This is a genomic window from Duganella sp. 1411, assembly GCF_017833525.1.
GTDB lineage: Bacteria > Pseudomonadota > Gammaproteobacteria > Burkholderiales > Burkholderiaceae_D > Rugamonas.
Map to the genome: position 1 here is coordinate 171276 of NZ_JAFICD010000010.1, position 57671 is coordinate 228946.

Consider the following 57671-nt stretch of genomic DNA (forward strand, 5'->3'; position numbering starts at 1 on the left):
CTCAGGTCGTAGCCCGCCTTGTTTCCCTTGACCGTGCCGACGTTGCTGCTCTGGCAGCCGACAAAGGTGAAAAACATCGCGCCCTCGAACGCGGCATCCTTCTCCGGCAGGTTCAGCACGAAGGCGCCGGGCATCGGGTCCTCCGGATTGGACAACGGGTCCTCCTGGTAATAGCCGACATACAGGCCGCCCGGCGCGGACGGGCCGGCGGCGACGGCCAAGCCTCCGGCGGACAGCGCCGACAACGCCATCAGCCAGCGTAACGCGAACAGTTTTTTCCTAGCGTACATCAGCGCAGTCTCCTTGTGGGGCGAGTGATTTCAGATGGGCATTGTGCCAGCTTTGCAAATAAACATCATGGCAAAAGAACCAGCTTTTTACCGTCCAGCGCCTGTTCGGCCGAGCATTTCCATAGGAGAAGCACCTTCAAGTCACAATTGTTAAATTTATTGAGATTATCAAGACACAATTGTTTTTCACAAGTCATTGAAAAAGCTGAGTTTTTTGGATATACTCTCGTTTTTCCAATTGTGGAATGTCTTTTAAGGAGTGCGTTATGGCACGTGTTTGCCAAGTTACTGGGAAGAAGCCGATGGTCGGCAACAATGTTTCCCACGCAAACAACAAAACCAAACGTCGTTTCCTGCCTAACCTGCAGAACCGTCGTATTTTTGTTGAATCTGAAAACCGCTGGGTATCCCTGCGTCTGTCCAACGCTGGTCTGCGCGTCATCGACAAGGTCGGCATCGACGCCGTTCTGTCGGACATGCGCGCCCGTGGCGAAAAAGTCTAATTAGGAGCTACCATGGCAAAAACTGGCCGCGACAAAATCAAACTGGAATCGACCGCAGGCACGGGTTTCTTCTACACCACCACCAAGAACAAGCGCACCACGCCTGCTAAAATGGAGATCATGAAGTTCGATCCTAAAGCACGCAAGCACGTCATGTTCAAAGAAACCAAGATCAAGTAATCAACGATCTTCGCTTCTTCAAAAGAACCGCCAGCGCAAGCCCGGCGGTTTTTTTACGTCTCCACTCCGGGGTCAGGTCCACCATTTCTACACGCGCTGAGCCGTATCGACACACTTCGCGCGCTTTTACAGGCAAATCGGCCGCCCACAGCCCAGTTCGTGTAGAAATGGTGGACCTGACCCCGGATGTAAAAAAGGCCCCGAACGGGGCCTTTTTGTTGAAGCGGAGCTACTTAGGCGTAGCTGCGCAGACGCAACGAAAACTCCTGCAGCGATTTGATGCCCGACGCTTCGGCGCGGTTGCACCAGTCCTGCAGCTTGTGCAGCAGCTGGTCGCGCGTGAAGTGCGATCGCTCCCAGATCACGCCCAGCTCCACACGCATGTTGTGCATGGTTTCCAGCGCTTTGCTGTGCTGGAACAATTCAACCAGTTGCTGCTGCTGTGGCGCTTCCAGCTTGCCCGGCTCGCGCTGCAACAGCTTGCGCGACGATTTGAGGAAACGCGATTCCAGCTGCGCCTTGTCTTTCAGGTGCTCCACCTCTTCGTGCCAGGCGGCCTTGATCGATTTGGCGTACTTGGCCATCACGTCGTAACGGTTGGCGATGACCGACTGCAAGGTGTCGAAGTCCGCTTCCAGTTTGCCCTTGGCGAACTTCGGCTCCGGCGCGCGTTTCTTGACCTTGGCCAGACCCATCATCTCCAGCGCGCGGATGTAACCCCAGCCGATGTCGAACTCGTACCATTTCGACGACAGCTTGGCCGACGTCGCGAACGTATGGTGGTTGTTGTGCAACTCTTCGCCGCCGATCAGGATGCCGAACGGGATGATGTTGGTGGCCGCGTCCGAGCAGTCGTAGTTGCGGTAGCCCCAGTAGTGGCCGATGCCGTTGATGATGCCGGCCGCCGTCACCGGAATCCACATCATTTGCACCGCCCACACGGTGATGCCGATAACGCCGAACAACATGACGTTGATCACCAGCAGCGACGCCACGCCCTGCCAGCTGAACCTCGTGTACAGGTTGCGCTCGATCCAGTCGTCAGGCGTGCCATGGCCATACTTTTCCATGGTTTCCAGGTTCTTCGATTCGGCGCGGTACAGCTCGGCGCCTTCCCAGAACACTTTTTTGATGCCGCGGGTGACCGGGCTGTGCGGATCTTCCTCGGTGTCGCATTTGGCGTGGTGCTTGCGGTGGATCGCCGCCCATTCCTTGGTGACCTGGCCGGTGGTCAGCCACAGCCAGAAACGGAAGAAGTGGCTCGGGATCGCGTGCAACTCCAGCGCGCGGTGCGCCTGGTGGCGGTGCAGGTAGATGGTAACGCTGGCAATGGTGATGTGGGTAACGGCCAGGGTGTAGAAAAACACTTCCCAGGCGGTGAATCGGGTCACGCCGTTAGACAAAAAATCCAATACCGCATTTAAACTAAAGCTCATTAATACTCCAAGGTGGGCCTGTCTCGCCTTCGCGGCAACTCCGCAAATATTGCGTTTTCGACAGGCGCAGGAAGTCCATTAGTCTTGCTAACAACCTGTAATTGTACGCTGAATCAAAGGTGATTTGAGGAAGGATTTCCTGAGGTCACAGACATTTCCTTTGGCACGGTCGTGCTTTCCGGGTCGGCCAGCAGCGCCGGCACGGGGCCGAGGATGCGCATTTCCCTCTGCGGGAACGGCACGGAAATGCCATGCTCTTTCAACGCGCGCCAGATCGCACGGTTGACGTCGGATGTGACGCCGCCACGACCGTTTTCCGGGTCGTCGATCCAGAAACCGACTTGCAGATCGAGACCATCGGCGCCAAAACTGAGCAAGGTGGCCGACGGCAGGCGCTCCTTGTTGACCCGCTCGACGCTCAGCGCGGCCGCTTCCAGCAACTTGAGCGCCAGGTCGACGTCGGTGTCGTAGGCTACCGACACCCGGGTTGAAATATTGACCATGCTGCTCGACAGCGAGGAGTTCTGCACCGCGCCCGACACCAGCATTTCGTTCGGGATGATCGATTCCATGCCGTCGAGCGCCTGCAGCACCGTGTAGCGGGTGTTGATCTGCGTGACCTTGCCGCTGTACTTGTCGACCGTGATCATGTCGCCGATGGTCAGGCTGCGGTCGAGCAGGATGATGAAACCGGACACATAATTACTGGCGATCTTCTGCAAGCCCAGTCCGAGGCCGACGCCGAGGGCGCCGCCGAACACCGACAGCACGGTCAGGTCGATCCCCACCAGCGACAGGCTCACCAGCACGGCCGCCAGGATCAGCACCGCGCGCACCGTGCGCGACAGCACCACCCGCAGGCTGGTGTGCATGCCCTGCAGGCGCATCAGCCATTCCTCGAGCGCGGTGCCGGCCCACAGCGCCAGCATCAGCATCACCACCACCGACACGATCGCTTGCAGCACGTCGGCGATCGAGACCTTGTATTTGCCCATCGGCAGGATGGTGTTGTCCAGATACAGGTACACGTCGTCCCACATGCCGGTGATGTAGACCACGAACGCCAGCCACACCAGCACCTGGAAGATTTTTTCAAACGCCAGCATCGTCGGGCTGATCTCGCCACGGCGGGCGAACACACGGCGCAGCAGGTAGACCGCGAAACGGATCACCGCCAGCGAACCGAAGATCGGTATCGCCACCTTGAGCAGATTGTTGGGGTGTTGGTAATACTTGAGCAGCACCAGGCGCGACAGGACCAGCAGGCCGACCACCAGCATCGGCGGCACCACCCGGCCGACGCTCTCGACGCCGAAGCGCATGATGTCGCCACGGTTTTCATTGCGTCCAAAATACTTGCGCAGCAGCCGGGCCAAGGTCCATCCCAATATCGCGGACACCACCAGCGCGGCGATTTGCCATAGCATGCTGGGGTCGCGCAGGTCGCCGGAAAGGTCTTCGATCAGGTTGAAAAGCGGCTGTTGTTTGGACATATCTAATGCTGAGTGTGGCTGGAGGCCGTAGAGTAGCGTAAACCCGTACGCTTTTGCCTGAACGCTGGCGTTACAGCTTAAGGGTCGTACCCCACCACCCCACGGGGTACGACCCTGCATGGCCGTGCGGGTTTACCGGCGCAAAGACCCGGAGATCACTCCTCGTCGGCCACTTCTTCTTCCTTGACCGGCGCCGCTTTCTTCGGCATCGGCTTGCGCTCGAACACGGCGGCGAAGAAGCCGTCGGTCTGGTGCTTGTGCGGCAGCAGCTTGAGGTAGTCGCCCATGTCCAGCTCGATCTTCTGCTCGGCCAGCACTTTGCTCATCGGCACCAGTTCGAAGTCCGGATGGCTGTCCAGGAATTGCTTGGCGATGAAGTCGTTCTCGTCGTCCAGGAAACTGCAGGTGGCGTACACCAGGCGGCCGCCGCCCTTGAGCAGGCGCGCGGCGCCGTCCAGGATCGCCGCCTGCTTGACCTGCAGTTCGCCGATCGCGCTTGGCTGCTGGCGCCATTTGACGTCCGGATTGCGGCGCAGCGTACCCAGGCCCGAGCACGGCGCGTCGACCAGCACGCGGTCGATCTTGCCGGCCAGACGCTTGATCTTGGCGTCGCGCTCGTGCGCGATCTGCACCGGATGCACGTTCGACAGGCCGCTGCGCGCCAGGCGCGGCTTGAGCTTGGCCAGACGCTTCTCGGACACGTCGAACGCGTACAGCCGGCCGGTGTTGCGCATCGTCGCGCCCAGCGCCAGGGTCTTGCCGCCGGCGCCGGCGCAGAAATCAACCACCATTTCGCCGCGCTTGGCGCCGACGATGGCCGACAGGATCTGGCTGCCCTCGTCCTGCACCTCGATATGGCCGCTCTTAAACAGCGGCAGGTTTTGCAGCGCGGGCTTTTGCAGCACGCGCAGGCCCAGCGGCGAATACGGCGTCGGCGTGCTGCGGATCGGCGCTTCGGCCAGGCCGGCGGCCACTTCCTCGCGCGTGCCCTTCATGGCGTTGACGCGCAGGTCCAACGGCGCCGGCTGGTTCATGCCGTCGGCCAGCGCCAGGGTTTCTTCTTCGCCCATCTGCTCGACCAGCTTGTCGAACAGCCACTTCGGCATGTTCGAGCGGCTCGACTTGTGCATCACCTTGCGGTCGATCTGCAGGATGCGCTCGACCCACGCGACTTCTTCCTCGGTGAGGCCGCCCAGCGAGTCGACGCCGACCGCGTCGGCCATGCCCAGCAAGGTCAGGCGGCGCATCGTGGCGCCGCCGCCCGCCTCGGAGAAATCGGTATAAAACGATTTGTTGCGCAGCACGTTGTAGATGCACTCGGCGATGGCGCCGCGCTCACGGCCGCCCAGGCGCGGGTGGTCTTTGAAATAGCGCGACAACGTGGTGTCGGCGGGCGCGGCAAAGCGCAAAATCTCGCGCAACACTTCTTCGGCGTTGGCGAGTATCGCTGGTGGCAATCTCATGGAATTCCTTGGTTAAATTATTTTGTGGTGGTCACATGTTCGTCCACATGGACCAGGTCCTGCTCCATCGTCAACCTGCCCTCGACGAACCAGCGCACCGCGCGCGGATAAATCACGTGCTCCTGTTGCAGCACGCGCGCCGACAAGGTTTCGACCGTGTCGCCGGGCAGCACCGGCACGGCGGCTTGCGCCACCATCGGCCCGTGGTCGAGTTCGGCCGTGACGAAATGCACCGTCGCGCCATGCTCGGCCACGCCGGCGGCCAGCGCCTGCGCATGCGTCGCCAGGCCGGGGAACAGCGGCAGCAGCGAGGGATGGATGTTGAGCATGCGGCCGGCGTAGTGCGCGACAAAAGGCGCCGTCAAAATCCGCATGAAACCGGCCAGCACCACCAGATCGGGCGCGAAGCCGTCGATCACGGTCTGCAAAGCGGCGTCGAACTCGGCGCGGCTGGCATAGTCTTTATTGGCAACAACAGCCGTCTCGATTCCGTGTTCAGCGGCGAACGCCAGGCCGGAGGCGTCGGCGCGGTTGCTGATGACGGCGGCAATACGGGCGGGCCAGCGCTCGGCTTGCGCCGCGCGGACTATCGCTTCCATGTTGCTGCCGCGACCCGAAATAAGGATGACGATGTTTTTCATAGGCCGACATTGTACCTTGTCCACACGGACCGGACCAGAAAATGCCGAGAAATGCTGCGGCGCAGCAGGCATCCGCCCCAGCGCGCAAGCGGGATGCGGAGGGGGAACCGGCTTACTCGAAGGAGTAAAACACCCGGAACGGAACTTTCTTTTCGGCCCAATAGTCGGCAGCGTCGCGGAAGACGTCCAATAACGTTTCCCGCGCTTCCTTGTCAAATTTCTGGGTATTGGGCAATTGCTCCAGCACCACCAGGAAACCTTCCTGATGGCCGGCCTTGGCCATGGTGTCGGTCAGCGTCTCGCGCAGGCCGTCAAAATTCTTGCCTATACCTTTAGGAAACAGAAAAGATTCCGCGATAATGCCCAGCACTTGCTGCTTGGTCGCGCCGGCGTTGCAATGCGCGTACAGGAAGTGGTGCCCCAGGCGGGCCGCCTCCTCCTGCAACTCGACGACGCGGAAGGCGCGGATCGACTGCACGAGGTTGGGCGGCACGGTCATCAGCAGAGTCTCGTTTTCCTCCATTTGACCTGGTATGTACGGTGTGTCCACTTTGCTGTCGTGAGTGCCTAACTTGTTGATTAATGAGTAAATAATTTGAGCACCTGTCCACTTAACACGGCCCGCTGGTCTAAGCTTGCCGTGGCTGATTCAACATCTTTCTCGAATCCCATACGCATATTAGGGTAACGTGTTGTTCCTTCCAGATCAACACGAATGTGAGTGCCCGCGCAATATTTGTTAAAAACAGAACAGTTATCAGGCATTTCGGCGCCAAATCCGCACAATTTCGGTCCCAAACTCGTCATGGCGCGATTCCGGCCCGCCTTGGCCATTGTTACAATTTGTTGCCACAGATACCGCTTAGCCACTGTTCCTGCCCCGCCAACGGGAATACCATAGGAACCATGCAATATCAGAACCCCTGATAAGACACCCTGACTGAACGAGGTACCAAATGAACTTGCAAGCCAAATTGATTGCATCCGTACTTTGCGTGAGCGCCCTGCCTTTCGCCCAGGCCGCCGACTTTGAAGATTTCGGCCGGGTGGTGCGCGTCACCCCGCAAGTGGAGCAAATCAACCGCCCGCGCCAGGAATGCCGCACCGAATACGTCCAGGTCCAGCAGCCGGCGCCACAACGCGGCGTCGGCGGCGCCATCATCGGCGGCTTGATCGGCGGTCTGGCCGGTAACCAGGTCGGCGGCGGCAGCGGCCGCTCGGTGGCGACCGCCGCCGGCGCCATCGCCGGCGCCGTGGTCGGCGACCGCGTCGACAACCAGAACCTGCCCAACAGCGGCGGCGTGCAGGAACAGCAGGTCAAGCAGTGCCGCACGGTCGACCACTGGGAGTCGCGCACTTCCGGCTACGAGGTCACCTACGACTACCGCGGCCGCAACTACACCAGCGTGATGTCGTACGATCCGGGCGAGCGCGTGCGCCTGCGCGTGGTGGTCGAGCCGATGCAGCGTTAATCCCCGCCGCTTCCGCAATCCCCCTCAATGCCGGTCGATTGACCGGCATTGCCGTTTTTGGCTTGCTTTGAGGTAAGGCAAAGCGGGATAATGCGCACTGGCCTCCCGCTTCCCTTCCCTCCCCATGCTGATCAAACGAAAATCCATCGAAAAAGAAGAATCCTCCCGTCCGGCGCGCAAGGCCAAATACGCGCCGGTGACCTTGTCGGAACAGGACGGCGTGCGCTATCTGCATTTCGGCACGGAATGGGTGCAGGGCGCGATGCGCATCCGCAAGCCCAACTGGCCGGAGCTCGAGTATGCGCAGCAAATGATGGCGTGGATGCTGTGGCTGCCGGAGCCGGCCGCCATCGCCCAGCTGGGCCTGGGCACGGCCACCTTGACCAAGTTCTGCCACGCCAGCTTCCCGTCGGCCTCGGTGACGGCGGTGGAACTGAACCCGTCGGTGATCGCCATCTGCGCCTCGATGTTCAAGCTGCCGCCCAACGATGCCCGCCTGCGGGTGCTGGAGATGGACGCGCTCGACTACGTCAACGACGCCGCCAACGCCGGCGCGCTCGACGTGCTGCAAGTCGATTTGTACGACGCCACCGCGCGCGGGCCGGTGCTCGACAGCGCCGAGTTCTACGAATCGTGCAACGCCTGTTTGACGGACGACGGCATCATGACGGTCAACCTGTTCGGCGACCACCCGAGCTACGCGCGCAACATCAAGGCGATCAAGTTCGCGTTCGAACAGGTGGTGTGCCTGCCGGAAGTCCATGATGGCAATGTCGTCGCCATCGCCTTCAAGCGCAAGCGCGCGATCGATGTGGATGCGTTGGCCGGGCGCGCCGCGCAAATCGTCGCCGACACCAAACTACCGGCCAAATCATGGGTCAAAGGATTGACGCAAAGCCTGGCCACGGCATAGGCAATGCCACGTAAACACGTAGGGCGGATTAGCGCAGCGTAATCCGCCAATGCGTGCGCCGCCGGCGGCCCATGCATGGCGGATTACGGCGTCCCGCCTAATCCGCCCTACGTGTTTCAGAAGCCATCAAGGTAAGCAGTCGCAGTCGCAGCACCGTTCCGCCCAACTTTTGAAAGTGACCGCAACGATGTCTTCCGCCCAGCCCGCCACCAAGTCCTCTCCGCTCGATCTGCAGCAGATCTACTCCTGGCTGCTGGCCGACAACATGATCCGCAAGACCGAGGTCAAGGAGCTTTACGCGCAAAGCCAGGCCATCCTTAAAAACACGGTCGGCCCGATGCATCCGCTGTGCGCGGTGGCCCACGCCAAGCTGCTGTCGGCGCAGCCGCCGCACAAGCTGCTGACCCTCGACGCGCTGTGCGAATGGCTGGCGCGGCGCACCGGCCTGCCGTTCATCCGCATCGACCCGCTCAAGATCGACTTCACCAAGGTGGCCGACGTCATGTCGGCCAGTTACGCGGCGCGCTTCAACATCCTGCCCGTCGAGCTCACGCACGACACGCTGGTGGTGGCCACCGCCGACCCCTGCTCGGTCGAATGGGAGGCGGAAATCTCCAAGATCTCGCGCCGCGCGATCCGCCGCGTGATCGCCAATCCGCTCGACATCGCGCAATACACCACGCAGTTCTTCAGCCTGGCCAAGTCGATCAAGAAGGCCAACAAATCCAACGGCAACGACCTGTCGCTGCGCAACAACTTCGAGCAACTGGTCGAGCTGGGCAAGATCAACAAGCAGGTCGACGCCAACGACCAGCACGTCATCAACATCGTCGACTGGCTGTGGCAATACGCGTTCGAACAGCGCGCCTCGGACATCCACCTCGAACCGAAGCGCGAGATGGCGGCGATCCGCTTCCGCATCGACGGCGTGCTGCACCAGGTCTACCAGGTGCCGGCGGTGGTGATGATCGCCATGACCGCGCGCATCAAGCTGCTCGGACGCATGGACGTGATCGAAAAGCGCCGCCCGCAGGACGGCCGCGTCAAGACCCGCACCGCCGGCGGCCAGGAGGTCGAGCTGCGCCTGTCGACCCTGCCCACCGCGTTCGGCGAAAAGCTGGTCATGCGCATCTTCGATCCGGACGTGGTGGTCAAGACCTTGCCGGAGCTGGGCTTCCCGCTCGACGACGCCGAGCGCTGGGACGCGCTGACCAAGCGGCCGCACGGCATCATCCTGGTGACCGGGCCGACCGGCTCCGGCAAGACCACCACCTTGTACACGACCTTGAAGGCGCTGGCGACATCCGAGGTCAACGTCTGCACGGTGGAGGACCCGATCGAGATGGTCGAGCCGGCCTTCAACCAGATGCAGGTGCAGCCGGGCATCGACCTGTCGTTCGCCGACGGCGTGCGCGCGCTGATGCGGCAGGACCCGGACATCATCATGGTCGGCGAGATCCGCGACCTGGCGACGGCCGAGATGGCGATCCAGGCCGCGCTGACCGGCCACCTGGTGCTGTCGACCCTGCACACCAACGACGCGCCGTCGGCCGTGATGCGGCTGCTGGAACTGGGCGTGCCCTACTACCTGCTGGAGGCGACCCTGATCGGCATCATGGCGCAGCGGCTGGTGCGCACCTTGTGCGCCGACTGCAAGGCCGCCGACGGCGAGCTGGGCGACGAGCTCTGGCACAGCCTCGTCGGCGACTGGGCGCTGCCCAAGCCGAAGACGATCTACCGCCCGGTCGGCTGTCCGGAATGCCGCCAGACCGGCTACCGCGGCCGCACCGGCCTGTACGAGCTGCTGACGGTCACGCCGGGCTTCAGCGAGCAGGTGCGCGAGGAGACCGACATCCAGGCGCTGCGGCGCCAGAGCGTGGCCGACGGCATGAAGCCGCTGCGCATCGCCGGCGCGATGAAAATCCAGGAGGGCGCGACCACGGCCGACGAGGTGCTCAAGGTCACGGCGGCGCTGGGGATGAAGGAAACAATAAAATGATTTCAGAAAACCCTTTGCACTTCGCGGAGGGCTGTATATAATACGGCCTCTTTCGGGGGTCGTTAGCTCAGCTGGTAGAGCAGCGGACTTTTAATCCGTTGGTCGCAGGTTCGAATCCCGCACGGCCTACCACCGAATTTTAGCAGTACAGATCAGGCTTACCCGCTTCGGCGCGTAAGCTTTTTTTGCGTCCTCATATGAGGAATATTCCCCAGATGGGGAATATTTTTCAGCGAGAAAGTAAAAATCTATCCCGATGCAATCACCGAGGAATGGCGACCCTGGCTATAACCGGATTTGAAACAGAGTAGTTGTAGTTATACAAAAAGCCGGCGTAGGTCATATTGTGGGAACCATCGGCAGCAAACGTATTTGCCGAATTTGCGGAGATGCCATATGAAGCATCTCCGCTCCCCAGGCTCCAGGTCCATCGAATCGCGCCCGTAGGTCCCAACAGCACCGAGTAGCTATACGATGCCGAAACAGGCGACAAGGCCGGTGACGTCATCGGACCTTGGCTCCATCCGCTCAGCAGCATATTGCCGTCTCCGTCGAGCGCAACGCCTGCGTTTTGCCCCGTACTCGCAGCGCCACCAAACCCGCTGGCAAACAGCAGCGTACCGGCGCTATTGAGTTTTAAGCCAAACGTATTATTCTCGTTGGACTCGAACGGCGGCAGTACTGGGTTAGTGGGGCTACCGCCATAGTTTCCTCCCACGCCGATATTGCCGGCGGCATCCGTCGCGACCGATATGCATTGCATCCCACCGCTGTAACTGCCGAAATTTTTTGCCCAAACCAGACCGCCAACGCTATTGAGTTTGATCACGTAGCAGTTGGTCCCGGCAGGGGAAGGAAGTGCGGGCGTGGTCATCACGCCACCCCAGTAACCGCCGGCGATGACGATATTCTGCGCAGAGTCTATGGCAACACCATTCGCAACGGCGGCTGTAGTGGCTCCGCCAAATCGCTGTGCCCATAGCGTATAGCCGGAGATATCAACCTTTATCACAAACGAGTTATATCCCGCGAACGCACTGTTGAACATCGCCAATGAAGGATTGGTGAGATTGGCTTTGTTGAACTGCCCAACGGCGACCGTATTGCCGGCGCTGTCTTCAGCCAACTGAAAGATCGAGGCATTAGCCAGGCTGCCGCCATAGTTTCTGGCCCAAATCATGTTGCCGTTGGCGTCCATCTTCATCAGGAAGGCGTCCGAATTGCCGATCTTCAACATATATGGCGTGGCGACGTTTCCGCCCGAGAAGTCGCCGCCGACAACGACGTTTCCTGACGAATCCAATCCTATCGTTTTGCCGAAGGTCGACGCGGTTGTGCCGCCATAATTGCGTGCCCACAGGACCACACCTGCAGGGTCAAACTTAGCGACAAACGCATCTTGTGGGCCGATGGCTGATAACGTAAATCCTCCCATGACCATGCTACCGCCGAGCTTGCTGAAATTTCCGGTCACATAGGTGTTGCCGAAGGCATCGGTGGTAGAGGCCGCCGCACGAGTGGAATAGCCTGAACCTTGAGCGTTCTTGGCAAATACGTCGATGAATGTTCCGGCTTGAGCGGGAGACATTCCAAGCAGTGGCAAGATAGCTAGCGGGAAGAGAACTCCGGTCAGGTGGTTTCGGATGCGTTGGTGGGCTCCTGTAGTGCTGCGCAAAAACGAAGTATAAATTTTTTTTAATAATTGCTGCGTTGATAAATGCATCCAATGCTCCGAAGTGAGTGTGTCAGTGAAAATACAAAAGGTCACTAAAAATTGCCCATGTGCACGTATTTAGGATGACTATTTTACAACATCAAGTGCATCTGTAACGATAATTTTCCGCTGAGTCAGCGTCGGGTAGAATATGTAAAATTATTCCCCATCTTTTTTTCTGAAAGCTGGTGTTCATGCGGGTTCTGGCCTGTTCCAGGTGCGGACTTTGAATCCGTTGGTCGCAGGTTCGAATCCCCGCACGGCCTACCACCGAATTCGCAGTACCAGATGAAGCAGCCACGAGCGATCGTAGCTGCTTTTTTTGTCTGGGCGAACCGTTTTACCCCCCTTCCCCCGCCGCCCCGCCTGACAAACGCTCACGCGATTGAGAGAAGACGCCAACCGCACGTGGCAGACGTGGCCGGCTGCTATGATTGCCTAATTGAGCAGTGTATTTGATAACACTTATCGCCGCCCGCATTTTCCCCTAGCGCAAGCCACACGCCAACGCTCCACATTGATTGGTGACCGAGACATGAGCAACCGGACGACGTCAGCAGCCTGGGTGAAAGGGATCCGGGACGTGTTGCAGGATGAGGGACTGGACGTGCGCTCGCTGTTTAGCCACGCCGGGCTGGATATGTCCCAGCTCGGCAATCCGGAGATGCGCTATCCCACCGAACAAGTGAGCCGGCTGTGGAACCTGGCGGTGCAACGCTCCCGCAACGCCATGCTCGGCATCGCGCGGTCCCGTTGCGCCTCCGTCGCCAACTTCGACGTGGTTGGCTACGCGATGATGTCGTGTTCCAATCTACTGGCCAGCCTGGAATGCCTGGTGCGCTATATGCGCGTGGTGAGCGAAGCGGCCTCGCTGGTGCTGCGCCCGGAGGCGGGTCGCTATTCGATCGAACTGACCTTGTTCGGCGGCGAGCTTGCCGTGCCCCGGCAGCGTAGCGAATTCAGTCTGCTCACCTTGCTATCATTCCTGCGCTGGATATCCGGACGGCCGATCGCGCCGCTGGTGGTCGAGTTCAGCTACCCGGAACCGGCGCATCCCCAGCCCTACCAGGATGCCTTCCGGAGCCCGGTCCGCTTCAACGCCGACGCCAACCGCCTGGTGTTGTCCGAGCCCGACCTGAGCGTGCCCCTGCCCACCCACCATCCGGCGCTGGAACAGTTCCATGCCCAGTTCGCCAGCCAATGCCTGGCGCGCCTGGACAACCACCGCATCAGCCGCAAGGTGGGCGAGCTGATCGCGCAAAAGTTGCAAGGCTGGGAACCACGGCGCGAAGAAATCGCGCGGCTGCTGTGTCTGGGCGACCGTACCTTGCGGCGGCGCCTGGAGGAGGAAGGGACGACGTTCCAGAAGATACTGGACGACACCCGACGCGATTTGGCGCGACACTATTTCGCGCTGCAGCGTTACTCCGCCGGGGAAGTCGCCTACATGCTCGGGTTCACCGACCAGGGCACGCTGTTCCGTGCCAGCCGGCGCTGGTTTGGTGTGTCGCCGAAGCAGTATCAAGCGCGTTGCTGCGCGCAATAATGCCGCCGCCCCGCTCCGGTCAACTTGCCGGCGGCGGCTTGGTCTGGCGCATGCCGTTCATCATTTCCTGCGCGCGCTCCGCCTTTTGCTCCGACGTCAGATTGGGATCGTCCTGCGCGGCCATCAAACCGATGAGCTTGCGTGTCATCGCCTCCTCTTCGCCGAACATGGCCTGCGCCGCCTCCGCCCCCAGATAAGAAACCCGCAGGGTGTGCAAACTGTCGAGCAGTTTCAAACGTTCCGGCTCCGTCTCCGGCGCGGTTTCAGGCGGGATGGTATGGGTCAGCGCCTTCGCGTATTGCTGGAATTGCCCCGACAGCACCTTCAGCTCCGCCGCCGCCTGCGGTGGCAGGGCTTTTGCCGCCTTGTCCAGGTTGGCCGCCAGCGTTGCCGGATCTTCCTCGAGTAATAGCTTCTCGAGGTTCGCATGGGTATCGGCGTTGAGGACCAGCTTGCCCCGGCTATCGGCGGCAAAAACCGGGGGCGTCATGGTGCTCAATGGCGAGGCCATGTCAGCCGAGTTCGCCGACGAAACCACTGCGGCCCAGGAGTTGAGCTGGCCGTTGCCGCCACCTTGGGCCGGCGCGCCGCCAGAGCCCGCCGCAGCCGGCACGGCGTGGGCAGCCGCGCGGCCATCGCCGTCGGCAGGCCCGTCGCCGGACGCGACCCAGAATATTCCCACTGCGCATGCCGCCGAAGCGATCGCGGCGACGATCCATTTTGTCATTTTCGTGCCCATGTTCAGTCCGTCGGGGGCGCGGAGCAAGCAATCCGCAGCCCCCGATTTCACTCAATCAAAAAGGTCCGGTGGAGCGGAAGGTGGCGAAGCGCGTATCGCCATTCAAGAACTGGCTGTAGCGCGTGTCGCCGTCAAGGAAGCGCTTCATCCACGCCACCTGCGTGTAGCTTGCCGGTTGGCTGGCCGTCCCCGGGAAGTAATGGTCGGCGCCCTGTATCACGCCGATCAATTTCTTCGTTGTCGCCGGCGTGGCGTTGTAGAACACGCTCGAATGCACCGATGCCGGCGCGACCGTGTCGGCAGTGCCGGCCAGATACGCCATCGGCACCGCCGAGCTACCCACGTTGTTGGTCAGCGACCATGGCGCGAAGGCCACGCCAGCCTTCAGTCCCGGGGTCATGCCAGCTGCCAGCATCGCGCCGCCGCCGCCCATCGACCATCCGGACACCGCTTGCCGGCTGGTGTCCATCTTGCCCGCCACCGGTCCCGTCGTCAGGGCCGTGACCGTGCGCAGCGCGGCCAGCAATTGGTTGGCGCGGCTGGCCGGATAATCGTACACGGTGTTGGTGTTAATCGTCACCACCACGAAGCCGTGGGTTGCCAGCCGCCGGCTGATCAACGCGATCGAAGTCTGCGTGGCGGTGAACCCGGGGCAGACCGCGACGACCGCATACTTCCCGGCCGTGTTCGGGGAGTACACGGTGCCGCCACCGAAACCACTGCCGCGCACCGTCTGGGTGGACACCGCGAACGGCCCGTCGGCCTGGACGCTGCTGAAGGTCGGCGCGGGACCGTTTTCGATGGCGAAAGCGTGGCTCGATGCGCACGCCAGCAGCAAGGCGGCAACGCCGGATCGCGTCATATTAAATCGTTGCATTGAATGCTCCTGATAGATGATTGAATGGCTGTCTCTTTACTACCCATTTGTTTTTTTTGGCAAAGACGGGTCGTTCAGACCGATGTCTTTACGTAGTGAATTGTCAACGATCGCCGCGAACGGCCACTGGCGCACCGGGACAAACTAGTGGCTTTGGACGGCCAATCGCGGCCTTTTCGCGGCGCTATCGGCCCGGCGCCTTGCCGGGATGACGGGCCCGGAAATCGGCGACCAACGCGGCGGCGGCATCGAACATCGCCGCTTCGGCGGCCAGGCAAGCGCGGCGTTCGCGCGCGATGCGGTCGCGGTTGTCGTTCCAGTTGGCTGCGTTCAGCCGGAAGCCGAATTCACCGGTCCCGGACGCGGCGCCCGCCGCGCCGAATACCCTCGCCAATATCCGCTCGCCGAGCGCGGCCTTGAAGTGTCCCGACTCCCAGTACCAGCGCGTGGCGCGGACGACATCGCCCCTGGCCGGTATCGGCTCGCATTGCGGCGCGCCGTAGCCGCTGAAGTCCCACAAAACGATGCGCGCCCCGGGATGCGCCGCGTTGACGGTGGCGATCTCGCGCAGCAGCCGCAGCTTCCACTGCTCGAACACGGGCCACAATCCGGTCTGCTCCATCATCGCCATCAACTGCGCGTGGTAGGGATAGATGATCAGATGGATGTCGGTCTTCCCGCGCGCGGCGGCGTCCAGCAATCCGCCCAGGTCGCGCCATTCGGAGGAACTGTCGCCGCGCGTGCGCGCGATGCCATGCGGCGCCAGCGAAAAGTTCCTGGCGTTTTCCAGCGCGCGCTGCTGAAACAGCGAGTGGTAGCCGTCCTCGCGCGCGAAGCGCAGATAGTCGTGCAACGGGTTGAAGCCGTGCGCGGTCATGGTGCCGGCGTCCGGATCGCGCTGTATCCTCAGCGTCGTCACGGCGTCGAGCAAGGCGTTCAGCGAGAACAGGGTTTCGACCTTCCAGCGCTGGCCGGCCAGGCCGCCGGGCGGCGCCTTCGCCGGGACCTCCGCGCTGTCCGGATCAAGTAGGAAATCGAAGAAGTCCACCCCCAGCAGCAAGGTCGACGGCGCCGCGCCGGCCGCCCGCAAATGCTCGAACTGCTCGCGCGAGGTGCCCACGCCGGTCCCCGGTATCGCCAGGTTGTAGGCCGGGCGCCGGGCAGCGCCCAGTTGTTCGCTGTCGGGATCGATACCGACGTCGACGCGCGAATTACCCATCAACACTGTGGCCGGGCGCAGCGCCTTCGCGCCGGCGAGCTTGATCTCCGATTGAAAATGTTCGGGGCGCGGCTTGACGGCGTTGAAGCCGGCGATGTCGACCAGCCGGAACAGCCGATACGGATCGACCACCACCACGAACAGGACGACCAGCAGCACGCCGGCCAGCAGCGTGGCGGCCATCCATGTGATAAATCCGGCGTAGCTGCGGTCCCCGGCCATGCGCGCTTCCTAAAATTGAAAATACAAAAACTCGGCGGGACGTCCCAGCGCCAGCAGGCAGGCCAGCATCAGCACACTGACGACCAGCGCCCAGCGCCGGTTGGGCAGCCACGCCAGCGGCAACGCCGGCCAGGCCGGATACCCGCCCGCCGCCGGATGGTGGTCCAGCGCGGGCTCGTAACGCCGCATGATTTGCTGCGTGTTCGGCAGCAGGAAGCAGATCGCCGCCGCCACCAGCACCCACGACCAGGTCTGCACGAAGCGCGTGCCGCCGCCGACGTAAAAGCTCACGCCCAGCCGGTCCATCAACGGCCGCAGCGCGTGCAGCGGCGCGGCCAGCGATTCCGGCAGCGCCACGCCGCCATGGCCGCACAGCGCGCCGACGATCGTCACCGCGCGCGAAAAATCGGTGGCGCGGAAAAACACCCACGCGTAGCAAACGGCGGCGAAGGTCAGCGCCATGCTGGCCAGCCGCCACGGCAGCGACGCCGTGGGCAGCCGCCAGCGCGCGGCCAGCGCGGCCCACGCGTGGTTGACCATCAGATAGCCGCCGTGCAGCAGGCCCCACACGGCGAAGTTCCAGCCGGCGCCGTGCCACAAGCCGCCCAGCAGCATGGTCAACATCAGGTTCAGGTAGCGCCGCACCGGGCCGCGCCGGCCGCCGCCCAGCGGGATGTACAGGTAGTCGCGCAGGAAGCGCGACAGCGTCATGTGCCAGCGGCGCCAGAAGTCGATGATGTTGACCGACTTGTACGGCGAATCGAAATTGAGCGGCAGGCGGATGCCGAAGATGCGCGAGATGCCGATCGCCATGTCCGAGTAGCCGGAAAAATCGAAATACAGCTGGAAGGCGTACGCCAGCACGCCGCCCCACGCCACCAGCAAGCCTTGCGGGTCGGACTGGTTGAAGAAGAAGTTCGCGTGCGGCGACAGGTTGTCGGCGATCAGCACCTTCTTGGCCAGGCCGATGGCGAAGATGCTCAGGCCGATCGCGACGTTGGCGGCCGACAGGCGATAGCTGTCCCGGCGTTCGAACTGCGGCATCATCTCGGCGTGGTGCAGCACCGGCCCGGCGATCAGGTGCGGGAAATAGGTGATGAACAGCAGGTAGTGCAGGAAGCGGTATTCCTGCACCTTGCCCTGGTAGGTGTCGACCAGAAAAGCGATCTGCGTGAAGGTGTAGAACGAGATGCCGATCGGCAGCACCACATGCCACAGCGGCCAGTGCGTGCCGCCGACGGCATTGACGCCGGAGATGAAAAAGTCGGCGTATTTGAAATAAGCCAGCAGCAGCAAGTTGGCGGCGACGGCCAGCGCCAGCCAGCGCGTTTTGGCGGTGCCGAGGCCGTGGCCGATGCGCCGGCCCACCATATAGTTAAAGCCGATCGAGGCCAGCAGCAACGGAATATATTCCACGCTCCACCAGCCGTAGAAAAACAGCGAGGCCGACGCCAGCCAGGCGGCCGCCATGGTCTGGCTGCGGCGCGCCAGCGTGAAGTATCCCAGCGCTGTGATCGGCAGAAACAGCAGGATGAAGCTGAACGAATTGAAGAGCATATCGGTCCGGCATGGCTGGAGGGAGAGGCGTACACGACGCGGCGCGCGCGGTCCGGCCATGCTAAGACGAAATTATCTAATTGTCTATCAAAAAGAACACCAACTTCCGCGCCGCCGATTCGCGGCTATACTTCGCCCCATGAACGCCAAGGTGGAACAGCTATACCTCAAAACCGGTCGCGGCGAGCCCATGCAGGCCGCCGACGCGCTGACGCTGGTGGCCGGCCTCGGCGTCGACGGCGACCTCAACGCGCACCGGCTCAGCCCGCGACAGATGCTGGTGACCGTCGCCTCGGAGCTGGAGGCGCTGGCCCTGCCCGCCGGCGCGTTGCGCGAAAACCTCGTCATCTCGACCGCCGCGCCGGAGCACGTCAAGCCCGGCGCCGCGCTCGTCGGCGCCGGCGGCCTCGAGATCCGCCTGACGATGTACTGCGAGCCGTGCAAGCAACTGCTGCCGCTGGTGGCCGACCTGGCCGGCATGATCGGCCGGCGCGGCGTCCTTGGCGTGGTCGTCCGCGGCGGCCGGCTGCGCCGCGGCGAGGTGCTCGATCTGATCCCCGGCCGCCACCCCGCCCTGCCGGAATCGCCCTACCAGAAATTTCTCGATTTCATACCGACGATACCGCGCGGGAAGGTGGTGCGCTACGCCGATGTCGCCATGGCGATCGGCGCCGACCACAGTTTTGTGCGGGCGATTCCCGGCTACATCAAGCGCAGCCTGGGCGCCGACCTGCCGTCGCACCGCATCGTCAGCGCGCGCGGCCACTTGCTCGCGACCGTCCCCGACCAGGCGCGCAGGCTGGCGGCGGAAGGCGTGCCGGCGGCGAGCGCCGCCGTCGACCTCGACACCTTCCTGTGGCGGGGCGAGCCGGGTGGCGGCGCCTGCATGACGGTCGGCAGCGAGCGCACTGTTATACTTTCCAAAAGTTAAGTATATAAGTAACAGTGAAACAAAATAAAATGCACACGATCGAGCCGAATAAACCATGCTGCCAAGACGATTTCACGCCCCGCTGCTAGCCTGCTGGCTGCTGCTGGCGGCCGCCCCGGCGCCGGCGGCGACCGGGCCGGTGGTCTCGCTGCGGGTGGCGGCGCAGGCCGGCACCGATCCCAAATTCATCGATGCCGGCGACGGCCGCATCGTCGGTGTGTGCATCGATATTTTCCGCACCATCGAACGCATCGATCCGGGCCTGGTCTTCATCGGCGACCAGCAGTGGCTGCCGCTGGTGCGCGCCCATTCGGAAGTGGCCAACCATCAGCACGACGCGCTGTGCGCGATCCAGCGCACGCCCGAGCGCGAACTGCAATATACCTATATCGACCAGCCGCTGTTGCCGCTGCGCTTCCAGCTGCTCGCGCGCGCCGACGACGCCGTCGTCGTCCACACCTGGGACGACGTGCGCCGGCTGGGCGCGGACGGCGTCATCCTGACCAACCGCGGCTTCGGCACCACCGAGGCGCTCGAGCGCATCGGCGGCCTGCGCTTCAGCGCCAGCGCCGCCGATCCGCTCAACAATCTGCAAAAGCTGGTGGCGCGCCGTGGCCGGTTTTTCCTGCATCGGGGACCGGGGCTGAGAAGTTTCATCCAACGCTCGGGATATGGCGGCAAGGTGAAAATTTTGCCGCAGGTGATGTACCAGACCGAGACCTACATGGCCCTGGGCACCCACGTCGACCCGGCGGTGGTGGCGCGCGTGCGGCGCGCCGTGGAGCAGATGGAAAGAACCGGCGAGCTGGCGCGGCTGCTGAAGAAGTGGGATTGAGCCTTCCGCCGCGCATGGAAACTTGATTGACAGCAACCGCAGTTTTGGCCAATATCGTCGTTTCGTCTTTTTAGCGACCCCGCCATGACCATGCCGCGCCTCACCATTACCGCCCTCCTCCTTTGCGCCGCGCTCGGCGGCCACGCCCTCGCGGCCGACATCGCCGCCACCAAACACGCGATCACCCACGAGGACGTGTGGCTGATGAAACGGATCGGCGCACCGACGCCCAGCCCGGACGGCAAGTGGGCCGTGTTCAGCGTCACCGACCCGGCCTACGACAGCAAGGAACAATGGTCGGACCTGTGGATCAAGTCGCTGACCGACGACACGCCGGCGCGCCGCCTGACCTTCAGCAAGGGCGGCGAAAGCGCCGTCAACTGGTCGCCCGACAGCCGCCAGCTGGTGTTCGTGGCCAAGCGCGACGGCGACGACGCCGGCCAGCTGTACCGCATCGACGTGGCCGGCGGCGGCGAGGCGCAGCGCCTGACCACGCTGACCTTGGGCGCGCGCCAGCCGAAGTTCAGCCCGGACGGCAAGCAGCTGTTGTTCGTCAGCGATATCTTCCCCGGCACGGCCGGCGAGGAAGACATCAAAAAGGTCGCCAAGGAACGCAAGGACCGCAAATACACGGCCCGGGCGTACGAGAGCTTCCCGCCGCGCTTCTTCGACAAGTGGCTCGACGACAAGCAGGTGCGCCTGTTCGTGATGGCGGCGGCGGTCGACGCCAAGCCGCGCGATTTGCTGTCGGGCACCCGGCTGGCGGCGCTGCCGGGCTTTGGCGGCGGCCAGGGCGACGAGGGCCAGACGCTCGACGCGATCTGGTCGCAGGACGGCAAGGCCGTGGTGTTCTCGGCCTCGATCAACCGCGACGAGGCCGCGCGCGCGTCCGGCTACACGCAGATTTTCTCGGTGCCGGCCGCCGGCGGCGAGGCGGCGCAACTGACCCAAGACAAGCGCAGCTACCACGCGCTCAAGTTCAGCAAGGACGGCAAAACCTTGTTCAGCCTGACGGAGGCGGAGGAGCCGGGCCAGGTCTACGACGTCAGCCGCCTGGCCAGCTTCGCCTGGCCGATGGTCGACGCCAAGCCGACCGTCCTGACGGCGTCGCTGGACCGCTCGATCTCGCGCTTCGCCTTGCCGGACGGCGCGCGGCGCGTGGTGTTCAGCTTCGAGCACGCCGGCCTCGAGCAGCTGCATTCGATCGACTACGCGGGCGGCGAAGTGCGCGCCGAAGCATCGCCGCCGACCGGCGCCATCGGCGCGCTCAACGCCGGCGGCAAGGCGGTGGTGGGCGTGTGGGAATCGGCCATCAACCCGCCGGAGGTGTACGCCTTCGGCAACGGCGCGCCCAAGCGGCTGACTTCGTTCAACACCGAGCGCGCCGCCGCGATCGACTGGCAGGCGCCGGAACACTTCTGGTTCAAGGCCAGCGACGGTCGCATGATCCACAACATGATCGTCAAGCCGGCCGGCTTCGACCCGGCGAAAAAATATCCGCTGTTCGCCGTGATCCACGGCGGCGCGGCCAATATGTGGCGCGACCAGTTCGTGCTGCGCTGGAACTACCACCTGCTGGCCCAACCGGGCTACGTGGTGCTGCTGACCGACTACAAGGGCTCGACCGGCTACGGCGAGGCATTCGCGCGCGCGATCCAGGGCGATCCGCTCAAGGGCCCGGGCGACGAGGTCAACGAGGCGGTCGACGAGGCGGTGCGCAGGTATGGTTTTGTCGACGGCGGCAAGCTGGCGGCCGGCGGTGCCAGCTACGGCGGCCACCTGGCCAACTGGCTGCAGGCGACCACCACGCGCTACAAGGCGATCGTGTCGCACGCAGGCGAGATGGATCTGGTGATGCAATGGGGCACCAGCGACAGCATCTTCGGGCGCGAGGTCAACAGCGGCGGGCCGGTGTGGGGCAATTTGCCGGTGTGGCGCGAGCAAAGTCCGGTGATGCAGGCCGGGAACCATGAAAAGGGAACGGGTTTTAAAACGCCGATTTTGATCTCGGTGGGCGAGCTCGATTACCGCGTGCCGGCCAACAACGCCTTGATGAATTTCGCCACGCAGCAGCGCTTGAACGTGCCCAGCAAGCTGCTGGTGTTCCCGGATGAGAACCATTGGATCTTGAAGGGGGATAACAGCCGGTATTTCTACAGCGAGGTGCACGGCTGGCTGGCGAAGTATCTGAAGTGAGGCGTTTCGTGGTACCGGGCCCACCCTTGCCTGCGCCGACCACGGTGACACGTAGGGCGGATTAGGCGGAACGCCGTAATCCGCCATGAGCCGTCGACGGCGCTTGGCGGATTACGCTGCGCTAATCCGCCCTACGTATCTCCTCGTGTGATCGGCATTTCGTGGCCATGGTCTTACCGGGCTACGCCAACACCGTATCACGCCGCCGCTTTGACATCCGCCACCACCGCCACCGCCGGCCGCCGTATCAACAAAATAATCCCGGCCGCGACCAGGCACGCCGCGCCGGCCGCGAACAGCGCCGGGTTATACGTCAGCATCAAGGTGCGCACGCGCCCCGCCCCCCACGCCGCCACCGCCGCGCCCAGCTGGTGGCCGGCGAACACCCAGCCGAACACCATGCCGGCCTGCTCCTTGCCAAAGGTCGACGCCACCAGCCGCACCGTCGGCGGCACCGTGGCGATCCAGTCCAGGCCGTAAAACATGGCGAACAGCGATAAGCCGTAGAACGTGAACTCCGAATACGGCAGCCAGAACAACGACAGCCCGCGCAGCCCGTAATACATAAACAGCAGCTTGCGGTTGTCGTAGCGGTCCGACAGCCAGCCCGAGCCGATCGTGCCGACCAGGTCGAACGCGCCCATCATCGCCAGCACCGACGCGGCCGGCACGGCGGCCAGGCCGGCGTCGCCGCACAGCGAGATGAAATGCGTCTGGATCAGGCCGTTGGTGCTGAGGCCGCAGATGAAGAAGCTGCCGAACAGTATCCAGAACACGCGGTTGCCGGCGACGCCGGCGAGCACCTTGAACGGCGTGGCGAAAGTGACGCGCATCGGCGGCGCCGGCGGCGCGACTGCCGTGCCGGGTGCGGCGCCGTACGGAACCAGGCCGAGCTCGTTGGGCCGGTTGCGCATCAGCAGCAGCACCAGCACGGCGACCAGCGCGCAGGCGGCGAACACGGGAATGACGGCCATGCGCCAGCCGAAGTGCTCGATCAACCAGGCGCCGACCGGCAGGAAGATCAGCTGGCCGGTGGCCGAACTGGCCGTGAGCAAGCCGACCACCAGGCCGCGGCGGCTGTCGAACCAGCGGTTGGAGACGACGGCGCTGAGCACCAGCGCGGTCATGCCGGAGCCGACGCCGAGCATGATGCCCCAGAACAGCACCAGGTGCCAGAACTGCGTCATCCGCGTGGCCAGCGCCATGCCGGCGCCCACCAGCGCCAGCGCCGTGACCACCACCTGGCGCAAGCCGAAGCGCTCCATCAGGATGGCGGCAAACGGTCCCATCAGCCCGAACAGCACGAAACGCACCGCCAGCGCCGACGAGATCTGTCCGACGTCCCAGCCGAACTCCCTCGACAGCGGCTGCAGCAGCGCGCCCGGCAACCCCAGCGCGGCCGACGACGTCAGCCCGGTCAGGAAGGTGACGGCGACGATCACCCACGAATAATGCAGGCCGCGCCGCCGCAGCCAGTTGGACAGGGATAGTGCGAACATGGGGCTCCTTGCGATGACGACGACGTGCGGATGGCCATTTTAAATTACGATCATCATCAATGCAAGCGAAAGAAAGGGGCCGGCGGGCGGCCCCTATCAGCGTGACGGCTGCTTACTTGATGCGCAGCGAGTTCTTCACATCGGTGACGCCTTTGACGTTGCGGGCGACATCAACCGCTTTGTCGGCCTCGGCCTGCGACGGCACGAAACCGCTCAGCACCACGGCGCCATTGTTGGTTTCCACTTTAACGTCCAGCGATTTGAGCGCCGGCTCGGCCATCAGTTCGGTTTTGACCTTGGTGGTGATCACGGTGTCGGCGACGGCATCCTTGGCCAGCTCGGTTTTCGAGCGCGCTTCGCACGAGGCCTTGTCGGTGCCGGTCATGGCGCTGCAATCGATGCCGGTCTGGGCGACGTCGGCGGCATCCTTGCCGGCCTTGGCGGCGTTGACGGCGGCGACCTTCTGCGACTTGGCGGTGCTCAGGCAGCTATCCTTGGCGTTGCCGTCGAGCGCGTCGCATTTTTCCTTGGCCAGGTCGTACTGGGCGTCGGCCACGTCGATGCGGGCCTTCTCGATCGATTTCTTATCGTTCTTGTACTGCATCGTGGCGTTGGCCTCGGCCGTCGCGCGGGCGACCTTGGCCTGTTCCTGACAAATATCCTTGGCGTTGCCGGTCTGCGCGTCACAAGCGGCCTTGGCGGACTTGTAATCGTTGGCGGCCTTGTCGGTCGCCGCCTTGTAGGCCACCGTGTCGTGGGCTGGGGTGGCGGCGAAACTGGCGCTGGCGGCACCGGCCAGGATCAGGAAGAGAAGCTTGTTCATGATGTGTCCCTTTGTTGTGGTGGTTGGTGGACACATTAAACGCCCGCTGCAGAGAAACCTCTGTGCGGAAACGAACAGAGTTGGTGAATCGCTACTTATGGTCTATGGATGGCGCCCGCGTGGCTACGCGGTCGCTAGTGTTGCGGATTGATCAGCGTCCTGCCAGCCGTTGCGACCCAGCCTGCTCGCCGGTGGCCATCAAGCCCTGGCGCCACACGCTGCCGGCCTGTTCGAACAATGGCAGCCCGGTGTCGAAAACCGCGCCGCTCTGCGCCAGTTGCAGCCATGGCATGGTGCTGTGGGAGGCGCCGGCGCTGGCCGCCGACGGTGCGCGCACCTTGCGCATCCAGTCGGCCACGGCGGCGTACTGCTCGGGATGGCGCTGCTGGACCCAGGCCAGGGCGGACAGGTCGGCGAAGCCCTCCTCGCGGCGGGTTTCCTCCAACTCCTGCAGTTGGGCGTGATCGTGCGCGGCCTCGCCGGCGTTTTCCTCGAAGCCGGCCGGCAGCGCGTGCCACACGCCCTGCGCGTAACGCCAGCAGTGGCCGATCTCATGGGCCACCATCGCCTCGATCATCAGCGTCCGTTGCGCCTCGGGCACGGACGCCAGGATCTCCTCGGGGTTGCTGCCGTTGCGCATCGTCAGCACCAACTTGCAGCGTCCGTCCTGAAAACCCAGCGCCAGCGGCACGTCGGTCGGCTTGCCGGTGGGCTGGACGATGATGTCGATCGGCAGCTTGAGTTCTTTCTTGGCGTAGGTCAGCACGGCCGAACCGGCGGTGAGCCAGCGGGTTTCCATGTCGGTCAGGCCGGCGGCGGAGGCCAGGCTGGAAGACAGTATCAGCAGGGAGGCAAGTATGCGCTTGATCATGATTAGGTTTCCTTGCGTCAACTTTATCACGGCACGGAAACTTTTATTGCCTCAAGGCATGAATTACCACAGTATTTTTCTACGTAGGCAGAATGTAATTATCGGTTTGGAAAGAGGGAGGCGGGACGTGCGGACACGGGGGCCGGGCGGCCCCCGTCGGGTGAGGTGAGTGCTTACTTGGCCAGCAGGCTATTGGCCGTCTTGAATTCCGGCCGGATATCGTTGGGGACGGCTTTCATTTTATCCAACGCTTTTTGGACGTCGGGACGGATGACGACATACTTGGTCATCATGTCCTTGGCGCGCGCGTAGTCGCCGGTGGCCTCGATGGTGAGGAATTCGCGGTCCAGGTCGGTCACGGCGGCCTTGATCTTCTTGAAGTCCACCGCGAACGTGCCGTCGCCGTGCGACACGAAACCGCCCTTGTCGAGCAGATAATTGACCTGGATCGCCATGCCGCGCGCGTGCGAGTCGGTCAGGCCGAAGTGCAGCGTGCGGAAGGCCGACGCCAGGAACGTCGTATACAGCTTGCGCTCGGCCGCCTCGCCCAGCCCCAGCGTGCCGGCCAGCTGGCCCTTGTCCATCATGTAGGCCAGCGCGTACAGGCCGGTGATGTCGGCCTTGGCCTCCTCGATGGTCGAATAGGTGTCCTTCAGGTCCTGGCGCGGCGTCGATTCCTTGCCGTCGGCCTTGGTGATGTGCGGCCCCAGGCCGTGCGTGATTTCATGCGCGAGGATGTGGGTAAAGAACGAGTCGAAGTCGACATCCTTCTGGTCCGCCGGCTTAAGCACCAGCTTGGAGATCGGCGTCAACGTCGACTTGAACTTGGCCTGCTGCACGTTCTTGAGCATCACGCGCTTGGAGCCGCGCTGGCTGATGATGCGCTCGTCGTTGGGCAGGTTGTAGGCGGCCGTCTGCACCCCCATGTTGCCGTCACCGGCGCCGTAGACCTGGTTGACCACCACCATCGGCGCGATGGCGCCGACCTTGGGATTGCGGTACTGCGCGTCGAGCGGCAGGTTGTCCTCCAGCTCCTGCATGTGCTTGGCGAAGAAGTCGAGCTTTTGCGTCTCCTTCTGGTCGCGGATGTTGACGTAGGCCTCGAACGCGGCCTTGTAGCCGAACAGCTCGTCGTTATAGGTTTCGTACGGGCCGATGGTGACGTCGACCGGCGCGTCCAGGTCCATCCAGGCGAAATCGGAAGCGAGGTAGTCGTTGCTCAGGAAGGCGTCGGCGCGCAGCTCGAGGAATTTCTTCAGCGACGCGTTGTCGGTGGCGGCGGCGGCCTGCTTGAGCAGCGCGGCGGCCTGCTGCAGTTCGGCCTTGTATTCGTCGGAGTATTTGACGGTGGTGAACTGGCCGTCGGCGTTGCGGCGGATCGCCGTGAAGAACCACTGCGCCTGCTCCTTGTCGATGGCCGGCAGGGCGTTCATCCAGGTTTCCAGCTGCGCCTTGCTGGCGTCGGCCGGATAGAAGTTGCCGCCCTCGGGCTTCTTGGCGGGGATCTTGATGCCGTCGATCTCGGCCGGCAGGAACGACTCGTGATCGTCCAGGATCGACCACGGCCCCTTGTTGAGCCAGAAGTAGCCCAGGCGGGCCTGGCCCAGCGGGCTCTTGTCCTTCTTCAGCGCGGCCCACAGCGCCTCGTTGCCGGCCCAGCGCTGGCGCAGCTGCAGCACGTCGATGATCTTGGCCGCCTCGATCAGTTTGGCGATGGCCTTCTTGTCGCCGGCGGAGAGTTTGGCGGTGTCGGCGGTCAGCGCGATCGGCGCGTACCGCTTGCTCATTTTGTTCAAGTCGGCCAGGTCGGCCGGCGCGGCGTAGGCGGCGGCGCAAGCGAGCGTCAACGCCAATGGGAGCAGGATTTTTTTCATTCGAACCTCGGGTGGAGTGAGGGTCACATTGTAATCCACCCTCAGCCCGCGCTACTTGGCCGGCGCGCCGGTGTTGGCGGCGGCCGGCGCGTTTGCCGCGCGCGTGGCGCGGATCGTCCGGCCGTCCTGATGCAGCGCCAGCGCCGTCACGGCGCCGGCCGCGTTACGCTCGAACTGCAGCTCGGCCGCCACCACATCCCAGGCGAAGCGGTCGGCCTTGCCCGGCACCGGAAACACCGGCAACAGCGGTTGCTGATCCAACCGCGCCGACAGTTGTCCGCCCTCGGCGCGCACGTCGAAATCGAGTTTGGGCGCGCCCTCGCCGTTCGACAGGTAATGCCCGGCATAGCGTTCCGCCGTGATGGCCTGGTCGAAGGCGAGCGCCGGCGCCGGCTCGGCCGTCCGCCGCGCGGGTATCTGGCCGCCGTGCTGGCGCAGCGTCATCGTCGCCACTTTTCCATTCTCGCGGCCGAACGTGAACTCGGCGCCGTATTGGGGTAGCGTGAAAACGTCGGGCGCGGCCGGCGTCAGCGCCGTAAAGCCCTGCCCCGTCAGGCGGCCGTACAGCTTTCCGTCCTGGACCACGAAGGTGAAGGCGATCTTCGCATCGGCCCGGAACACGCCGGCGTACTCCGGCAGCGCGGCCGCATCCAGCGCGATGCTGGTGTCGTTGATCGTGTAGCGCGCGGCCAGCACGTCGGCGCCGAAGGCGTCGGCGTTCGCCTCGGCGTTGCTGACCATGACGATCGCCGCCTGCCCCACGTCCGGCATCAGCAGCAGCTGCGAGCGATAGCCGCCGGTGCCGCCGCTATGGAAATAGGTGCGCCGCTCCGCCGGGCCGCGCATCATCAACGCGTAGCCGATCTGCCCGCCGTTCATGGGCGCCAGCGGCTGCAGCGCCCGCTCGGCGGCGGCGCCCAGCGGACCGCCGCGCCCCGCCATCAGCGCGCGGCCGAACGCCAGCATATCGGGCGCGGTCGAGCGCAGGCTGCCGGCGCCGGCGAACGCGTCGAAGTCCCACGGCGACGCCGGCGCGTCGCCGCTGAACGGTGGCGCCACGCGCACCCGCTCCGCTATCCGCTTCGGCAAATGTTGAAAGGTGTTGGACATGCCCAGTGGTTTGATGATGCGCTCGACGGCCAGCGTCTCCCACGGCTGGCCGTAGCGCAGCGACAGCAATTCGCCGAGCACCGCGAAACCGAAATTGCTGTACTCGACCGCGCACGGCGCGCGCTGCGGCTTGAGCGCGGACAGCTCGGCCAGCATCATCGCGCGGCTGTAGCCGGGGTAAGGATTGGCCGCGTTCAGATCGGGGAAATTGGCGGGCATGCGCGGCAGGCATGAGGTATGCGTGACCAGCTGGCGCAAGGTGATCGCGGCCACTTCCGGCGACAGCTTGAGCGCCTGCGGCGCCGGCAACAACGGCGGCAGCAGCTTGCCCAGCGTATCGTCCAGCGCGAAATCGCCGCGTTCGACCGCCTGCGCCAGCAACAAGCCAGTGAACACCTTGGTGATCGAGCCTATTTCAAACAGCTGGGAATCGCCTTCCGGTTCGCTGGCGACCGCCGCGCCCGCAGCGGGGCGCCGCAACTCCGCGTAAGCCGCCTTATCGTCGCGCCACAGCCCGACCGCGATGGCGCCCGGACGGCCGCCCAGCAAGGCGCGCGCGATGGCATCGGGCGGGCTTTGCATGCCCAAGGGCGCCGAAGCGGCAAGCGCGTAGAGCGGCGCGCAAAGAACCAGCAGACGAACCAGAGTTTTGAGCACGGCGATTTCTCACTGTCATTGGTGAAGCCGCAGCATACGCGCTTTGGAATGGCCCAAATCTCACTGATTGTCACAACATGAACCCCAGGGCCCAGACTTTCAAGATTGATAATAATCAGACAATTTTTCTTTAAATAAGATGACTAATTATTAATCAATGTGGAATATTTATTGAAATTTAGACTATGCGTGCGTCTGAGATTGGAGATGCAAACGATCCAGTCAACAACATGGCTGGCCGACCGTAGTTTAAAGGAAGCAACATGCTAAAAATAAACAAAATCTTTAAAACAATGCCCCGCGTTACGATGGAGGTCACAACTCTTAATTTAATCCGCGAAATATTTATCTTGTCCATTGCGTTGCCAACACCCTCCATGGCCGCCGAAGGAACTATTGGGTGGAGTTATTTAAATGAACCGGTTGCAGGCTATAAGCTGCTATACGCGCCGAGTCCGATGAGCGCGTGCAGCAATACCGCCTTTCGCGGCTGGAGCGGAATCGTCGGGATGGACCCGATGGGCGGCTCTGGCACCGGCTACCACTGCAGGCTTAAACCGATTAGACCCAGCACCGCATATGCACACCAAATCATCGGCTACTCGTCTACCCATCTAGCGTGCAGCGCCGGCTATGTGGCCCGGTTTCCAGGAGTTTGCGTAAAAATTATTCGACATGCGGAACGCGCGATTCCCGCCGTCCCGCCACCCGCGCCAATCGAGTGCTCCGCCAGCAATCCAGGATTTACCATGGGTAATCCCGTGATATTGGTGACCGGGACGAAAATACAGCAAGAGCACGATATCGGCGCAAATCAATGGGGCACACTTGAAATCGGCCGCACGTATCGTTATACCCGCGATCCCGTCGACGCCCCGACGGCTGGTTCACTCTGGTCGTTCTCATTTGAGCGGCAATTTTCGGCTACGGACGCGGTGGCGGGAGCTTCGCCGTCCGGAATAACGATCACGCGCGGCGATGGCAGTTCGATTAAGTTCAATAAAATCGGGGCGACCTACGTGGCGGATATGGCCACGGCGGACACGCTCTATCCCCTTACGCCGCTGTACGATGAGTGGGCGTATAAAAGCGCCTCGGGCAAGCTTGAGCACTATAAAAAAATAAATTCCAGGTACCGGCTCGTTAGCGTGATCAACAAAGACGGGAGTGGAAACCACTTCTCCTATGATGGCGATGGAAAGCTGAGCACAATCAGCGATTCATTCGGCCGCACGCTCACGGTGGCATGGCAGGATGATTCCGCCATCGCGTCGATATCGTCGCCGGAATTTTCCGTGATCTATCAATATGATCAGCTGAAAAACGAGGACGGCGTCAAGGTGGGCGGCATGCAGCGCATCAGCAGCGTCCAGATCAACGACGCCGACGGCGTATCCCAAGGGATCAGGCAATACCACTACGGCGAAGGCTGGCCGGACTGGTTCTATCTGACGGGGATCAGCGACGAAAACAACGTCCGCTTCGCAACCTACGCCTACGACGCCGAAGGCCGCGTAACCCGCTCCGAGCACGCCGGCGGCGCCCAACGCTATGATTTTTCGTATCCCAACGACACCAGCCGGGTCGTCATCGATCCCATGGGCGGCGCGCGATCGCTATCACTGGCGCCCGTCGCCAATCAGCTGCGCGTCACATCGTTCAGCCAACCCGGCGGGGCCGGCTGCGGACCCGCCGCAAGCGCCTATACCTACACCGCCAAAGGCCTGTTGCAAAGCCGATCCGACTTTAACAACGTCAAAACGTGCTTTACCTACGACGCCGCGCGCCAGTTGGAAAGCAGCCATATCGACGGCATTCCAGCTGCGGCCGCATGCCCGGCGGCGGGCGGCGCACCGGGCGCGGGTCAGCGCAAGGTCAGCAGCAAATGGCATCCCGATTGGGCGACGCCAGTAACGGTGGCCGAGCCGCTGAAGATCACCCACTATATCTACAATGGGCAGCCGGACGCCGACGGCGGTATCGCGTCCTGCGGCGACGGCGGGACGTTGCCCGATGGTGAACCGATCGCCGTCCTTTGCAAAAAAATCGAAAGCGCGACCACCGATGTGAATGGCGCGGCGGGCTTCGATGCGGTCAAGACGGGCGCTCGACGGGTAAGCACCTACTCATACAATCGTTTCGGCCAGATGTTGTCGAGCACGTTATCGGGACGGGCGGGAAGCGGCGGCGACACCACGCGCTATGAGTATTACAGCGAGACGACATCCGGCCACACCCGTGGCGACCTGGCAAAAATCACCGGCCCCACCGGGCAAATTCGCGAGTTCCTCGAATACACCTTTTCCGGGCTGGCGACCAGGATCAACGAGCCCAACGGCCAGTTGGTCGAACTGTCCTACGACGCCAGGCAGCACCTGACTCGCCGCGTGGTCAGCGCCTCCGGCGTGGGCGAGCAGACAACCGGATATTACTACGACCTGGTTGGGCAACTGACCGGGGTCGACCTGCCCGATTCTTCCCACATCGCATACCACTACGACGATGCGCATCGGCTAACCGGCATCACGGACGGCCTGGGAAACACGGTGCGCTACTCGCTCGATCCGATGGGCAACCGCGTGCGAGAAGAAGTCCTCGACGCCACGGGAAAACCGGCGCGCCAAATCGTGCGAATTTATGACGCCCTGAACCGTGTCCAGGCTGTGACGGAAGGAGAACTGTGATGGAACCACTCGCCCATTTCACGCTTTCCAGGCTCATTCTGCTTGCCGCGGTGGTTTTCGGGCTGGCAGCACTTTGCGGCAGCGCGCTTGCGCAAACGCCGCGGTCGTCCACCACCCGCTACGAGTACGACGCGAACGGCAACGTCACCCGCATCGTCGATCCGCTGGGCCGCGTCACGGTCCAGCGCTACGACAGCTCGAATCGCCTGGTCCAGCAGGTGCTCCCATCGCCAATGGCGGGGGCGCCGCAACCGGTGATCGCCTATGGTTACGATGCGCAAGACCAGCTCAACCGCGTGACGGATCCGCGCAATCTGGTGACCCAGTACACGGTCGACGGCTTGGGCAATCAGACGGCGCTGGCCAGTCCGGATTCCGGCGTCACGACCAGAACCTTCGACGCGGCGGGCGACCTCGCGTCGTCGAAAGACGCGCGCGGGCAGCAGACAACCATCGACCACGACGCCCTGGGCCGGATCACCCGCATCGCCTACGCCAGCGGCACCCCGAGCATCTTTGAATATGACGCGGGATCGGCCGGCGCCATCGGCCACCTGAGCAAGATGACCGACGAATCGGGGCAGACCAGCTATATCTATGACAATGCCGGACGCCTGGTCAGCAAAAACGTCTCAATCGGCAGCGGCGCCGGGCAGAGGAATTTCGCCGTTGGCTACACTTATGGCGCGAGCGGCCCCGCCAACGGGAAAGTGGTCGACATCGCCTACCCCAGCGGCAACCACGTCGCCATCGAATATGGCGTTGACGGACGCGCATCGGGCATGTCGTTGCTCAAGGCCGGCGCCACGACGCCCGTTGTGTTGGTGAGCGAAATTCAATACCACCCTTCGGGCGCGGTGCAGTCCTGGACATGGGGAAATAGTACGGCGGCGGTACCGAACCGCTATTTCCGCGAGTTCGATTTGCAAGGCCGCATCACGCGCCTCCCGTTTGGCAATATTCTTAACGGCGGCGTCATTCGAACCATCACCTACGATGCCGCCGGGCGCATCACCAAAACCGAACATGTCGGCAGCGGCCAGCCTGGGGATTTGGCGGCGAACCTCAATCAAAGCTATGGCTATGATGATCTGGATCGGCTGACCAGCTTTAGCGGCAACGGCACCTCCGCGCGCTATCAATACGACGCCAGCGGCAATCGCATACAGTTGGCCTATGGCGGGCAGACCTTCACCAATACGATCAGTCCGACCAGCAATCAATTGCAAAAGACGACCGGTCCTGTGGCAAGCAAACTCAACATTTATGATGCGGCGGGCAACCTCGCCAGCGACGGAGCGATCAACTATTTCTACAATGCGCGAGGCCGGTTGCAGTCAGTGCGATCTGGTTCGGTCACCGGCACATACCTGCATAATGGGCTGGATCAGCGGGTATTAAAGATAGTCAAGATTGGCTCATCCGCCAACTCCTTCGACGAAACAACGCACTTCGTCTACGACGAGCTCGGCCAATTAATAGGCCAGTATGACGGAACACTCATTGAGGAAACCATATATCTTGGAAATATTTCGATCACTATATTAAAAAGCGCGGCCGCAAGCGGACCCGCGAGTTCCGGCGTATATTACATTCACAATGACCAACTAAACACCCCCCGCCTCATAACTCACTCGGCAGACAATCATATCGTTTGGCGGTGGGACCTGACTGATCCGTTTGGAGCATCGTCGCCTAACGAAATGTCGCAAGGACCGAGTAGATTTTCTTACAACCCACGTTTTCCAGGTCAATATTATGATAAGGAAACCAATCTTCACTACAACGCCTATCGTGACTATGATCCCCAAACAGGACGGTATGTGCAGAGTGATCCAATAGGGCTCTACGGTGGCATCAACACTTATAGTTACGTCGATGGAAATCCGCTAAACGCCGCAGACCCGCTCGGATTGTCGAAAATTATATTCTTGAGCAAAAATGATTCAAGTTATGCATCCGCTGTGACCGCTAAAGACGATCCAGAGACTTGTATCATTTTCTCGCATGGCAGCAATAAAACCGTCAACCGCATGAATGCCGCGCAGTTGAACAAAGCGATTACGGCGAAAGGTTGCAAGCCAAAACAGCCAGTGAAGCTGGATGCTTGCAGGACTGGCGAAGGGAACGATTCGATTGGCGAGCAATTGGCAAATTTAAGGCACAACACAGTGATCGCTCCGGATCAACCAGTCTGGGATACTTGGTGGGGGAGCTCGCCGTATCCACCTTTGAGCGAGGACAAGAATTCTGATTGGAATCACGTGCCAAACCTGGGCAAGCCTGGAAACTGGATAGTGTTTCCTGGCACAAAGAAATCGAAAGGAAATTAGATGCGTTTGCTTACTGTTATTTTGCCAATTTTAACTATAGGATGTTCCCCCAATCGCGCCCCGGACCCCGGTTTCACGCTAAGCACGGGGATTTCAGTAGTCGGTTCCGGAGGGTGCGACCCTTCACGGATTGGGAAAAATTCCACCATTATTAAGAATGAAACTGGATATGTCATAGAAGTGCCAGACGCATATATTTGTCGAAAGGAAGATGAGTCTGGCTTTCTTAGCCTGACCCGCAATCACAAGGCAACGCTGACACTTGGCAATTCATCGTGTGAATGTGCACGTGCGATAAAGGTGAAAATAGAAAGGAGATTAGAGTCGGGTGACACGCTTTACATTTTGAATGGCGGCGAGGTATCCGGCCATCTCTTGGTTCCATAGGGACACTAAAAACGCCAACTGTTTAAACAAGCGCAATTAACTTGACTTGCGTCCACGACAAATGGAGGAGATCAGATAGAGCAACTCAAAAGGTCGCTGTACTGGCCGGAGGGAACCTCCCATCCACGAAGGTTGCGCGCGGGCATCAGACAAGGGTGCAAGTGGGAGAGGCGCGGCAGAGGTCGATATTTCAAAAAAAACCGGCGCCATCCTGCGAGTAATTGACGGCAAGTGAGCAAGGTTGACGACCACTACCAGGCTTGGTACACCTGCCCCGTCTGGGCGCCATCGACGCTGCGCGCATACGCCAGCGCCGCGCGCTTACCTGCGATCGGTTCGAAGCCGATGAACAAAGGCCCGAACACCCGCATCGATTCCTCCAGCACCGTCGGACTGACGACGTTGATGCGCAGGCCGCGCGGCAGCTCGATCGCCGCGCCGCGCACAAACCCCACCACCGCCGCATTCGCCGTGCTGGCCGCCACCGCGCCGCGTATCGGATGATCGGTATCGACGCCGCTGGTGAGCGTGATCGATCCGCCGTCGTTCAGATAATCCCGCGCCGCCAGCGCCACGTTCACCTGCCCCATCAACTTGCTGGCCAGGCCCACGTGGAAATGCTCCGGCGTGAGCTCATCGAACGGCCCCACATGCAGCGCGCCGGCGGCCACCACCACCGCGTCGACCTTGCCGACCTGCGCGAACATCGCCCGCACCTGGGCGATGTCGGCGATGTCGGCCCGATAGCGCCCGCTGCGCGTGCCGACGCCGACGATCTCATGGCGCTGTCCCAACTCCTCGACGACGGCGGAACCGATGGTGCCCGTGGCACCGATCACGATCACTTTCATAGCGTCCCCTTCACCAGGCGCGATAGACTTGGCCGGTCTGGGCGCCGTCGACGCTGCGCACATACGACAGCGCCACGCGCTTGCCCGCCACCGGCTCGAAGCCGATGAAGAACGGACCGTAGCTGTCCATCGATTCCTCCAACACCGTCGGGCTGACGGCATTGATGCGCAGGCCGCGCGGCAGCTCGATCGCGGCCGCCCGCACAAATCCCTCCACCGCCGCGTTGACCATCGTTGCGCTGGCGCCGTTGCGGATCGGCTGCTCCGCCACGATGCCGCTGGTGAGCGTGATCGAACCGCCGTCGTTCAGATACTCGCGCGCCACCAGCGCCACGTTCACCTGCCCCATCAACTTGCTGTTCAGGCCCACGTAAAACTGCTCCGGCGTGAACTCCGCCAGCGGCGCGAAATGCAGCGAGCCGGCGGCCACCACCACCGCGTCGACTTTGCCGATCTGTTCGAACGCCGCCCGCACCTGCGCGATGTCCGTGAAATCGGCTCGGTACTGGCCACTGCCGGCGCCCACCGTCACGATCTCGTGCCGCTTGCCCAGCTCCTCCACCACCGATTTGCCCACTGTGCCCGAGGCACCGATAACGACTACTTTCATGATCAACTCCTTGTCTGGTTAAGTGCAACCAGTATCGCGGCGATCACGTCGTGAATAAATGAGCTAATATTAAGATCATTACAAACACATAGTTAGCAATCGTGGACAAACTGCGCAGCATGGAAATTTTTGTCGCGGTGGTCGACGCCGGCAATTTCACGGCCGCCGCCAGCGCGTTCAACATCTCCCCGGTCATGGTGGGCAAGCACATCGCGCAGTTGGAGGCCACGCTGGGCGCGCGCCTGCTTACGCGCACCACGCGCCGCCAGAGCCTGACCGAGATCGGCGCGCAGTACGTCGACCGGTGCCGGGTCATCCTGGCGCAGATCGCGGCCGCCGAAACGGGTGCCGAGGCGATGCGCAGCGTGCCGCGCGGACGCCTCAAGATCACCGCGCCGGTCTCCTTCGGCACCGAATGGATCGCGCCGGCGATGACCGACTACCTGCGCCTGCATCCCGAGGTGAGTCTGGATCTGAGTTTGAGCGACCGCACGGTCGATCTGGTGGAGGAAGGCTTCGACGCCGCGATCCGCATCGGCCGGCTGGAGGATTCGACGATGGTGGCGCGGCCGCTGTTCGATTATGCGATGGCCATCTGCGCCAGCCCGGCGTATCTGGAGAAGCATGGCACGCCGCAGACGCCGGATGATCTGGCGCGGCACGAGTGCCTCGATTTCATGGCGTGGTCGCTCAACATGCGCTGGCGCCTGCAGGGGCAGACGGGCAACCGCAACATCGACGCCAGCCGCTTCCGCGCCAATAACGGCCAGGCGTTGCGCATGGCCGCGCTGCAGGATTTTGGCTTGGTGATGCAGGCGGAGGTGCTGCTCGCGCAGGATATCGCGGCCGGGCGGCTGGTGCAGGTGCTGTGCGACTATATGCCAACGGCGCGGCCGATGAATTTGGTCTATCCGCGCGACCGCCAGGCCACGCCGAAGCTGACCACTTTCGTCGACTTCATCGTCGAGCGCTTCGGGCCGGCGTGGAGCCCGGCCACCGACCCAAAAAAATCCCGGGAAACACGTAGGGCGGATTAGGCGGAACGCCGTAATCCGCCATGCATGCGCCGTCGGCGGCTCATCGATGGCGGATTACGCGGTTCCCGCTAATCCGCCCTACGTGTCTCCGTAATCCTCGAACGCTCAGGGCCAGCGGCGCGGTGCCGCTGGCCTCATCGCGTAACCGTAAAAACTTAATTGGCCACCGCCGCCAGCCGCTCCGACGGCTGCCATCCAGCACCCAGCGCGCGCGCCACCGATACCGCCGCCAACAGGCGCTGCGTATTGATCTGCACCGCCGCCCGGTCGGCCGTCAGCGCGCTGCGCTGCGCGTCCGTCACATCCAGATAAGTCGACACCCCGCGCTCATAGCGCGCACGCGCCACCAGATATCCGCGCGCCGCCGCCACCTGCGATGCCGACTGCGCCTCGCCCTGCAACTGGCGCTGCTGCACATCCGACAGCGCGTCTTCCACTTCGCGCAAAGCCGTCAGCAGCTTGGTCTCGTGATTGGCGATGGCCTCCTCATAACGCGCCTTGGCGATGGCCAGATTGGCCTTGTTGCGGCCACCGTCGAAGATCGGCAGCGACAACGCCAACGGACCGGCGCTGAACTGGCGCGAACTCCCCTCGCCCAGCTTGCGCAGGTTCTCCGACGCGTAACCGAAGTTGCCGGTCAACGTCACCGACGGGTAGAACGCGCCTTCCGCCACGCCGATCTGCGCGTTGGCCGCGCGCAGGTTCGCCACGCTGCCCGCCAAATCCGGACGCTGCGCCAGCAGGCTGGCCGGCAGGCCCACCGGGATCGCCGGCGGCTGCGGCAGCACGGCGGGATTGGCGTTGGCTGCCGTCAGCATCGCCGACGGCGAGGCGCCCACCAGTGTCGCCAAACTGTGCTCGAGCAAATTGCGTTGACGCTGCACTTCCTGCAGATCGGCCTTGGCGTTGGCGTACTCGATGCGCGCGCGCGACACGTCCAACTCGTTCGACAGGCCGGCGTCGAAGCGCGCCGTCACCAGCTCCTCGCTTTCGCGGCGGGTATCGAGCGCGCCCTTGAGGATCGCGATCTCGGCGTCGAGGCCGCGCAGTTGCCAGTAGGTCGTCGCCAGTTGCGACGACAATATCAACAGCACGCCGTCGCGGTCCGCCTCGGCCACCAGCGCCTGCGCGTCGGACGCCTCCACCAGGCGGCGCACGCGGCCCAGCAGATCGAGCTCGTACGACATCGACGCGCCAACCGTGTAGTTGTTACCCTTGATCGAACGTCCGCCCAGCGCCAGCCCCTGCGACGTCTCCGCCGAGGTGCGCGAATTGGCCACCGACGTGTTCACGCTCAGCGACGGCTGCTGGCTGGCGCGGCTCACGCCGGCCTGCTCGAGCGCCTGCACCAGGCGCTGCGCGGCCGCCTTCACACTCGGATTGTCGCGCAGCGCGGTCTGCTCCAGGTTGTTCAGGGTCGTGTCGTTGAACACCGTCCACCACTGCGCCGGCAGATGCGCCTCGCTGGCGCCGGCCTGCGGCAGATGGCGGAACGACGTGTCGGCGACGTTCTTCGGCGCGGTGAAATCGCTGCCGACGGTGGCGCAACCACTGACGGCGAGCGTGACGGAGACAGCGAGCGTCAGGCGCTTCAAAGCTGTATTGAACATGGTGTTACCTCACAAATTAGTTAGTGTCGGCGCGCTTGAGCTTTAATGCGCGCCACCGCCGCCGCCACCCGAGGGGGCTTTGACTTTATCCGAGAACCACAGCACGCCGATGCACGCGAACAGCACCATGCCCACCAGGAAGAAGCCGTCGTTGTAGGCCATCACGTAGGCCTCGCGCCGCACGATGCCGTCGATCGCCTTGAGCGCCGTGTCGGCCGCCGCGCTGGGGTCCATGCCCTGGCCGATGAACGATTGCGTCATCGACGCCAACCGGTCCTGCGTGGCCAACGCGAAGTTGCTCACCGACTCGCCGAGGCGCTGCGAATGGAAATGCTCGCGCGTCGTCAAGGCCGTCGCCAGCAGCGCGATGCCGATCGAGCCGCCCAGGTTGCGCGTCATGTTGATCAGGCTCGAAGCCGACGGCATGTCCTTCGGCTGAATGCCGTTCATGGCGAAATTCGACAACGTCAGCATCACGAAAGGCTGGCCGAACGCGCGTACGATCTGCGACAGCAGCAGCTGGTCGTAGCCGGTGGTGGCGTCCATGTAGGCGTTCATCATGCACGAGCCGCCGAACAGCAGCAGCCCGAAACTGCACAGGATGCGGTTGTCGATCTTGGACGACAGCTTGGCGACGAACGGCATGATGAACAGCTGCGGCAAACCGGACCACATGATCACCTCGCCGATCTGCATCGGCGAATACCCGGCGATCTGGCCCAGGTACAGCGGCAGCAGGAACGACGAACCGTACAAACCCATCCCCATCGCCATCGACAGCGCGGTCGCGGCGAAGAAATTGCGCTGGCCGTACAGGCCCAGGTTGACGAACGGCTGCGGGCGCAGCGCGCTGTTGACCACCCAGCCAAGCAGGCCGACGATCGCCATCGCCGCGAAGGTGATGATGAAGGCCGAATCGAACCAGTCCTTGCTGTTGCCCTCTTCCAGGAAAATCGTCAGGCTGCCCAAGCCGAGCGCCATGAAGGCGATGCCCAGCCAGTCGGCGTTGAGCAGCAGCGACGCTTGCGTCTTTTCCTTGTCGAGGCCGAGCGCGATACCGCCGATCAGCAGCAGGCCCGGCACCCAGTTGATGTAGAAGATCGACGGCCAGCCATAGATCTCGCTCAGATAGCCGCCGAAGGTCGGTCCCATCGACGGCGCCAGCGTCGCGGTCAGGCCGAAGATGGCCATGCCGGTGGCGCGTTTCGACGGCGGCAGCTTGGTCATCACCAAGGTCATCGCCATCGGGATCAGCGCGCCGCCGGTGAAGCCCTGCAGCATGCGGAACACGATCATGCTTGGCAGGTTCCAGGCGAAGCCGCACAAGGTGGAAAAGCCCAGGAACAGCGCGGTGGTGCCCATCATGTAATTGCGCATGCCGAATACGCGCGTCAGCAGGCCGGTCATCGGGATGATGATGATCTCGGCCACCAGGTAGGCGGTGGCGATCCACGAACCCTCCTCCTGCGTGGCCGACAGCGTGCCGAGGATGTCCTTGAGCGACGAGTTGGTGATCTGGATGTCGAGCACCGCCATGAAGGCGCCCAGCATGCCGGCGGCGACGGCCATCCAGGTGCGGCCGGAGACCTTCTCGGCCGGCATGATGGGCGCTTGCGGCGGTGCCGCGCCGAGCGGCTTGCCGCCCGGCGTATCGATCGTGGTGCTGGCCATGAAGCGGCTCCTTAGTGCGCCGACACCGCGGACGGCGCGGCGGCGTGCGCCTTGTGCTCGTCCTTCTGGTTCACCGCCACTTCGGCGATGGCCGACATGCCCGGCACCAGGCGGCCGTTGAGGGCCTTGATATCCTCCGGCTTGAACACGATCTTGACCGGCACGCGCTGGACGATCTTGGTGAAGTTACCGGTCGCGTTATCGGCCGGCAGCAGCGCGAACTGCGCGCCCGACGCCGGCGCGAAGCTGTCGACGGTGCCCACCAGCTCCTTGCCGGGAATGGCGTCGATGCTCACTTTGACTTCCTGGCCCTTTTTCAGCTCGGCCAACTGGGTTTCCTTGAAGTTCGCGGTCAGCCACACGTTGTCCTGCACGATGGCGGTGATCTGCTGGCCGGGTTGCAAACGCTGGCCCACTTCGATGGTGCGCTTGCCGATACGGCCGCCGACCGGCGCCAGGATCTGGTTGTACGCCAGCTGCTGCTGCGCATCCTTGAGCTGCACGCGCAGCACGTCCACCTGGGCCTTGAGCACATCGCGCGCCGAGCGGGCGGCGGCGATTTGCGCCTTGGCGGCCGAGGCGCTGTCCTTGCGCGCGGCCAGGTCGGCCACCGCGCTGGCGCGGCCGGCGACGGCGGTGTCGAGCTCCGCTTTCGAGACGGCCTTCATCTGGCTGTTATACAGCTGGCCGTAACGCTCGGCGTCCTGGTTGGCGCGCACCAGCTGCGCCTGCGACTGCGCCACCTGCGCGGCCGAGGCGCTGGCCTGGGCCTGGGTTTGCGCGATCTGCGCCTCGGACTGCACCACCTGCTGCTCGGCCGACGCGATCTGCGCCTGGATCTGCTCGACCTTCACGCGCTGGTCGAACGGATCGAGTTCGGCGATCACATCGCCCTCGCGCACGATCTGGTTGTCGTCGATCAGCACCTTGGTCACCACGCCGGAAATGCGCGACGACACCGGCGTCACGTGGCCGGCCACGTAGGCGTTTTCCGTCTCGACGAAATAATGGCTGCGATACCACATGCGCCCACCGGCGGCCAGCGCGGCGATGGCGACCAGGCCGGCGATAACCAGCACTTTGCGGTTCGACTTGGCCGGACCGGCCGGCGCGGCGGCGGTGGCGGCTGGAGCGCCAGCGGCTGGTGCTGGTGGCACGGCGCTGAGCACTTTTTGTTCTTGTGGATTGGACATGTATTGCTCCGAGAGAATGAAATGGGATGGATGCATTATTCGCCTGTTCATTTGCAAAGTCAAGAAATGAAACGATTGCATTTCATTTTATTTTGGACTAGCATGCCGTCATTCGATATCATTAGCCGCCATGAAAATCACCGACCCACACGACATCGCGCCGGAAGCGCCGGATTGCCCGGACGAGGCCGTCACCGATCCGGCCTCGCCCTGTTACGGCAAGACCGCCGGGCGCCCGCGCGCGGCCGACAAGGAGGCGCGCCAACTGGCGCTGCTGCACACGGCCGCGCAACTGTTTTTGGAAAAGGGCTACAGCAAGGTCAGTCTTGAAATGATCGCGCGCGAGGCCCATGTGGCGGTACGCACGATCTACGTCAAGTTCGGCGGCAAGGCCGGGCTGTTGAGCGCCGTCATCAGCAAGGGGCGCGCGCGCTTCTTCGCCGACATGACCAGCATGGAGACGGACCCGCGCCCGCTGGAAGAGATCCTGAGCGACTTCTCGCTGCGTTTTCTGGAACTGGTGTCGCTGCCCTCGTTCGTCAGCCTGCACCGGATGGTGGTGGCCGAGGCCACCAGCACGCCGGAGCTGGCCGACACGTTCTACCAGGCCGGGCCGCGGCAATCGCGCGAGCAGTTGACGCGCCTGTTCGTCCGGCCGGAGATTCGCGCGCGGCTGCGGCCGGAGCTACCGCTGGAGCTGCTGGCGGTGCACCTGACCAACTGCCTGCTGGGCGACCACATGGCGCGCCTGTTGTTCCCCGAGGCGCGGCAGCCGACCACGGAGGAGCTGCGCCAACAAGCGGCGATGGGGCTCGATTTGTTCCTGCGTAGCGTGCTTCGTTAGACGCTGTGCAATTTTGCCGTTTGTTCTATACTTGTTTTTTCAATTGGAGCGCACATGAGCAAAATGAATCGACTGGACTGGAGCAAACAAGTAACGCTCATGAATGAGCGCATCAAGAATTTCCAGGCCAATCCTGGACAGGAGCAGCTGGACGCGGTGATCCAGGAATTGAAGGCCTACGCCGAAGCCGCGCGCACGGGCGGCATCGAAATCCCGACCCGCTTCACGGTCAATTAACTCCGGGGTCAGGTCCACCATTTCTACACGGGCTTGTCCGTAAACCGTCGGCGGTGCCTGGCGGATTACGGCGTTCCGCCTAATCCGCCCTACGTGTTTCCGTGGTTTCGCTGGATTACGCCGCCGCGGCGGCGATGGCCTTCTTCGCCCAGGCGAGGAGCTGCTCGGGATCGTCCATCAGGAACTCCGGCGCCGTGTAGAACTTGCGCACCAGGACAAGTCCCTTTTTGGTGGAATACGAAAACGGCTGCGCGCCGTGCGCTTCGAATTCGGCGCGCGTGCCGTCGCCGGCGCGCAGGTAAAGCGAATTACCCATCACCCAGGCAAACTGCTTGCCGCGCCAGCTGAACGCGCGTCCGCCGAAAAACACCGCATCGGACACGCCACCCAAAGGCGCGAATTGCTCGCGCATGTGGGCGACGAATTCAGCGCTGGCGCCCACCGTTATTTTTGCGACATCGCCACCAGCGCATCCAGCACCTGCAGCGTGGCCTGGTTCAGCTGCTGGCGCGGAATCTGACCGGGATTGCTGCCATCGACCATCGTCGGATTGGTCAGATAACGGCCGTTGACGATCAACGTCGGCGTGCTGTTGACCTCGTACGTGGCGGCCACGCGGCCAGCGTTTTTCAGGCGCGTGATGATCGCGAACGAGTTGTACACGGCCAGGAACTTCTGCTTGTCGATGCCGTTCTTGACGGCCCAGTTGATGTTGTCGTCATCGCTTTTCAGACGCTGGCGCTCGACGTGCCAGGTGCTCAGCACTTTGGCGTGCAGCGACTCTTCCAGCTTCATCGCCTCCAGCGTCAGGAACAGGTGCGCTTCCGGATCGTTCTCGCCGGTCAGCGGCAAGTGGATGCGGCGAAACACGATCTTGTCACCCTGCTTCTTCACCCATTCCAGCATCGCCGGTTCGAGCGCATAACACGCCGGGCAGTGATACATGAAGAATTCAATCACCTCGACTTTTTTGCCCTCGGCCTGCACCGGCTGCGGCGCCTTCAGGGTGGTGTACTCGGCGCCGTTCTTCGGCGCGGTGGGCGAGGCAAAGGCGGCACCGGCCATCAGGGCGGCAGCGGCGAAAACGAGTTTCAAGCGAAGCATGGTTATCCTTAAAAAAAAATCTGCAATCGGAATATACCAGCTTCCCGCGCCGCGCGGCGACCATGCCCGCCCAAAACCGCCCTAAGCTACAATTGCTAACAATTGAGCCACCCGGAACCCCCATGAAAATGAACCCGTTCGCCCTCGCCGCACTGACATTGTCACTGGCCGGTTGGAGCGCCGCCGGCGCGGCGCCGCTGTCACCCACCGAACAGCAAATCGTCGCCGAGGTCAAAGCCGGTTCGCCACAAGGGCTGCAGCTGCTGGAGGGCTCGGTCAACATCAACAGCGGCACGATGAACCACGAAGGCGTGCGCGCGGTCGGCCAGCTGTTTCGCGAGCAGTTCGACCAGTTGGGCTTTACCACGCGCTGGATCGACATGCCGCCCGCCGTGCAACGCGCCGGCCACCTGGTCGCCACGCGCGAGGGAAAGCAGGGCAAGCGCCTGCTGCTGATCGGCCATCTCGACACGGTGTTTGAAAAGGACAGCCCGGTGCAGCTGTGGAAGCGCGACGGCGACCGCGTGCGCGGCCAGGGCGTCAACGACATGAAGGGCGGCGACGTCGCCATCATCGAAGCGCTGCGCGCGCTGCACAAGGCCGGTGCGCTGGACGGCACCACCATCACCGTCATGTTCACCGGCGACGAGGAAAACGCCGGCGAGCCGATCGACGTCTCGCGCGGCGACATGGTGGCCGCCGCCAAACGCAGCGACATCGCCCTCGCCTTCGAAGGCACGGTGCGCGACAAGAACGGCAAGGACACCGGCACCATCGGCCGCCGCGCATCGTCGTCGTGGGACCTGGAGGTCAAGGGCAAGCAGGGACACACCAGCGGCATCTTCACAGAGGGCGCCGGCTACGGCGCGGTGTACGAGGCGGCGCGCATCCTCGACGGCTTCCGCCGGCAGGTCGTCGAGCCGGACCTGACCTTCAGCCCCGGCCTGATTTTGGGCGGCACAGACGTCGACGTCGACGCCACCGGCGCCAAGGGTCGGGCCGCCGGCAAGACCAACGTCATCTCCAGGGTGGCGACCGTCAAGGGCGACCTGCGCTACCTGAGCTACGAACAGCGCGACCGCGCGCGCGCCAAGATGCGCGCCATCGTCGCCGACAACCTGCCGGGCACCAGCGCCAGCATCGAGTTCCACGACGCCTATCCGCCGATGACGCCGACCGCCGGCAACATCGCCATCCTCAAGACGTATTCGCAGGCTAGCAGCGACGCCGGCCTGGGCGAGATCCCCGCCCTGCCGCCGGGCCAGCGCGGCGCCGGCGACATCCAGTTCATCGCGCCGCTGATCGACAGCCTCGATGGCCTGGGCGTGACCGGCAACGGCGCCCACTCGCCCGACGAGGATCTGGAAATCGCCTCGCTCGAACGCGCCACCATCCGCACGGCGCTGCTGATTTATCGGCTGACGCGCTGACCGCTCGTCTAAACACTCGTCTAAAACACGTAGGGCGGATTAGCGTAGCGTAATCCGCCAATGCATGCGTCTCGACGGCTCACGCATTGGCGGATTACGGCGTTCCGCCTAATCCGCCCTACGTGTCACCGATGCCCCGGCCGCGCCTCCAGCCCGTCGATATCCTTCATCAACGCAATCAAGCGCTTGGCGCCAAGCCCCAGCGGCCGATCATTGAGCCACACCACATCCACCCACAACCGCAACTGATTACTCATGCTGGCGAAGTCGATGCCGAGCAGCTCCCCATCCGCCACCAGCGGCGCCACCAGCCTACGCGGCAAAAAAGCCCACCCCAACCCCGCCTGCACCATTCCCAGCATGGCCAGATGACTATCGGTGCGCCACAACTTGCGCGACACCAGCACCCGCATATCCTCCTCGTGTGCCTCGCGGCTGACGATGGCGATCTGGCGCATGTCGACCAGATCCTCCAGCCGGAAATGACCGTTACGCTCCCGCGCCAGCGGATGGCGCGGCGAGATCACCGCCACCAGCACCTCGCTGCCCAACTCCTGGAAACTCTCGTGCTCGTCGACCTGTGGACGTTCGTAAAGCAGCGCCAGTTGCGCCGAGCCGTCGTGCAGCATGCGCCGCGCGTCCGCCTGCGGCGCCGACAGCACCTCCACTTCGAGCGACGGGAATTCGTCGGCCAGCCGCGCCAGCGGATCACCCCAAGCGGCCGACAGCAGCTCGGGCGCGATCGCCAGGGTCAGGCGCCGCTCCAGCCCCTGATGCAGCGACAGCGCGTGCGCCTGCAAACGGCGCAATTGACCGGCCATCTGCCGCGCCTCCGCTTCCAGCGCGCGCGCCATCTCGGTCGGCCGCGCATCGCGCGAACTGCGCTCGAACAGCTGCAGATCGAGTTCGGCCTCCAGATGCGCGATCGCCATGCTGACGGCCGACGGCACCCGTCCAAGCGCCCGCGCGGCGGCGGAAAAGGAACCGTGATCGATCACGGCAAGGAAAATCAAAACGTTATCGCTGGAAAAGGCCATGCCACATGCTGTCAGAAAAACTGATAGCTGTCGACTTTTTCAATCAGAAATACTCAAGTACGATGCATCTAATTGTTTTACAGGGAAATATCATGCAGGGTTTGAAACGAAAAATTATCTATGTGTCGTTGTTTGAGATGTTTGCGGTCGCGCTGACCAGCAGCTTTTTGATGCTGCTGGCGGGGCACGACGCGACTCACTCGGGCGTCGCCGCCATCGCCTCGTCCACCGTCGCGGTGGTGTGGAATTTCATCTACAACGGCCTGTTCGAGGCGTGGGAAGCGCGCCAGGCCACGCGCGGGCGGAGCGTCGCGCGCCGGGCGGCGCACGCCATCGGCTTCGAGGGAGGTTTGGTGGTGATACTGGTGCCGCTGTTCGCGTGGTGGCTCGACATCACGCTGTGGGAGGCGCTGGTGCTGGATATCGGCCTGGTGGTGTTCTTCATGATCTACACCTTCCTTTTCAGCCTGGCCTTCGACCGCGTGTTCGGATTGCCCGCTTCGGCGCGGGCGCACGGTTGATTGTCGCATCGGGCCGAACCCCGAATGGCGATTTTCGTAGGGCGGATTAGGCGAACGCCGTAATCCGCCATGAGCCGCCAACGGAGCTTGGCGGATTACGCTTCGCTAATCCGCCCTACGTGAATCCGTGGATAGGGTTGGTTAGCCGGGACAAGGCCGACGCAAAAAAAACCGGGAACGTGTCCCGGTTTCGTGGTGAAGCAGCCGCTTATTTCTTGCGCGGCGGCGGCAGGTCGGTGCAGACGCCTTCGTACACTTCGGCGGCCATGCCGATCGACTCGCCCAGCGTCGGGTGAGGATGGATCGTCTTGCCGATGTCGGTGCCGTCGCAGCCCATCTCGATCGCCAGGGCGATCTCGCCGATCATGTCGCCGGCGTGCGTGCCGACGATGGTGCCGCCGATGATGCGGTGCGTTTCAGCGTCGAACAGCAGCTTGGTGAAGCCCTCGGCGCGGCCGTTGGCCACGGCGCGGCCGCTGGCGGCCCAAGGGAAGTGGCCCTTCTCGACCTTGATGCCCTTGGCTTTCGCCTCGTCCTCGGTGATGCCGGCCCATGCCACTTCCGGATCGGTGTAGGCCACCGATGGAATCACCTTCACGTCGAAGTGCGACTTCTGGCCCGCTGCGGCTTCCGCCGCGACGTGGCCTTCGTGCACCGCCTTGTGCGCCAGCATCGGCTGGCCCACCAGGTCGCCGATGGCGAAGATGTTCGGCACGTTGGTGCGCATCTGGCTGTCGACCGGGATGAAGCCACGGTCGGTCACCGCCACGCCGGCCTTGTCGGCGGCGATCTTCTTGCCGTTCGGGCTGCGGCCGACGGCGACCAGCACCAGATCGTAGACCTGCGGCGCTGGCGCGGTGGCGCCGGCTTCGGCGGCTTCGAAGGTGACTTTGATCCCTTCCGGCAGCGCTTCAACGCCAACCGTCTTGGTCTTGGTCATGATGTTATCGAAGCGCTTCTCGTTGAACTTCTGCCAGACCTTGACCGCGTCGCGGTCGGCGCCCTGCATCAAGCCGTCCATCATTTCGACCACGTCGATGCGCGCGCCGAAGGTCGAGTACACGGTGGCCATTTCCAGGCCGATGATGCCGCCGCCGATGACCAGCATGCGTTTCGGGATCTGGCGCAGTTCCAGCGCGCCGGTCGAATCGACGATGCGCGGATCTTCCGGCACGAACGGCAGCTTCACCACGGCCGAACCGGCGGCGATGATGGCCTGCTTGAACTGCACGACCTTTTTGCTGCCGTCGCCGGCGGTCACTTCGATGTGGTTCGCGCTCAGGAACTGGCCGACGCCGGTGACGATCTGCGTCTTGCGGGCCTTGGCCATGCCGGCCAGACCGCCGGTCATGTTCTTGATGACGCCTTCCTTGTACTTGCGTACCTGGTCGATGTCGATGCTCGGCTTGGCGAAGGTCACGCCGGTATTCGACATGTGCGACGTTTCGTCGATCACGGACGCCACGTGCAGCAGCGCCTTCGACGGGATGCAACCGACGTTCAGGCACACGCCGCCCAGCGTTTCGTAACGCTCGACGATCACGGTGTTCAAGCCCAGATCGGCGGCGCGGAACGCGGCGGAGTAGCCGCCAGGACCGCCGCCGAGGACCATCATGTCGCAGTCGATGTCGACCTGGCCGGTGTAGCTGCTACCGGCCGGCGCGGCGATCGGCGCGGCGGCTGCCGGCGCAGGCGCAGGCGCAGGGGCGGCCGAAGCAGCCGCCGGTCCCGGCGCGGCCGCCGCTGGAGCCGCAGCGGCGGCGCCAGCCGCCTCCTCGATCACCAGCAGCGACACGCCTTCCTTGACCTTGTCGCCAAGCTTGACTTTGACTTCCTTCACCACACCCGCGTGCGACGAAGGAACTTCCATACTCGCCTTGTCCGATTCGACGGTCACCAGCGACTGATCGACCTTGATCGTGTCGCCAACCTTGACCATCACCTCGATCACTTCAACTTCTGCGAAGTCGCCGATGTTCGGCACTTTCACTTCTGTGGTCATAGTCGCTCCTTACAGCAGAATTTTGCGCATGTCGCCGAGCACTTCGCTCAGGTACACGGAGAAGCGAGCACCCATCGCGCCGTCGACCACGCGGTGGTCGTAGGACAGCGAGGTACCCATCATCAGGCGAGGCTGGAAGGCCTTGCCGTCCCACACCGGCTTGATCGACGCCTTGGACAGGCCGAGGATCGCCACTTCCGGCGCGTTGACGATAGGCGTGAAGTGCGTGCCGCCGATGCCGCCCAGCGACGAGATGGTGAAGCTGGCGCCTTGCATATCGGTCGGTTTCAGCTTGCCTTCGCGCGCTTGCAGAGACAGCTCGGTCATTTCCTTGGCGATCTGCGAGACCGATTTCTGGTCGGCGTTCTTGATCACCGGGACCACCAGGCCGTTCGGCGTATCGGCCGCGAAGCCGATGTTGTAGTACTGCTTGAGGATCAGGTTCTCGCCCTTCTCGTCGAGCGAGGCGTTAAACGACGGGAACTTCTTCAGCGCGGCGACCGATGCCTTGATGACGAAGGCCAGCATGGTCAGCTTGGCCGCGTCCTTGTTCTTGGCGTTGGCGTTGTTGGTCTCGACGCGGAATGCTTCCAGATCGGTGATGTCGGCGTCGTCGAACTGCGTGACGTGCGGGATCTGCACCCAGTTGCGGTGCAGGTTCGGACCACTGATCTTCTTGATGCGCGACAGCGGCAGCAGTTCGGTCGGACCGAATTTGCTGAAGTCCAGCGACGGCCATGGCAGCACGCTGAAGTTGCCGCCACCGCCAACGCCGGAGCCGCTGGCGGCGCCGGAAGGAGCGGCGGTGGTACCGGCCATCACGCCCTTGACGTAGTTCTGCACGTCCAGCTGGGTGATGCGGCCTTTCGGACCGGAGCCCGGCACTTTGCCCAGATCCACGCCCAGTTCACGGGCGAACTTGCGGATCGACGGCGATGCGTGCGCCAGTTTGCCGGTTTGGACCGAGCCTTGCGACGCGGCCGGAGCCGCCGCTGCGGCGGCAGGCGCCGGCGAAGGCGCCGGCGCGGCCGAAGCAGCGGCAGGAGCAGGAGCAGGAGCCGCAGCGGCGGGAGCGGCGGCGCCACCGGTGGCTTCCACCACCAGCACGACCGAACCCATGGCGACCTTGTCGCCGACCTTTATCTTCACTTCCTTCACCACACCCGCGTGCGACGAAGGGATTTCCATGCTGGCCTTGTCCGATTCGACGGTCAGCAGCGACTGATCGACCTTGATCGTGTCGCCGGCTTTGACCATCACTTCGATGACTTCCACTTCCTTGAAGTCGCCGATGTCCGGCACCTTGACTTCGACCGGGCCGGCCGAAGCGGCTGGCGCGGCGGCCGGGGCCGGGGCGGCAGCGGCGGCGGGCGCCGGTGCCGGAGCGGCCGCAGCCGGCGCGGCGGCTGGAGCGGCGGCGGCGCCGTCGGCTTCCAGCAACAGCAGCAGCGAACCCTCGGCGACCTTGTCGCCGACCTTGACCTTGATTTCCTTGACCACGCCGGCGGCGGACGAAGGAATCTCCATGCTGGCCTTATCCGATTCAACGGTGATCAACGACTGATCGACCTTGATCGTGTCGCCGACCTTGACCATCAACTCAATAATCTCGACTTCCTTGAAATCGCCGATATCCGGGACTTTAACTTCCACAATGCTCATAGCGTTTGCTCCGTATTCTATTTATTGGGTCACCGGATTTGGCTTGTTCGGATTGAGGCCGTACTTGACGACCGCTTCCTCCACAACCTTGACGTCGATCTTGCCTTCTTCGGCCAGCGATTTCAGCGCGGCGACCGTGATGTAGTAACGGTTCACCTCAAAGAACTCGCGCAGCGCGGCGCGGGTGTCCGAACGGCCGAAACCATCGGTGCCCAGCACGCGGTAGGTGCGGTCTTTCGGGATGAAGGCGCGGATCTGTTCAGCAAACGCACGCATGTAGTCGGTCGTCGCGACGATCGGACCGGAGGTATCCTTCAGCAGCTGGGCGACGTAAGGAACACGCGCTTCCTTGGTCGGGTTGACCAGGTTCCAGCGCTCGGCGTCCTGGCCGTCGCGCGCCACCAAGGTCAGCGACGGAGCGGACCACACGTCGGCGGCGATGTTCCAGTCGTTCTTCAGCAGTTCGGCGGCGAAGATCGATTCGCGCAGGATGGTGCCGGAGCCGATCAGCTGCACGCGCTGCTTGGCTTTCTCGTCGCCCTTCTGCAGCAGGTACATACCCTTCAGGATGCCCTCTTCCTGGCCCGGCTTGATGCCTGGGTGCGGGTAGTTCTCGTTCATGATGGTGATGTAGTAGAACACGTCTTCCTGTTCTTCCACCATGCGGCGCATACCGTCCTGGATGATCACGGCCAGTTCGTGGCCGAAGGTCGGATCGTACGGCATGCAGTTTGGGACGGCGGCCGCGAACAGGTGGCTATGGCCGTCCTCGTGCTGCAGGCCTTCGCCGTTCAGCGTCGTGCGGCCGGCGGTGCCGCCCATCAGGAAGCCGCGCGAACGCATGTCGGCCGCTGCCCACACCAAGTCGCCGATACGCTGCATACCGAACATCGAGTAGTAGGTGTAGAACGGGATCATCACGCGGTTGTTGGTCGAGTACGACGTCGCCGCGGCGATCCACGAGCTCATACCACCGGCTTCGTTGATACCCTCTTGCAGGATCTGGCCGGCCTTGTCTTCGCGGTAGTACATGACCTGGTCCTTGTCGACCGGCTCGTACAACTGGCCCTGCTGGTTGAAGATGCCGACCTGGCGGAACAGGCCTTCCATACCGAAGGTGCGCGATTCGTCGACCAGGATCGGCACGATGCGCGAACCGACGCTCTGGTCTTTCAGCAGCGTGGTCAGGATACGCACGAAGGTCTGGGTGCTCGACACTTCACGGCCTTCGGCGGTCGCGTCCAGCACGTTCTGGAACGCCGACAGCGGCGGCACGGTCAGCTTCTCGTCGGCTTTCATGCGGCGGGCCGGCAGGTAACCGCCCAGCGCGGCGCGGCGCTCGTGCAGGTACTTGATTTCCGGCGCGTCGTCGGCCGGCTTGTAGAACGGGATGTCGGCCAGCTTGTCGTCCGGGATAGGGATCGAGTAGCGGTCGCGCATTTCGCGCACGGCTTCGTCGGTCAGCTTCTTGGTGTTGTGCGCGGTGTTGCGCGCTTCGCCGTGCTTGCCCATGCCGAAGCCCTTGATGGTTTTCACCAGCAGGACGGTCGGTTGGCCCTTGTGTTCCTGCGCGACCTTGAAGGCGGCGTAGATCTTGTGCGGATCGTGGCCGCCACGGGTCAGGCGCCAGATGTCGTCGTCGGTCATGTTGGCGACCATCTCGAGCAGCTTCGGATGCTTGCCGAAGAAGTGCTTGCGCACGTAGGCGCCGTCTTTCGCTTTGTAGTTCTGGTATTCGCCGTCCAGCGTTTCCATCATCACCTTGCGCAGGATGCCTTCCTTATCCTGCTTGAGCAGCGCGTCCCAACCCGGGCCCCAGATGACTTTGACGACGTTCCAGCCGGCGCCGCGGAAGTCCGCTTCCAGCTCTTGAATGATCTTGCCGTTGCCGCGCACCGGGCCGTCGAGGCGCTGCAGATTGCAGTTGACGACGATGACCAGGTTGTCCAGCTTCTCGCGCGCGGCCATGCCGATCGCGCCCAGCGATTCCGGTTCGTCCATCTCGCCGTCGCCGCAGAAGGCCCAGACCTTGCGGTCGGTGGTGTCGGCGATCGAGCGCGCATGCAGGTACTTCAGGAAGCGCGCCTGGTAGATCGCCATCAACGGGCCCAGGCCCATCGACACGGTCGGGAACTGCCAGAAGTCCGGCATCAGTTTCGGGTGCGGATACGACGACAGACCCTTGCCGTCGACTTCGCGGCGGTAATGGGTCAGTTGTTCTTCGGTCAGGCGGCCTTCCAGGAACGCGCGGGCGTAGACGCCTGGCGACGAGTGGCCCTGGATGTACAGCAGGTCGCCGCCGTGGTTCTCGCTCGGCGCCTTCCAGAAGTGGTTGAAGCCGATGCCCAGCATGTTGGCCAGCGAGGCGAACGAGGACAGGTGGCCACCGAGGTCGCCGTCGACGCGGTTGGCCTTGACGACCATCGCCATGGCGTTCCAGCGCATCCACGAGCGCAGCTTCTCTTCGTATTCCAGGTTACCCGGGCAGTGCACTTCGAGGTGGGCGGGGATGGTGTTGACGTAGGCGGTGTTGGCCGAGAACGGGATGTCCGAGCCGCTTTGGCGGGCCAGGTCGATCAGGCGTTCCATCAGGTAATGAGCACGTTCAGGGCCCTCTTGTTCCAGCACCGCGGCCAGAGCATCCAACCATTCTTTGGTTTCTTGCGAATCAGGGTCGGTGTTTGCCGTTACCTGGTCAAGTTGAGCTGACATGTATTAAGTCTCCTGAGTTGAGTGCCCGTTTTATACCGTTCTGGGCCGTTGGAACGCTGTCTTAAATGAATTATTTACTATTACTTCAATGACGTGTGGGGATTCTAACAGTGATTTTTTGGTTTTTCAAACTATGATACGACATTTCGTATTGTGAAATTTCCCTATGAAAACCTTGTGCAGCGCAACATAGCAAAACACCCGGAAACGCCGCGCGGGGCGCCCCGGCGCTTTATAATCCTGCTTTCCTCTCCAACCTGGTTAAATCATGCCTGCTCAACTGATCGATGGAATCGCCCTCTCCCAAAAACTGCGCGCGGAAATTGCTGCACGTGCTGCCGCCCTCACCGCCCAAGGCAAGAAACCCGGCCTGGCCGTGATCCTGGTCGGCGACGACCCGGCCAGCCACGTCTACGTCCGCAACAAGGTCAAGGGTTGCGAGGAAGCCGGTTTCTACTCGTTGAAGGAGCAGTATCCGGCCGACCTGACCGAGGCGGCGCTGCTCGAGCGCATCGCCGCGCTCAACGCCGACCCGGCCATCCACGGCATCCTGGTGCAAATGCCGCTGCCTAAACATATCAACCCGCACAAGGTCATCGAGGCGATCTCGACCACCAAGGATGTCGACGGCTACTCGGTGCTCAGCGCCGGCGAACTGATGACTGGCCTGGAGGGCTTCCGCCCGTGCACCCCGTACGGCTGCATGAAACTGATCGAAAGCACCGGCGTCGACCTGCGCGGCAAGCACGCGGTCGTCATCGGCCGCAGCAACACCGTCGGCAAGCCGATGGCGCTGCTGCTCTTGCAAGCCAACGCCACCGTCACCATCTGCCATAGCGCGACGCCGGATCTGGGCCTGTACACCCGCCAGGCCGATGTCGTCGTGGCCGCCGTCGGCCGCCGCAACACCTTGACGGCCGACATGGTCAAGCCGGGCGCGATCGTCATCGACGTCGGCATGAACCGCGACGATGCAGGCAAGCTGTGCGGCGACGTGGATTTTGCCGGTGTTAAGGAAGTGGCGTCGCACATCACGCCGGTGCCGGGCGGCGTCGGTCCGATGACGATCACGATGCTGTTGATGAACACGGTGGAAGCGGCCGAGCGTAGTTAATCCCACATTTTCTGGAAGCTGACATGACCATAGACGCAAGCAATCCCCTCCTCGATTTTTCCGGCCTGGCGCGTTTCGACGCGATCAAGCCCGAGCATGTCACCCCCGCCATCGACGAGCTGCTGGCCAAGAGCCGCGCGGTGGTGGAGCAATTGCAGGCGCCGTCCGACCACGTGACGTGGGAGAACTTCGTCACGCCGCTGGAAAACGCCACCGAGCTGCTGGGGCGCGCCTGGGGCATCGTCAGCCATCTGAACAACGTGGTCGACACGCCGGAGCTGCGCGCGACCTTCAACGAGAACCAGCCGAAGGTCACCGAGTTCTGGACCGCGCTGGCGCAGAACGAGGCGCTGTTCGACAAATACAAGGCGCTGCGCGCGTCGCCCGGGTTCGCCACGCTGTCGGCGGCACGCCAGCGCATCGTCGACAACGCCATCCGCGACTTCCGCACGGGCGGCGCCGAGCTGCCGGCCGATAAGAAGGAACGCTTCGCCGCCATCCAGGAAGAGCACGCGGCGGTGTCGACGCGATTTTCCGAAAACGTGCTCGACGCCACCAACGATTACAAGCTGCTGGTGACCGACGAGGCCGACCTGGCCGGCCTGCCGGACGACGTCAAGGCCGCCGCCCGCGCCGCCGCCGAAAAAGACGGCAAGCAAGGCTGGCAGTTCTCGCTGCACTTCCCGTCCTACTTCCCGATCCTGCAGTTCGCCCACAAGCGCGAGCTGCGCGAGACGGTCTACCGCGCCAACGCCACCAAGGCGTCCGAGCAGGGCGACGTGTTCAGTAAAAAGGACGAGTGGGACAACACGCAAAACATCGTCACCTTGCTGAGGCTGCGCGACGAGGAAGCCAAGCTGCTCGGCTACAACAATTTCGCCGAGGTGTCGCTGGTGCCGAAGATGGCCAAGTCGCCGGACGAGGTGGTCAACTTCCTGGAAGACCTGGCCAAGCGGGCCCGTCCGTTCGCGGAGAAGGACCTGGAAGAGCTGCGCCAGTTCGCCAAGGCCGAGCTGGGCCTCGACGAGCTGAAGGCCTGGGACATCCCGTACGCGTCCGAAAAACTGCAGGAACGCCGCTACGCGTTTTCCGCGCAGGAAGTCAAACAGTACTTCCCCGAGCATAAAGTCGTCGACGGCCTGTTCCGCCTGATCCAGAACCTGTTCACGGTCGAGATCAAGCCGGACGACGCGCCGGTGTGGCACAAGGACGTGCGCTTCTTCCGCATCGAGCGCGACGGCAAACTGATCGGCCAGTTCTACCTCGACCTGTACGCGCGCGCCGGCAAGAGCGGCGGCGCCTGGATGGACGACGCCCGCGGCCGCCGCGCCGACAAGCAAACCGTGCAAACGCCGATCGCCTACCTGACCTGCAACTTCACCGAGCCGGCCGTGGTCGACGGCAAGGCGCAGCCGTCGCTGTTCACGCACGATGAAGTGATCACCTTGTTCCACGAGTTCGGCCACGGGCTGCACCACATGCTGACGGCGGTCGACGAGCTGGGCGTGTCGGGCATCTCCGGCGTCGAGTGGGACGCGGTCGAACTGCCGTCGCAATTCATGGAAAACTTCTGCTGGGAATGGGAAGTGCTGGAGCACATGACGGCCCACGCGGTCACCGGCGAACCGCTGCCGCGCGCGCTGTACGACAAGATGCTGGCGGCGAAGAATTTCCAGTCCGGATTGCAGACCTTGCGCCAGGTCGAGTTCTCGCTGCTGGACATGCACCTGCACTACGACTACGACGCCAGCACCGGCAAGACCGTGCAGCAGCTGATCGACGAGGTGCGCGCCAAGTTCGCGCTGATCATCCCGCCGGCGTTCAACCGCTTCCAGAATTCGTTCGGCCACATCTTCGCCGGCGGCTACGCGGCCGGTTACTACAGCTACAAGTGGGCCGAGGTGCTGTCGGCCGACGCCTATGCCGCGTTCGAGGAGGCCAAGGCGCTGGGGCCGTCGGCCACCACCGAAACGGGCAAGCGCTACCTGCGCGAGATCCTGTCGGTGGGCGGCTCGCGGCCGGCGCTCGAATCGTTCACCGCCTTCCGCGGACGCGAGCCGAGCATCGACGCGCTGCTGCGTCACAGCGGTATGGCTGCCTGAACAAATACGGTGTAAACGATATACCGCCGCGCGTCATGCTCATGACGCGCGGCATTTTCTTTTGCGCGAATAAACTCCTCGGCCGAATCGTAGCAACAAGGATGCCAGCGACAAAAGCGGTTTTCGCATAAACTGGAATCACGCGGCCGGACCGCGCGCACTTCCCCTCTACAGAACACAAGCACAGCCATGACACGCATCGATTTCCACACCAACGTGCCCGACAAAATCGCCTACGCCTGCCGCCTCGCGCGCAAGGCCTGGGCCGCCAATCACCGCGTGGTGGTGATGACGGAAGATGCGGCACAACTGGCGGAACTTAACGCGGCGATGTGGTCATTTTCGGCGACCGACTTCCTGCCGCACGTGCTCGCCGGCGACGCGCTGGCGCCGCACACGCCGATCGTGCTCACCGACAACGATGAGGCGGAATTACCACACACCGAATTATTAGTGAATTTGTCGCGCCGCTCGTCAAACCGGGTCGCCCGGTTCGAGCGCATGATCGAAGTGATTTCCTCCGACGAGGATGATGCGGCCGCCGGCCGCAAGCGCTATGTCGCATACAAGCAGCAAGACTATCCCCTCACCCACTTTGTCACAGGAAAATCATGAGCCAAGCCCAATCGTTTGACGCCAGTATCCCTGTATTGACCGAAGTCCTCAAAGCCGAGCCGCTGGGCGACGAGCTGCTGCCTGGCGAAGCGGCCGGCGCCCCGTCCACCCGCGCCGAAATGGCGGCGCGGCTCGAAGCCGACGCCGTCGACGGCTGGACCGACGCCGAATGGGCGATGCTGGAGCACCGCCTGTCCGAGCGCATCATGGGCAAGCTGCAGTCGCGGGTCGACTTCGTGCTCGAGCAGCGCATCAAGGACAGCATGGCCGAAGTGCTGACGCACGCGCTGCACGGCCTGACCAACGAGATCCGCATCGGCCTGCACGACACCATCGAGAAAATCGTCGCCCGCGCGGTGTCGCAGGAGCTGACGCACCTGCAAGCGCAAAAGAAATAAGCCCTTCCCCACCCCGCTCATTCCGGTCCGCGCCCGCACGGCGCGCGGACCGCCCCCTTTGCGCGCATCGGCGCACCAATGTTGAGAATATCCCGCCGATGGCCGCACCAATTTTGAGAATGCATCCCACGAGCGCCAAACTTTCGCGCTACTTTCGCGTTTCCCGCTTTGCGCGGGCAATAATTTGTTGTACCTTTTGGCCTTGCAGAAAAAACTACGGCGTCCACAAGACAGCCGTCGACTATTCAACCATTGGAGAATGTATATGCTGTTCAAGACTAAATTCATTCCACTCGCCATCGCCCTGGCTTTCGCCGGCAGCGCCAACGCGCAGGAAGTGATCAAGATCGGCCACGTCGGCCCGGTCTCCGGTCCGTCGGCCCACCTCGGCAAGGACAATGAAAACGGCGCCAAGATGGCCGTCGAGGAATTGAACGCCAAGGGCTTCAAGATCGAC

Annotated in this window: 49 protein-coding genes and 1 tRNA gene (2 of these 50 cut by a window edge); 22 read left to right on the forward strand and 28 right to left on the reverse strand. The window is 63.0% G+C overall.

The genetic code is table 11. The annotated features are described in order from the left end of the window. A protein-coding gene (locus tag JOD97_RS31160; RefSeq protein ID WP_209726689.1) for a hypothetical protein crosses the window boundary here: on the reverse strand, nucleotides 1-290 show its 5' end (the start). It extends 475 nt beyond the left edge of the window; the window shows 290 of its 765 coding nt (coding positions 1-290); the start codon lies at nucleotides 288-290; the stop codon falls past the left edge of the window. A 266-nt stretch (nucleotides 291-556) separates the two neighbouring features. On the opposite strand from JOD97_RS31160, the gene rpmB reads away from it, so the two are divergent. Then, nucleotides 557-793 carry a 50S ribosomal protein L28 gene (rpmB, locus tag JOD97_RS31165; protein WP_056157214.1) on the forward strand — a complete coding sequence of 79 codons (237 nt, stop codon included), beginning with the start codon at nucleotides 557-559 and terminating at the stop codon, nucleotides 791-793. Between the two features lie 12 nt (nucleotides 794-805). Continuing rightward, nucleotides 806-973, forward strand: coding sequence for a 50S ribosomal protein L33 (gene rpmG / locus JOD97_RS31170; RefSeq protein ID WP_008451489.1), 168 nt, complete (start codon nucleotides 806-808; stop codon nucleotides 971-973). A 233-nt stretch (nucleotides 974-1206) separates the two neighbouring features. On the opposite strand, the gene JOD97_RS31175 is transcribed toward rpmG, so the two are convergent. From JOD97_RS31175 to JOD97_RS31200, 6 genes are all read right to left on the reverse strand, one after another. After that, a complete protein-coding gene (locus JOD97_RS31175) occupies nucleotides 1207-2409 on the reverse strand; it encodes a fatty acid desaturase (protein WP_209726690.1) in 1203 nt (400 codons plus the stop codon). Between the two features lie 113 nt (nucleotides 2410-2522). Further along, nucleotides 2523-3902: a mechanosensitive ion channel family protein gene (locus JOD97_RS31180; RefSeq protein ID WP_209726691.1), complete on the reverse strand. Its 1380-nt coding sequence runs from the start codon at nucleotides 3900-3902 to the stop codon at nucleotides 2523-2525. 155 nt (nucleotides 3903-4057) lie between these two features. Next, nucleotides 4058-5365 carry an RsmB/NOP family class I SAM-dependent RNA methyltransferase gene (locus JOD97_RS31185; protein ID WP_209726692.1) on the reverse strand — a complete coding sequence of 436 codons (1308 nt, stop codon included), beginning with the start codon at nucleotides 5363-5365 and terminating at the stop codon, nucleotides 4058-4060. A gap of 17 nt (nucleotides 5366-5382) precedes the next feature. Beyond that, nucleotides 5383-6006 (reverse strand): phosphoribosylglycinamide formyltransferase, encoded by a 624-nt coding sequence (purN, locus tag JOD97_RS31190; protein ID WP_209726693.1) that lies wholly within the window; start codon nucleotides 6004-6006, stop codon nucleotides 5383-5385. Nucleotides 6007-6118: 112 nt separating this feature from the next. Continuing rightward, a complete protein-coding gene (locus tag JOD97_RS31195) occupies nucleotides 6119-6505 on the reverse strand; it encodes a barstar family protein (protein WP_209726694.1) in 387 nt (128 codons plus the stop codon). An 80-nt stretch (nucleotides 6506-6585) separates the two neighbouring features. Continuing rightward, nucleotides 6586-6990, reverse strand: coding sequence for a hypothetical protein (locus tag JOD97_RS31200; RefSeq protein WP_209726765.1), 405 nt, complete (start codon nucleotides 6988-6990; stop codon nucleotides 6586-6588). On the opposite strand from JOD97_RS31200, the gene JOD97_RS31205 reads away from it, so the two are divergent. From JOD97_RS31205 to JOD97_RS31220, 4 genes are all read left to right on the forward strand, one after another. Next, on the forward strand, nucleotides 6963-7478 hold the full coding sequence (locus tag JOD97_RS31205; RefSeq protein WP_209726695.1) for a glycine zipper 2TM domain-containing protein: 516 nt from the start codon (nucleotides 6963-6965) through the stop codon (nucleotides 7476-7478). The two genes, JOD97_RS31200 and JOD97_RS31205, sit on opposite strands and share 28 nt — an antisense overlap. A 124-nt stretch (nucleotides 7479-7602) precedes the next feature. Continuing rightward, nucleotides 7603-8391 carry a spermidine synthase gene (locus JOD97_RS31210; protein ID WP_209726696.1) on the forward strand — a complete coding sequence of 263 codons (789 nt, stop codon included), beginning with the start codon at nucleotides 7603-7605 and terminating at the stop codon, nucleotides 8389-8391. Between the two features lie 187 nt (nucleotides 8392-8578). Continuing rightward, complete coding sequence (locus tag JOD97_RS31215; RefSeq protein WP_209726697.1) at nucleotides 8579-10390, forward strand: GspE/PulE family protein; 1812 nt, start codon at nucleotides 8579-8581, stop codon at nucleotides 10388-10390. 56 nt (nucleotides 10391-10446) lie between these two features. Further along, nucleotides 10447-10522, forward strand: a tRNA-Lys gene (locus JOD97_RS31220). 130 nt (nucleotides 10523-10652) lie between these two features. Here JOD97_RS31220 and JOD97_RS31225 read toward each other — a convergent pair. Then, nucleotides 10653-12113 (reverse strand): hypothetical protein, encoded by a 1461-nt coding sequence (locus JOD97_RS31225; RefSeq protein ID WP_209726698.1) that lies wholly within the window; start codon nucleotides 12111-12113, stop codon nucleotides 10653-10655. 556 nt (nucleotides 12114-12669) lie between these two features. Between JOD97_RS31225 and JOD97_RS31230 the strand changes: the two genes are divergently transcribed. After that, nucleotides 12670-13650: an AraC family transcriptional regulator gene (locus JOD97_RS31230; RefSeq protein ID WP_209726699.1), complete on the forward strand. Its 981-nt coding sequence runs from the start codon at nucleotides 12670-12672 to the stop codon at nucleotides 13648-13650. Between the two features lie 19 nt (nucleotides 13651-13669). On the opposite strand, the gene JOD97_RS31235 is transcribed toward JOD97_RS31230, so the two are convergent. The 4 genes from JOD97_RS31235 to JOD97_RS31250 form a co-directional block, all read right to left on the reverse strand. Then, nucleotides 13670-14389: a lipase secretion chaperone gene (locus tag JOD97_RS31235; RefSeq protein WP_209726700.1), complete on the reverse strand. Its 720-nt coding sequence runs from the start codon at nucleotides 14387-14389 to the stop codon at nucleotides 13670-13672. Between the two features lie 55 nt (nucleotides 14390-14444). Next, a complete protein-coding gene (locus tag JOD97_RS31240; protein WP_209726701.1) occupies nucleotides 14445-15266 on the reverse strand; it encodes a dienelactone hydrolase family protein in 822 nt (273 codons plus the stop codon). 184 nt (nucleotides 15267-15450) lie between these two features. Then, a complete protein-coding gene (locus tag JOD97_RS31245) occupies nucleotides 15451-16707 on the reverse strand; it encodes a hypothetical protein (protein ID WP_209726702.1) in 1257 nt (418 codons plus the stop codon). 9 nt (nucleotides 16708-16716) lie between these two features. After that, nucleotides 16717-18264, reverse strand: coding sequence for an MBOAT family protein (locus tag JOD97_RS31250; RefSeq protein ID WP_209726703.1), 1548 nt, complete (start codon nucleotides 18262-18264; stop codon nucleotides 16717-16719). 151 nt (nucleotides 18265-18415) lie between these two features. Here JOD97_RS31250 and JOD97_RS33325 point away from each other — a divergent pair, with 151 nt between their 5' ends. The 3 genes from JOD97_RS33325 (at nucleotide 18416) to JOD97_RS31265 (ending at nucleotide 22226) form a co-directional block, all read left to right on the forward strand. Beyond that, on the forward strand, nucleotides 18416-19195 hold the full coding sequence (locus JOD97_RS33325; RefSeq protein ID WP_209726704.1) for an MGMT family protein: 780 nt from the start codon (nucleotides 18416-18418) through the stop codon (nucleotides 19193-19195). A gap of 55 nt (nucleotides 19196-19250) precedes the next feature. After that, a complete protein-coding gene (locus tag JOD97_RS31260; RefSeq protein ID WP_209726705.1) occupies nucleotides 19251-20030 on the forward strand; it encodes an ABC transporter substrate-binding protein in 780 nt (259 codons plus the stop codon). Nucleotides 20031-20114: 84 nt separating this feature from the next. Beyond that, complete coding sequence (locus JOD97_RS31265) at nucleotides 20115-22226, forward strand: S9 family peptidase (protein WP_209726706.1); 2112 nt, start codon at nucleotides 20115-20117, stop codon at nucleotides 22224-22226. 197 nt (nucleotides 22227-22423) lie between these two features. Here JOD97_RS31265 and JOD97_RS31270 read toward each other — a convergent pair whose 3' ends face one another. From JOD97_RS31270 to JOD97_RS31290, 5 genes are all read right to left on the reverse strand, one after another. Then, nucleotides 22424-23725: an MFS transporter gene (locus JOD97_RS31270; protein ID WP_209726707.1), complete on the reverse strand. Its 1302-nt coding sequence runs from the start codon at nucleotides 23723-23725 to the stop codon at nucleotides 22424-22426. Between the two features lie 112 nt (nucleotides 23726-23837). Next, nucleotides 23838-24548 carry a BON domain-containing protein gene (locus JOD97_RS31275; RefSeq protein ID WP_209726708.1) on the reverse strand — a complete coding sequence of 237 codons (711 nt, stop codon included), beginning with the start codon at nucleotides 24546-24548 and terminating at the stop codon, nucleotides 23838-23840. Nucleotides 24549-24699: 151 nt separating this feature from the next. Further along, a complete protein-coding gene (locus JOD97_RS31280; RefSeq protein WP_209726709.1) occupies nucleotides 24700-25419 on the reverse strand; it encodes a hypothetical protein in 720 nt (239 codons plus the stop codon). Between the two features lie 173 nt (nucleotides 25420-25592). Next, nucleotides 25593-27293, reverse strand: coding sequence for a hypothetical protein (locus JOD97_RS31285; RefSeq protein ID WP_209726710.1), 1701 nt, complete (start codon nucleotides 27291-27293; stop codon nucleotides 25593-25595). Between the two features lie 51 nt (nucleotides 27294-27344). Next, nucleotides 27345-29060, reverse strand: coding sequence for a serine hydrolase (locus JOD97_RS31290; RefSeq protein WP_209726711.1), 1716 nt, complete (start codon nucleotides 29058-29060; stop codon nucleotides 27345-27347). Between the two features lie 263 nt (nucleotides 29061-29323). Here JOD97_RS31290 and JOD97_RS31295 point away from each other — a divergent pair, with 263 nt between their 5' ends. Together JOD97_RS31295 and JOD97_RS31300 are read left to right on the forward strand one after the other, a co-directional pair. Then, the gene (locus JOD97_RS31295; RefSeq protein WP_209726712.1) at nucleotides 29324-31744 is read left to right on the forward strand and encodes an RHS repeat domain-containing protein; all 2421 of its coding nucleotides are present in this window, start codon (nucleotides 29324-29326) and stop codon (nucleotides 31742-31744) included. After that, entirely contained in the window at nucleotides 31744-34077 is a 2334-nt protein-coding gene (locus tag JOD97_RS31300) for an RHS repeat domain-containing protein (protein WP_209726713.1), read from the forward strand. The genes JOD97_RS31295 and JOD97_RS31300 overlap by 1 nt, the downstream gene beginning before the upstream one ends. A 638-nt stretch (nucleotides 34078-34715) precedes the next feature. On the opposite strand, the gene JOD97_RS31305 is transcribed toward JOD97_RS31300, so the two are convergent. Together JOD97_RS31305 and JOD97_RS31310 are read right to left on the reverse strand one after the other, a co-directional pair. Next, nucleotides 34716-35315, reverse strand: coding sequence for a short chain dehydrogenase (locus JOD97_RS31305; RefSeq protein WP_209726714.1), 600 nt, complete (start codon nucleotides 35313-35315; stop codon nucleotides 34716-34718). A 10-nt stretch (nucleotides 35316-35325) separates the two neighbouring features. Further along, entirely contained in the window at nucleotides 35326-35928 is a 603-nt protein-coding gene (locus JOD97_RS31310) for a short chain dehydrogenase (protein WP_373999983.1), read from the reverse strand. A gap of 98 nt (nucleotides 35929-36026) precedes the next feature. Here JOD97_RS31310 and JOD97_RS31315 point away from each other — a divergent pair, with 98 nt between their 5' ends. Beyond that, nucleotides 36027-36962 carry a LysR family transcriptional regulator gene (locus JOD97_RS31315; RefSeq protein WP_209726716.1) on the forward strand — a complete coding sequence of 312 codons (936 nt, stop codon included), beginning with the start codon at nucleotides 36027-36029 and terminating at the stop codon, nucleotides 36960-36962. 155 nt (nucleotides 36963-37117) lie between these two features. Here the strand turns inward: JOD97_RS31315 and JOD97_RS31320 are convergent, their stop codons facing one another. The 3 genes from JOD97_RS31320 to JOD97_RS31330 are packed head-to-tail and all read right to left on the reverse strand — an operon-like array spanning nucleotide 37118 to nucleotide 41436. After that, on the reverse strand, nucleotides 37118-38572 hold the full coding sequence (locus JOD97_RS31320) for an efflux transporter outer membrane subunit (protein ID WP_209726717.1): 1455 nt from the start codon (nucleotides 38570-38572) through the stop codon (nucleotides 37118-37120). 42 nt (nucleotides 38573-38614) lie between these two features. Continuing rightward, complete coding sequence (locus tag JOD97_RS31325; protein ID WP_209726718.1) at nucleotides 38615-40243, reverse strand: DHA2 family efflux MFS transporter permease subunit; 1629 nt, start codon at nucleotides 40241-40243, stop codon at nucleotides 38615-38617. 11 nt (nucleotides 40244-40254) lie between these two features. Beyond that, a complete protein-coding gene (locus tag JOD97_RS31330; RefSeq protein ID WP_229264853.1) occupies nucleotides 40255-41436 on the reverse strand; it encodes an HlyD family secretion protein in 1182 nt (393 codons plus the stop codon). A 130-nt stretch (nucleotides 41437-41566) separates the two neighbouring features. Between JOD97_RS31330 and JOD97_RS31335 the strand changes: the two genes are divergently transcribed. Then, nucleotides 41567-42280: a TetR/AcrR family transcriptional regulator gene (locus JOD97_RS31335; protein WP_209726720.1), complete on the forward strand. Its 714-nt coding sequence runs from the start codon at nucleotides 41567-41569 to the stop codon at nucleotides 42278-42280. Nucleotides 42281-42334: 54 nt separating this feature from the next. Then, the gene (locus tag JOD97_RS31340) at nucleotides 42335-42517 is read left to right on the forward strand and encodes a hypothetical protein (RefSeq protein ID WP_209726766.1); all 183 of its coding nucleotides are present in this window, start codon (nucleotides 42335-42337) and stop codon (nucleotides 42515-42517) included. Between the two features lie 115 nt (nucleotides 42518-42632). Here JOD97_RS31340 and JOD97_RS31345 read toward each other — a convergent pair whose 3' ends face one another. After that, nucleotides 42633-42929 (reverse strand): TfoX/Sxy family protein, encoded by a 297-nt coding sequence (locus tag JOD97_RS31345; protein WP_209726721.1) that lies wholly within the window; start codon nucleotides 42927-42929, stop codon nucleotides 42633-42635. A gap of 32 nt (nucleotides 42930-42961) precedes the next feature. Further along, nucleotides 42962-43621, reverse strand: a complete 660-nt coding sequence (locus tag JOD97_RS31350) for a thiol:disulfide interchange protein DsbA/DsbL (RefSeq protein ID WP_209726722.1) — start codon at nucleotides 43619-43621, stop codon at nucleotides 42962-42964. A gap of 122 nt (nucleotides 43622-43743) precedes the next feature. Between JOD97_RS31350 and JOD97_RS31355 the strand changes: the two genes are divergently transcribed. After that, the gene (locus JOD97_RS31355) at nucleotides 43744-45051 is read left to right on the forward strand and encodes a M20/M25/M40 family metallo-hydrolase (RefSeq protein ID WP_209726723.1); all 1308 of its coding nucleotides are present in this window, start codon (nucleotides 43744-43746) and stop codon (nucleotides 45049-45051) included. Nucleotides 45052-45176: 125 nt separating this feature from the next. Here JOD97_RS31355 and JOD97_RS31360 read toward each other — a convergent pair whose 3' ends face one another. Further along, nucleotides 45177-46088 carry a LysR family transcriptional regulator gene (locus JOD97_RS31360; RefSeq protein ID WP_209726724.1) on the reverse strand — a complete coding sequence of 304 codons (912 nt, stop codon included), beginning with the start codon at nucleotides 46086-46088 and terminating at the stop codon, nucleotides 45177-45179. A gap of 92 nt (nucleotides 46089-46180) precedes the next feature. Here JOD97_RS31360 and JOD97_RS31365 point away from each other — a divergent pair, with 92 nt between their 5' ends. After that, on the forward strand, nucleotides 46181-46609 hold the full coding sequence (locus tag JOD97_RS31365) for a PACE efflux transporter (RefSeq protein ID WP_209726725.1): 429 nt from the start codon (nucleotides 46181-46183) through the stop codon (nucleotides 46607-46609). 208 nt (nucleotides 46610-46817) lie between these two features. On the opposite strand, the gene lpdA is transcribed toward JOD97_RS31365, so the two are convergent. Genes lpdA through aceE form a run of 3 tightly spaced genes read right to left on the reverse strand, consistent with a single transcriptional unit; the run spans nucleotide 46818 to nucleotide 52985 of the window. Beyond that, nucleotides 46818-48611, reverse strand: coding sequence for a dihydrolipoyl dehydrogenase (gene lpdA, locus JOD97_RS31370; protein WP_209726726.1), 1794 nt, complete (start codon nucleotides 48609-48611; stop codon nucleotides 46818-46820). Nucleotides 48612-48620: 9 nt separating this feature from the next. Beyond that, on the reverse strand, nucleotides 48621-50273 hold the full coding sequence (gene aceF / locus JOD97_RS31375; protein ID WP_209726727.1) for a dihydrolipoyllysine-residue acetyltransferase: 1653 nt from the start codon (nucleotides 50271-50273) through the stop codon (nucleotides 48621-48623). Between the two features lie 21 nt (nucleotides 50274-50294). Beyond that, entirely contained in the window at nucleotides 50295-52985 is a 2691-nt protein-coding gene (gene aceE, locus JOD97_RS31380; RefSeq protein ID WP_209726728.1) for a pyruvate dehydrogenase (acetyl-transferring), homodimeric type, read from the reverse strand. 268 nt (nucleotides 52986-53253) lie between these two features. On the opposite strand from aceE, the gene folD reads away from it, so the two are divergent. From folD to JOD97_RS31405, 5 genes are all read left to right on the forward strand, one after another. Next, nucleotides 53254-54099: a bifunctional methylenetetrahydrofolate dehydrogenase/methenyltetrahydrofolate cyclohydrolase FolD gene (gene folD, locus JOD97_RS31385; protein ID WP_209726729.1), complete on the forward strand. Its 846-nt coding sequence runs from the start codon at nucleotides 53254-53256 to the stop codon at nucleotides 54097-54099. 23 nt (nucleotides 54100-54122) lie between these two features. Then, nucleotides 54123-56201, forward strand: coding sequence for a M3 family metallopeptidase (locus JOD97_RS31390; protein ID WP_209726730.1), 2079 nt, complete (start codon nucleotides 54123-54125; stop codon nucleotides 56199-56201). 189 nt (nucleotides 56202-56390) lie between these two features. Further along, entirely contained in the window at nucleotides 56391-56816 is a 426-nt protein-coding gene (locus tag JOD97_RS31395; RefSeq protein ID WP_209726731.1) for a DNA polymerase III subunit chi, read from the forward strand. Further along, a complete protein-coding gene (locus JOD97_RS31400) occupies nucleotides 56813-57214 on the forward strand; it encodes a hypothetical protein (protein WP_209726732.1) in 402 nt (133 codons plus the stop codon). The genes JOD97_RS31395 and JOD97_RS31400 overlap by 4 nt, the downstream gene beginning before the upstream one ends. Nucleotides 57215-57479: 265 nt before the next feature. Then, nucleotides 57480-57671, forward strand: the beginning of a protein-coding gene (locus JOD97_RS31405; RefSeq protein WP_209726733.1) for a branched-chain amino acid ABC transporter substrate-binding protein. It continues 951 nt past the right edge of the window; 192 of the gene's 1143 nt are visible here — the first part of the coding sequence; its start codon is at nucleotides 57480-57482; its stop codon lies off the right edge, out of view.

Excerpts from the sequence above, each read along its gene's own strand:
- aceE (WP_209726728.1), bottom strand. The coding sequence starts at position 52,985 with ATGTCAGCTCAACTTGACCAGGTAACGGCAAACACCGACCCTGATTCG.
- rpmG (WP_008451489.1), top strand. The coding sequence starts at position 806 with ATGGCAAAAACTGGCCGCGACAAAATCAAACTGGAATCGACCGCAGGC.
- JOD97_RS31395 (WP_209726731.1), top strand. The coding sequence starts at position 56,391 with ATGACACGCATCGATTTCCACACCAACGTGCCCGACAAAATCGCCTAC.
- JOD97_RS31335 (WP_209726720.1), top strand. The coding sequence starts at position 41,567 with ATGAAAATCACCGACCCACACGACATCGCGCCGGAAGCGCCGGATTGC.
- JOD97_RS31305 (WP_209726714.1), bottom strand. The coding sequence starts at position 35,315 with ATGAAAGTGATCGTGATCGGTGCCACGGGCACCATCGGTTCCGCCGTC.
- JOD97_RS31260 (WP_209726705.1), top strand. The coding sequence starts at position 19,251 with ATGCTGCCAAGACGATTTCACGCCCCGCTGCTAGCCTGCTGGCTGCTG.
- JOD97_RS31240 (WP_209726701.1), bottom strand. The coding sequence starts at position 15,266 with ATGCAACGATTTAATATGACGCGATCCGGCGTTGCCGCCTTGCTGCTG.
- JOD97_RS31205 (WP_209726695.1), top strand. The coding sequence starts at position 6,963 with ATGAACTTGCAAGCCAAATTGATTGCATCCGTACTTTGCGTGAGCGCC.
- aceF (WP_209726727.1), bottom strand. The coding sequence starts at position 50,273 with ATGAGCATTGTGGAAGTTAAAGTCCCGGATATCGGCGATTTCAAGGAA.
- JOD97_RS31400 (WP_209726732.1), top strand. The coding sequence starts at position 56,813 with ATGAGCCAAGCCCAATCGTTTGACGCCAGTATCCCTGTATTGACCGAA.
- JOD97_RS31350 (WP_209726722.1), bottom strand. The coding sequence starts at position 43,621 with ATGCTTCGCTTGAAACTCGTTTTCGCCGCTGCCGCCCTGATGGCCGGT.
- JOD97_RS31340 (WP_209726766.1), top strand. The coding sequence starts at position 42,335 with ATGAGCAAAATGAATCGACTGGACTGGAGCAAACAAGTAACGCTCATG.
- JOD97_RS31280 (WP_209726709.1), bottom strand. The coding sequence starts at position 25,419 with ATGATCAAGCGCATACTTGCCTCCCTGCTGATACTGTCTTCCAGCCTG.
- JOD97_RS31390 (WP_209726730.1), top strand. The coding sequence starts at position 54,123 with ATGACCATAGACGCAAGCAATCCCCTCCTCGATTTTTCCGGCCTGGCG.
- JOD97_RS31200 (WP_209726765.1), bottom strand. The coding sequence starts at position 6,990 with ATGCAATCAATTTGGCTTGCAAGTTCATTTGGTACCTCGTTCAGTCAG.
- JOD97_RS31195 (WP_209726694.1), bottom strand. The coding sequence starts at position 6,505 with ATGACCGTGCCGCCCAACCTCGTGCAGTCGATCCGCGCCTTCCGCGTC.
- JOD97_RS31250 (WP_209726703.1), bottom strand. The coding sequence starts at position 18,264 with ATGCTCTTCAATTCGTTCAGCTTCATCCTGCTGTTTCTGCCGATCACA.
- JOD97_RS31300 (WP_209726713.1), top strand. The coding sequence starts at position 31,744 with ATGGAACCACTCGCCCATTTCACGCTTTCCAGGCTCATTCTGCTTGCC.
- JOD97_RS31210 (WP_209726696.1), top strand. The coding sequence starts at position 7,603 with ATGCTGATCAAACGAAAATCCATCGAAAAAGAAGAATCCTCCCGTCCG.
- JOD97_RS31295 (WP_209726712.1), top strand. The coding sequence starts at position 29,324 with ATGCTAAAAATAAACAAAATCTTTAAAACAATGCCCCGCGTTACGATG.
- JOD97_RS31345 (WP_209726721.1), bottom strand. The coding sequence starts at position 42,929 with ATGCGCGAGCAATTCGCGCCTTTGGGTGGCGTGTCCGATGCGGTGTTT.
- JOD97_RS31365 (WP_209726725.1), top strand. The coding sequence starts at position 46,181 with ATGCAGGGTTTGAAACGAAAAATTATCTATGTGTCGTTGTTTGAGATG.
- lpdA (WP_209726726.1), bottom strand. The coding sequence starts at position 48,611 with ATGACCACAGAAGTGAAAGTGCCGAACATCGGCGACTTCGCAGAAGTT.
- purN (WP_209726693.1), bottom strand. The coding sequence starts at position 6,006 with ATGAAAAACATCGTCATCCTTATTTCGGGTCGCGGCAGCAACATGGAA.
- JOD97_RS31320 (WP_209726717.1), bottom strand. The coding sequence starts at position 38,572 with ATGTTCAATACAGCTTTGAAGCGCCTGACGCTCGCTGTCTCCGTCACG.
- JOD97_RS31175 (WP_209726690.1), bottom strand. The coding sequence starts at position 2,409 with ATGAGCTTTAGTTTAAATGCGGTATTGGATTTTTTGTCTAACGGCGTG.
- rpmB (WP_056157214.1), top strand. The coding sequence starts at position 557 with ATGGCACGTGTTTGCCAAGTTACTGGGAAGAAGCCGATGGTCGGCAAC.
- JOD97_RS31215 (WP_209726697.1), top strand. The coding sequence starts at position 8,579 with ATGTCTTCCGCCCAGCCCGCCACCAAGTCCTCTCCGCTCGATCTGCAG.
- JOD97_RS31245 (WP_209726702.1), bottom strand. The coding sequence starts at position 16,707 with ATGGCCGGGGACCGCAGCTACGCCGGATTTATCACATGGATGGCCGCC.
- JOD97_RS31235 (WP_209726700.1), bottom strand. The coding sequence starts at position 14,389 with ATGGGCACGAAAATGACAAAATGGATCGTCGCCGCGATCGCTTCGGCG.
- folD (WP_209726729.1), top strand. The coding sequence starts at position 53,254 with ATGCCTGCTCAACTGATCGATGGAATCGCCCTCTCCCAAAAACTGCGC.
- JOD97_RS31180 (WP_209726691.1), bottom strand. The coding sequence starts at position 3,902 with ATGTCCAAACAACAGCCGCTTTTCAACCTGATCGAAGACCTTTCCGGC.
- JOD97_RS31185 (WP_209726692.1), bottom strand. The coding sequence starts at position 5,365 with ATGAGATTGCCACCAGCGATACTCGCCAACGCCGAAGAAGTGTTGCGC.
- JOD97_RS31275 (WP_209726708.1), bottom strand. The coding sequence starts at position 24,548 with ATGAACAAGCTTCTCTTCCTGATCCTGGCCGGTGCCGCCAGCGCCAGT.
- JOD97_RS31225 (WP_209726698.1), bottom strand. The coding sequence starts at position 12,113 with ATGCATTTATCAACGCAGCAATTATTAAAAAAAATTTATACTTCGTTT.
- JOD97_RS31355 (WP_209726723.1), top strand. The coding sequence starts at position 43,744 with ATGAAAATGAACCCGTTCGCCCTCGCCGCACTGACATTGTCACTGGCC.
- JOD97_RS31270 (WP_209726707.1), bottom strand. The coding sequence starts at position 23,725 with ATGTTCGCACTATCCCTGTCCAACTGGCTGCGGCGGCGCGGCCTGCAT.
- JOD97_RS31265 (WP_209726706.1), top strand. The coding sequence starts at position 20,115 with ATGACCATGCCGCGCCTCACCATTACCGCCCTCCTCCTTTGCGCCGCG.
- JOD97_RS31285 (WP_209726710.1), bottom strand. The coding sequence starts at position 27,293 with ATGAAAAAAATCCTGCTCCCATTGGCGTTGACGCTCGCTTGCGCCGCC.
- JOD97_RS31330 (WP_229264853.1), bottom strand. The coding sequence starts at position 41,436 with ATGTCCAATCCACAAGAACAAAAAGTGCTCAGCGCCGTGCCACCAGCA.
- JOD97_RS31360 (WP_209726724.1), bottom strand. The coding sequence starts at position 46,088 with ATGGCCTTTTCCAGCGATAACGTTTTGATTTTCCTTGCCGTGATCGAT.
- JOD97_RS31325 (WP_209726718.1), bottom strand. The coding sequence starts at position 40,243 with ATGGCCAGCACCACGATCGATACGCCGGGCGGCAAGCCGCTCGGCGCG.